This is a genomic window from Ferruginibacter sp., assembly GCF_031391665.1.
In the GTDB taxonomy this organism is placed as follows: Bacteria; Bacteroidota; Bacteroidia; order Chitinophagales; family Chitinophagaceae; genus Ferruginibacter.
Genome location: NZ_JANMUN010000214.1, coordinates 1 through 57,005, shown reverse-complemented (window position 1 = coordinate 57,005; position 57,005 = coordinate 1). Strand labels below are relative to the sequence as shown.

Sequence of the window (57,005 nt, the reverse complement as noted above, 5' to 3'; positions counted from 1 at the left end):
CAAAATGTTCAACGATCCCTTCACCATTCACCACTCACCTTCCGCTTCAAAAACCTTTTCAAAATTATTTTTAATTTTCTTCTTCACTTCTTCATAATCTACTTTTTTGCCCAATTCTTTTTCAATAGAAGTAACCTGTTTATTTTGTATGCCGCAGGGAATAATATTGTTGAAATAACTTAAGTCGGTATTTACATTTAATGCAAAGCCATGCATTGTTATCCAGCGGCTGCAGCGTACACCAATAGCGCAAATTTTTCTTTCTTTACCCAATACTCCCGGTTCAATCCACACGCCGGTTTCGCCGCTGCTTCTTTCGCCTTTAATACCATATTCGGCAATGGTTAAGATAATTACTTCCTCCAAATTCCGCAGGTATTTACCAATGTCGGTATAAAAATTTTCTAAATCTAAAATGGGGTAACCCACAATTTGCTGCAGGCCATGAAAAGTAATATCTCCTCCCCTGTTGGTATTAAAAAATTGAATATCGTTTGCCGCAAGTTCTTGTTCGCTCATTAATACGTTACCGATATTGCCGCTTTTGCCTAACGTGTAAACAGCGGGGTGTTCGCAGAAAAGAAAATAGTTGGTGGTTTTTTCGTGAGTCGTGGGTGGTGAGTCGTGAGTGGTAGCAGTATACGCCTCCTGCAATTTTCTGTTGGCCGATTTAATGGCCACATTCTGCTGCAGCAGTTCTTCCTGGTAATCCCAGGCCTTTTTATAATCAATAATTCCCAGATCTTTAAATATCACTTTACGGTTATCCACTGCAATGTTTTAATTTGCAAAGATAAAGCAAGAGGAAATGAATAATGAATAATGAATAATGAATAATGAATAATGAATAATGAATAATGGATACAGGTTCAGACTTAACACTAAACCCCTAAACCTCTAAACCCTAAACATCTAAACAAAAAAAATGCAGGAAATACAAAATACAGAAGAAGACATACAGGAAATTGATGAGCTGTACGAAAAACTCGTTATCACCATTGATAAAGGACAGGAACCCTTACGCATTGATAAATTTTTAATGAGCCGCATTGAAGGCGCCACCCGAAATAAAATTCAGCAGGGCATTGATGATGAAATGGTTTTGGTAAACGATAAGCCCGTAAAAAATAATTACAAAGTAAAAGCCTTTGATAAAATTGTGGTGTACGATGATCGTTCCCCCGAATCATCCGAAATTGTTCCCGAATATATTCCGCTGAATATTCAATACGAAGATGATGATTTAATGATCATCAATAAACCTGCAGGCATGGTGGTACACCCCGGCAGCGGCAACCCCAATGGTACGTTGGTAAATGGTGTAGCGTATTATTTACTGCAGCAAAATCCCAAGCTGGATGAAACAGAACTTAACCGTTTTGGATTGGTACACCGCATTGATAAAAACACCACCGGTTTATTAGTAATGGCAAAAAATAAAAACGCCATGACGCTTTTAGCCAAACAATTTTTTAACCATACCGTACACCGCCGTTACATTGCATTGGTGTGGGGCGATTTTGAAGAAGACGAAGGCACCATTACTGCACACGTGGGCCGCCACCTGCGTTTTAGAAAATTATTTACTGCCTACCCCGATGGCGACCATGGCAAAGATGCCATTACACACTACAAAGTTTTAGAACGTTTTAATTATGTAACGCTGGTAGAATGCCGTTTAGAAACCGGCCGCACCCATCAAATTCGTGTACACATGCAGTTGATAGGCCACCCATTATTTAACGATGATTTTTATGGCGGCGACAGAATTGTAAGGGGGACAGTGTTTACCAAATACAAACAGTTTGTTGATAATTGTTTTGCCTTGTGCAGGCGCCAGGCATTGCATGCAAAAGAGCTCGGCTTCATTCATCCGGTTACTAAAAAAGAAATGTTTTTTGAAAGTGATATACCAGAAGATATGAACGCAGTGATTGAAAAATGGAGAAAATATATTGGGCATAAGGAAATGTGATTTTTTTGCTTGCCCCTATTATTTCGGGGGGACAAGCTGGATTTCTTTGGGGAACATCGTTGTGTCACTCACTTGTACTGAATACCATTGGGGAACTTTTATTGAAGCGTAAATAGCCCGGAAATCTTAATGTATTTGCGCTACTTTTATCAGTAGCGTATTTTAGCGTATAGGATTATTTTACATGCTACATGCAAAAATTGTTTTATGCAAAAAGAGGTGCATTTTAGTGTAAATAGATATGTTGTACGTAATTTTCAAACCAAATGATACGACTTCTTTTAACAATTTTGACTTTTGCGGTTTTCAACTGCACCATTGGACAAACGAACACTAATATTATTCTTCCAGCAAAGTATTCTTCAGGAGAAATTTTAAATATTGAAAAGAGTTGTGGATACAATAACGACTTGAACAATAAAAAACTCATTATTTCTTTACCCCAAGAAAGAGAAGTTGACATCATTAAAAAAGTACTTTCCTACACAGGGCTACCTTTAAACTTCCAAATTTTTAGTGCTAATATTGGTAATGCAGCCGCCCTAATTATTGGAGAAGATAGAATAATCTTATACGACCCAGAACTATTAAAGGCAGTTGATTATACTTCACAAACATATTGGACAAGCATTTCAATTTTGGCACACGAAATTGGACATCATTTATCGGGTCACACTCTTTCAGCAAACAATAATTATTATCAAAAGGAACTTGAGGCTGATAAGTTTTCAGGATTTACTCTTTATAAAATGGGTGCAACCCTTGACCAATCTGTTGCAGCAATAATTTTGTATGGAGACAATTTAGACACACGAACTCATCCAAATAAACAAAAACGTATTGAAGCTATAAAAAATGGATGGAATGAAGCAGCAGGTTATAGATATAATGGTGCAGTACCACCACCACCTACAGATAGCATATTTGAAGTGTACAGCCCAGAGATGTTCATTGAAAGGGGGTACGAAAAGACCGCTGAATATAAAGAGGATAAAGAATACATATTTAATCCAGAAATTTATTCAGGTGTCATCTTAGAAGTTAATAATAAATATGATGGGCATCCTTCTGGAGAAACAACAACCGCAATATTTGTGCTTGTTGAAAAGAAAGAAAAAGATTTGAAAAATTTCAACTATAACTATTTTACACCTAACGAAAAAGTTTGGATAATCTATAATTTTCCCGTAATTGGAAGATGTTCTATGGCTGAGTACAGAAACTTTGAGAGCTTTCTTAAACCAGGAAGGAAAATTACATTTTCGGCTTTATGGGAAGGTGGAAATAGCGTTGGCTCATTCCATCTAAACCATATTGCAAGTTTGCCGCTCAAAAATTAAAATCTAATGATAGACGCACAATTTCAGACAATCCGAAAGTTCATTGAACAAAAGTCCTTGTCTTTGATGAACAAGGAAAAAAGACCATTTGCAAACGCAGGATTCGATATTAGTAAATATCATGAAATAAAAGTGGAAGATAGAAACTTTGTAATTATTGCTACTAATGTCTTCTATCACATATTACACAGTGTTCTTGCAGAAGCATCTGAAAAGTATCCGGAACTTTTTGGGAATAACGATGTAAATGGTGTTTTAGAAGCGATTTACAATATTGAGAATGTTGGTGAGTTTGAACAATTCGCTGACTTTTTAAAGACAGAACAATTTGCTTGGATTGTAGAGTTAATTAATGAACAAATCAATCCTAATGTTTTGCGTGTAGAAATATTTAGACAAATAGATACGATTGGAACTAACGCCACTAAAACAGAATTTACTGGCGGTCTATTGCATACTTTCAGACACTTTAATTATAAAGGAGTGCCACTTTCAACTAAGAAGGAGAAAAACGACATAGAACATCCAAAGACAATAATAGACTTCTTAATTAGAGGTTTCTTTTTTACAGATATAAACTTTACCAACAAAACTAAATGCAACTCTAATATCATACTTAACAATAAATACAAATTGCGGTTTGATTATTACTTTGAACCCGAGACAAAAATTTATTTTGTGAATAGCATCCGAAAGGAAAAATAAAACTACATATAACATTGTTATTGCTACAAGTTCAATATCTAACCATTGTGCGTAATTTTATTCAACACACTCTTGCAATTTAAGCACGTGATATTACTATAACCAACCAGATAATAAAATTAAAAATGTATAAAAATCTATTAGTGCTATTTTTTCTATTATCATACCTCCAAGTGTTTGGGCAAGTTAAAATTAAGCTGAATAAAAAAAATAGTGTGTACACAATACTATGTAAGGTAAACGGTAAGGCACTTGACTTTTACTTTGACACAGGCGCCAGTGACGTTTCATTATCCTTAGATGAAGCTCGTGATTTATTTAGCAAAGGCCTTTTATTACCGTCAGACATTATTGGGGAAAATCATTATCAAACCGCCAGTGGTCAAATTCAAGTTGGTGTTACAGTCTTAATCACGTTAATTGAAATTGGAGACATCAAGTTATTGAATGTTCCTGCTTTAGTAACTTTAACTCCGAACGCACCATTGTTATTAGGTCAGTCTGCCCTTAATAAACTAGGAAAGTTTGAATTTGACTATAGCAATCTCACTTTGACAATTACAGGACCGAAAAAGTTTGATTTCTTGAAGTTTAATAAACTAAATCAGAACGTTCAAAAAAATTATTACAACTATAAAAACAGCACTCTCTTTTCTGAAGATATCCCTAAAGATGAAAAAATAACTAAATGGATTTCCAAATTAGAAACTCCTATTTACAAGGAACCATATTCAAATACTAAAGTTTACACCATTAAAAGTAATGAACCCTTTACAGCAATAAATAGTGAAGTACATATTTACAAAATGCCAATTGCTCGAATAACAAAAATAGTAGCAGATGATTTTCCAGAATGCAATTCAGATAAATTCCGTGTAGGAGATTTAGTATATTTCTTATTACCAGATTGGGAAGGAAGGTTCAATGTGATATACCAAAATAAAGAGACCTATATAAATTGTTCATTTGACGAAGAAAAAATGGAACTTAGCGAAAGAGCATATGAAGGATGTAACAATGTCGAAGGCAAAATACTCAGCAATAAGAGCGAATTTATCTTATGGGTTAAAGTAAAAACAAAAAATGGCATTATAGGGTGGTTACGAAACCCTTTTGCATCGGACTTAGCAGGTTATACAGCTGAATATTTTGAACCTGCAATTAAAAATTAAATTATTATGAAAGATAATGACAGCTTTGAAATTGAAAATTTTAATGGGGACTTTGTAATGGTAACTAAATCTACTTCCATTTTAAACGGCGAAGATGTAATTTCTTACAAAGGTGTTTTATCTGCAGGCTTTGGCTTACAAGAAGATTGTGTGGTCTTTAGAAACAAAGATGGTAGTTGGTATAAAGGAATGATACCCTTGCCCTCAAAAAATTGCTTGGAAGAAAAACAAGAGCTATTAAGAAAAGCAATTGATGAATACGAATTAAATAACAATCCTCAGAGCAATAGCTAAAACACGAACACACAATATGCCGCAAGGCTGGCAGCAGGAATAACTATCTCCGCCGTCGTCTGGCCTTCGACCAACGACGATATTCATTCTAATCTCCACAATCATTTTATTTCAGATACAGCGGGCCCGCCGAAACGCAAAGCCTCTAACATTATTGAAAGCGTAATGAGACACTATAAAACTTTGAGCAGATCTTGAAAAATATTATATTTGAACTATGAAAACATTGACACTTAATATACCAGACTCTTTAGACGTAGATAACAGAGACCTTGCAATGCTTGTTTCAACACGACTTTATGAACAAGGTAAACTTTCTCTCGGACAAGCTGCTGAAGTTGCAGGGTTGACAAAACGGACTTTTGCTGAATTGTTAGGTAGCTACGGTGTTTCTATATTCAATTTTCCTGCAACAGACTTATCGAGAGATGTAGCCAATGCATAAGACAATAATTTCCGATACCAGTTGTTTTATAATTTTGACAAACATCGGCGAACTTGAACTTTTGCACAAAGTATATGGGCAAATTGTAACAACACTTGACATTGCAACTGAGTATGGTGAAATGCTTCCCGAATGGGTTGAAATAGCAACTGTAAAAGATAAGTACAGACAACAACTTTTGGAAATGCAAATTGACAGAGGTGAATCAAGTGCAATTGCATTGGCTCTTGAAACACCAGATAGCACAATTATTTTAGACGACTACAAAGCCAGAAAAATTGCTGAGCAACTTGGTATAATTTTTACAGGCACAATCGGTGTAATTATCAAAGCTAAACTCAATGGAATAATTCCATCTATCAAGCCTCTTCTTGAAAAGATAAAACAAACAGACTTCCGTTTGTCCGCTGACATTGAATTACAGGCATTAAAGGAAGCTAACGAATAAATATCCCGAAAACGTCTTCTCACAATTGGGTCTTTGCTCTGCCATCGATTTCTATGACATAAAAAAAAATCCTCTTAAGCCAACTGCAACAACTTGTAATCTACCAATACGCCGCCGTCTGGTCTTCGGTGGTTCTCGTTGGTCGAAGACCAGACAAGGGCATTCAAAATTGTGAAGCGTTTTTAAATTTGAAAGTTGAATACTTGCCTCCAAAAATGCATAAATTTACTATACAAATAAATCATTCAATTTTATCAAACATTCATCGCTCATGAAAAATGCTGCAAAATCAATAAGGGCTTTTATTGGCGCAATAAATTTTGATGAATCCCGGCATTTTTACCAGGCATTGGGATTTGAAGATTCAAGGATATTTGATAACATGTCCTACTTCAGTATTTCGCCGGCGCTGGGATTTTATTTGCAAAACGCCTACGTAAAAGATTGGGTAGATAATACCATGATCTTTGTTGAAGTAGATAATGTGGAGGAATATTATAAAGAACTGCAAGCTCTTGGGCTGCCTGAAAAATATAAAAATGTAAGGTTGACACCCATCAAAATAAATGATTGGGGCAAAGAATGTTTTTTGCATGACCCCTCAGGAGTATTATGGCATTTTGGTGAGTTTAATTAATTGCATTATCCTTAAATAATTTGGTTGAGAAATCCAAAAACAAAATAACATTAAAACAATGAACACCCGGCAAGCTTACAATATCTGGTCGCAGCAATACGATTTTAACGAAAACAAAACCCGTGACCTTGAAGCGCAGGCATTACAAGAAACTTTACACGATATTAATTTAAAAAGCTGTTTAGAGATTGGCTGCGGCACAGGAAAAAACACTGCCTGGTTAATTTCAAAAGCAAAACAGGTTACTGCAGTTGACTTGTCGGAAGAAATGCTGGCTAAAGCAAAAGAAAAAATTAACAATGATAATGTAGAATTTATAGAGGCCGATATTACCGCCAACTGGACATTTGCCAAAGAAAAATATGACTTTATAACTTTTAGTTTAGTGCTGGAGCATATCCAAAACCTCGATCATATTTTTAATGAAGTGGATAAATGTTTAGTGCAGGGCGGGCATATTTATATTGGTGAATTACATCCGTTTAAACAATATGCCGGCAGTAAAGCAAGATTTGAAACTGCTGATGGAACACAGGTGGTGGAATGTTTTACGCATCATCTTTCGGAATTTATACAAACTGCAAAAAAGTATAACCTTACTGTTACAGCTGTAAATGAATATTTTGACGATGGCGATACTGCAACCATACCCAGAATATTGGTATTGGTTTTTACAAAAGTGTAATACTGTTTATTTTCTTTGCAAATAACACAAGTTCGATTCTATTAAAGTGTCAGCCTGAGCTTGTCGAAGGCGGGTTGATGACCCGTCCTGAAAAAAGTTGATTGTGTTAGCAACGCTTTCTACAAGCTCATGCTGACAGTATTCCAGGTTAATCTTAAATTTTAAACTCCAATAAAAATCCCCGGCTTTATTTAAACCGGGGATAAATATTTTATTAAATAAAAAAATCTAATTCAATTTATTAGAAATAAATTCTACTAAATTTTCATCACTCATTTTGTTAGAGGTTGATTCTTCAGTTTTTGTATTTTTAAACTGCGGCGTTTCTGCCAGGTAGTGAATAAACTGCTCCTGCGCCTGACCTGTACCGGTTACATGCAGGTGAGTAGCATTTTGCATGGTGGCAGTTATTTCTTTAAAAAATTTTGCCTGCAGCGATTGCTTGTGATTGTGTTCGTTTTTTTCGTTGGAGTTTTGTGCTGCTTGTTCCCCTTTAATGTGCGCCAGCACTACAAGATTTTCGGTCTCAGCGTTATCACTTCCAATTACTGTGGCGTTATGGCCATCCATCCAAATGCCAAACTGTTTTCTGTTAACCATATTTTATTTTTTAAGTGCGTAATGTAAATAATTATCTATACCGTAAAATTTTAAAATGATGTTATTCTTAAAATGGATTGAATTGTTAAAGCAATTTTATGCAAAACTTCTTTCTTTCTCCATATCAAAATGATAATACTCGTTACTGCCATAAAATAATGAAGTAAGCGTTTGCCTGCATTTTTGATAAATATTTTTTTCGGTGTTACGCTGGTTTTCGAAATAATTGGCTTCCGTGATACGTACACAAATCAATAATTTTTGTGCATCGTACACCTGTTTTAAATTCTCTGGTAACAGGTTTAATTCTTCGGGGTCGGTAACTACTCTTGCAATACCCGATGTATTAAGATAGAAGGGAGAATTTTTTTTATAGTAATTAAGTACTACATTAAAACTCCTGTCGAATTCGTGTATGTACTGTGTGGGTTTACCTACCGAAAGCCAAACACAACCTACATCGTCGGTATATAATGTTTGCACTACAGATGTGGGTAGTTTTAAAACACTGTTGGTGTGGCAATGTAAAATGGCTGTTTGTAAAAACTGGATCTTCTTAAGTATAAATCCAATTTGATTGTTTGCATTCATATAAGTTAGTTTATTGTGATACTATACTACTTGAAATTTGCGTACCAATTTTTTTCTATATGCCAACAGTAAACGGTTGTAGAATTAATTACTCAGATATTAAAAAAAATTAACTGCAATTCCCCAGTTTAACTGAAATTTTAAAAAAATCTATCCCCTGCTGTTAACCTCAGCTTTTAAAGCCGCCTCATTATTGGGTTGAAAAATGCGTATTAACCTTTAGTAAAGCTCTTTGCCGTACATTTGTTTATCATCATACATACAAATGAATTCCACCACAGCAGCTTTAAACGCATTATTTAACCGCATACCCCGCCGGCATACGGCAGATAATGTAAAAGACATCAACAGCATTGTAACCGAATTTGAAGATCTATTAATTTCCATTGAAGCAGAAAATTCTTTTTACGAAAAAAACATCCCCATTTTTTTTGATGCACTTGAAGCGATTAAAGCCACCATAAAAAAATCGAACGAGAATAAAAATTCTAAAAAAAGCAAAGACAGTTTTTTTGATGATGCCTCCGGTGCTTTAAAAGATAATATGCAGGATCTTATAACCCTTTATGATGATGGCAAGCGAACTGAATAAAAAATTAATATCCTCTTTGGGTATTTTTCATCAACTCCCGCAATAAAAATCATTTAAATTTTAACATTCTCTTTAAAACATTTTTATAGTTTTAAATTACTGAGGCTGAGTTTTCTTTCACTCAATTTTCACATTTCATACTGCAATAACAGTATAGTATTTGCGTATATAAATTGAATAACGAGGGAATCATTAGTAACAATTTAAAACAAATAATTATGACAATTAAATCATTCAGCATGGTGGCCACCATTGCTTTGGCAGCAGCTATTTTTACAGGCTGTGCCAGCAGTGCCCACATAGAAAAAGATAACACTGCCGATTTTAGTAAGTATCAAACTTATGCCTGGGTAGAAAAAGAAAAAACAGAAGAAAAAAATGCTAAACAAAACCGCAAAAACGAACTAACAGAAACAAACATTCGCAATGCAGTAAATGGGCAGTTGCAAAAAAATGGCTGGAAGGAAGTAAATACTAATCCGGATGTGATGTTAAACTATGAGTTGCTGGTAGAAAAAAACACCAGGAATCAACAGGATCCTGTGTACTCTCAACCATTTACAAGAAGTTATTATAACCGCTACACCGGAAGATTAAATACTTTTTATTACCCATCAAGGTTTGTAGGTTACGACAGCTATACAACTACTGTTAAGGAAGGTACAGTTACCATGATTGATAATAAAACTGATAAAACCGTTTGGCAAGGCTGGACCACCAGCGAACTGAACAGTAATAAAATTACAGGCAAAGAAATAGATCAGAATGTTAAAACTATTTTTAAAAAGTTTGATACCGGAAAATAAAACAGTTGTAAACAAATTACAGGGCTGCTGCAAGGGCGGCCCTTTTTTTTATAAACAGTCAGATGCCGAAAATTTTTAAATAATTCTGTCCACTTAATTCTACAATTGGGGCAGCATTTCCCCTGCATTTTACTATTTTGAGCTAAAAAAAATAAATTTTACATTATTAACTAACAGTTTAATAACTGGCATAATTATAATAGTAAGTTGTTAAACAAAAAAAATAATTATGAAAGTACACATTATTACAGCCTCTGTTGCTGTTATGGCTTTAATGACTGCCTGCAATAATACTGACAGCAGTAAAACAAGTGAAAATAAAGACACCGCTGTTGTAGTAACTTCAGACAGGATGGACAAAACAGTTACTGTAAAAACAGTAGAAGTAACCCCGGTTATTAAAACTAAGTTTGAAACAAAATATCCAAAGGCTACAGAAGTGCAATGGACAAAATACGAATCCGTTCCAATGGATTTAGATTGGGAACTAACGGGATGGCCAGCTTTAGATACAATGGATTATGCGGCAAAATATACCATTGACAATACAGATTACTGGACATGGTACACACCTGAAGGAGAATGGATTGCTACAGTATCAACTATTAATGTTGCAGGTGTACCCGATGCCGTTAACAAAACTTTACAAAGCCAGTTTGAAGGTTACACTGTTACCTCTGTAAATAAAGAGAATGATAAAAACAGAACGGCTTACGAAGTTAAGATGGAAAAAGGCGAAGATAAAATGAAAGCATTAATTGATGAGAAAGGAAATATTATGAAAAAGAAAGGTAAAGAAAATGGTGTAAAAGTAAAAGAGAAAAATATTTAAGCGTTATCAAAAACGCTTTATAAAATCAATACGTCATTCACCAATTTTAAACCAGTTATTATGCAAACATTTTATAGTTTTAAAAATAAATTAATGCTGCTGCTGTTAACATCGTTTACTGCAGTTACAAGCTTTGCACAGGATAAAAAACTTGACATAGACATTAATGTTAATAAAGATAAAGAACAATGGTATGCACAACCATGGGTTTGGGTTGTTGGCGGTGCAGTATTTATTTTACTGTTGGTGGCACTTTTAAGAAGTGGAAAAAAAGCATAAACTTAAAATAAATACATTTCAAAAAAATGCAGCTTCAAATGAAGCTGCATTTTTTATTTACATACATCGTTTTTAAAACCATCTTCTCCTTAAAAATAAAATTATCTTTGCGGTCTATCAGCCGGGTTATCGTCTCGCTTAAGGCGGGAAGGAAAGTCCGGACAGCAAAGGGCAACACACCGGTTAATAGCCGGTCTTGTTAGGCTTGTGGAGACACAAACCATAGCGGGAAGAAAGTGCCACAGAAAATTACCACCGTTTTCTTGTCATGCTTATCATTTGAAGGCAAGACAAGAAAACGGTCAGGGTGAAAACGTGAGGTAAGAGCTCACGGGTTTTTGCAGTAATGCATTAATTGGGTAAACCTTGTGTGCTGTAATGCCACGTATATCAGCGGTTGAGGGCGGCTCGTCCAATATTTGCGCAAGCAGGTAACGCTGAAGGGTAGGCAGCAAGATTGTAACAGTAATGTTGCAGCCAGATAAATGATAACCGCTGTATTTGTTGTTTCGACTTGCTCAACATGGCAAATACAGTACAGAATCCGGCTTACAGGCTGATAGATTTTTTAAATTATTAAAGCTCCGTTTTTTGCGGAGCTTTTCTTTTGGCTTAGTTACAACTTTCCTGCATCAACATCTTTTATAAATTGTATTAATCCCGGAAAATAATTTTTTTGATCATCGTACATACTCATGTGGCTGCCATTGGGACAAAGTAAAAATCTGCCGTGCGGCAATTGTGTACTCATCCATTTCATGTGTTCGGGATCCATAGTATCGTAAGTGCCACCAATGGTAAGTGTGGGAGTTTTTATTTGTGGCAATTGCTTGCTAACATCCCAGTTGGTTAAATTACCGCCAATGCCAAATTCACTTGGCCCCTGCATGGTAACATACAAAGATTGATTTGATTTACTGAAAGAACGGGTCATTGGTTCGGGCCACTGCTCTAACGGAATGCGGCAAATATGTTTAGCATAAAAATGTGGCATTAATAATTGCATATATTTTGGGTTAGCAAAATCGCCTTTCTTTTCTATTTGCCTTATTGTATCTAAAACTTTTTGATTGAACTGCGGCGCTAAAACTTCCTGTGCATATTTACCATATGCCGGGCAACTGCTCATCATGTTGCTAATGATTAATCCTTTTAAATTATCCTGGTATTTTAATGCGTACTGCATAGCTAATATTCCGCCCCAGCTATGGCCCAGTAAATAAAAATTATCTTTTGTAAGATTAAGCGCTTTACGTACCTGCTCTACTTCTTCTACAAACCTTGCTAAATCCCACATGCTGGTATCTTTTGGATTATCCGAAAGGCCGCAACCCAGTTGATCGTAATAAATAAATTCAATATCGTGTTGTGGTAAAAAATTTTCGAAGCATTCAAAATATTCATGAGTGGAACCTGGCCCACCGTTTAATAAAAGCACTTTTATTTTGGGGTTATTGCCCATGCTTTTTGTCCAGATATTAAATTTTCCTTTGGGGGTTTCTACAGGAAAAACTTTTACGCCACCAACCTGCACTTCGCTGTATAGCAAACTATCGGTTAATGAAGTTGATACAGTTGTTGTTGGTTCTTTGTTTTGATTATTGCAGGAAAAAATTATCAGGCAGGCAAAAAGGTAAAGTACATTTTTCATAAATTAGTTTTGAGTAAACAATGTAGAATTTTTTATTTACAAAACAAACTCTTAAAAAATTGTTTGTTTTATAACCGGCCATTCTTCTTTTATAAAACTAAAAAAATGGCTGTGCCTTATACTCCCATCATCGTTAACAATATGGTTGCGAAAAACACCTTCCCTAATTGCACCAATTTTCAGCATGGCTTTTTGCGATTTTAAATTAAGGTGACTGGTTTTTAATTCAACCCGGTTAAGCAATAATTGTTCAAACGCATAAGAGAGCAGTAAAAATTTACAATGTTTATTAAAACCCGTTCCATGCATGGAAGGGTGCAGCCAGGTTGAGCCAATTTCTAAACGAAGGTTGCCAAAATCGATATTAAGATAGCGGGTGCTGCCTACATACAGTTGTGTTTGCTTATTAAAATACGCAAACGGAAATGATTTTTGCTGCTCCTTTTCTTTTAATGCTGTGTCGAAATATTTTTTAAAATCTTCCGGGGAATTTATTTGCTGTATGGTGTACAACCATAATTCTTTTTGCATTGCAACAGGCAACAGCAATTCAAAATGTTTTTCTTCCAGCGGTTCAATACGCACAAGATCGTCTTCTAAAACTATGGTGTTGCTGAAAAAATTTGTATAATCCACTTAATATTTCTCTTTAAGTAAAGATGCAATTATTTTATCGATAGGTAAAGTTACCGATGCTGCAGAAAAATTTTGCCAGTCAACAAAACGGAAAGTTTCTGTTTCCCCGGTATCGGCATACATTTTTAATTCCCTTTCGTCAAAATCAAATTCCTTTTCTCTAAGCGGCGCTTTAATTTCTTCCAATGCTTTTACAAAATAATAAATGGATATTATCTGTTGATCTTTATTAAAAGCACTCATCTGAAAAAAATCGGTGGTGTAAATATGCTCACCCACTTCTATGTTCAAATTCATCTCTTCTAAAAATTCTCTTTTAAGGCAATCTCTTGTGCCTTCGCCAAGCTCCAACCCTCCACCCGGAAATTTAGTAATGTACATGCCACGTATATATTCATCACTAACCAAAACCTGTTTTTGTTTATTTATTAAAATGCCGTACACCCTTATATTGAACATGATTATTTTTTTCTTTTCAGATAGTTCCAAACAACAAACCCCAAAATGATAAATGAAATTAATACCGGCAGCCAAAAAGCCAGATGCGACTGACTATAAGGTATGGGCACATTCATACCATAAATGCTGGCAATTAAAACCGGCACACTTAAAGATATAGTTAGGGTGGTAAGCCGTTTCAGTACCTCGTTCTGGTTATTACTTATGATGCTTGCAAATGCATCAAGCGAAGAGCTTAAGATTGTTGTATAAGTATTTGCAGTTTCCAATGCCTGCGATGTTTCTACCACCAGGTCATCTAAAAAATCTTTTTCATCATCAGTTAACTGTAAAATATTGGTACGTGCCAGTTTCATCATCAGCAGTTCGTTACTGCGTAATGCAGTAATAAAATACACCAAACTTTTTTGAATACGCATTAACTGCAGCAATTCCTGGTTACGGTTGGCATCGTATAATTTTTGTTCCAGCACATTGCGGCGCTGGTTAATTTCTTTAAGATATTCCTGGAAGTTGGCGGTAATTTTTTCAAATATTTTCAGCACCATCATATTTTTTTTATCGGGATGGCGGTTTTGAAAACTGTTCAGGAATTTTTTTATGGCTTCGTTCTCAAAAGAATTAACGGTTACAATTTGGTTGTGCGTTAAAATAATACAAATAGGAATGGTGATATAAAATGCATCACTGTCGTTAAATGAATTATTTTCGGTAGGCGTTTTTATTACCACCAGTTTTACATTATCATCAATTTCGTAACGGCTGCGTTCATCAATATCTAAGGAATCTTTTAAAAAGTCAATCGGTATGTCAAGGCTTTCGCTTAATTCAGTAAATTCTTCCTGCTTTAATGGTGGCAGCACATTTACCCAACTCCCAATTTCGGGTTTGTCTATGGCAATTGTTTGGTGTTCTATAATTTTAAAATACTGAATCATAAATTATTTTGCGTTCTTGCTTTAATCTTCCTTAACAGCATTTTTAGGAAAAGGGGAAATGGCAGAAATGATGTTTAAATGATGTTCGGTATGGTAAATAGTAAAGTAACAAAGTTCACGTAAAGTAATTCTTCCCAGCAGCGGATGTTTCACTAAATAATTATCTAATTCATCTTCTGTCTTAGTTTTTTTTATAGCCGCAATATGATTAAGGGCTGCACTGGTCCAACGCATCATAAGTTTTTGTTTACCAAAACTTAATTTAATGCGTTTAGGTATAAACCTGCCACTTGCTGCACCTCCTTCTGCTAATTTATTTTTGTATTTGGCTACCAGCTCTTCGTAAGTTCTTGATTTTCGGTTGGGTGTACCACCAGCCCAGCGCACCAAAAATTTCGGTAAAGAAAATGCCAATGTGGAAGTATTGGTAGCAACAATAAGGTGCTGCATATTTTCTGCCACCGACCATTTTGCGGAAGGCTTATCAAAAAAAATATTTTCATTTACACCATTGCAATAATGTGTGAATGCTGAAAACGCTTTTTCCGCAGCCTTTATTATTTCTTCTTTTTTCATATTTCCATTTCGCCTTTATATACAAATTCTGCCGGGCCGCAGAGCCATATATTTTGAAAATGCTCATCAGCAGTTTTTTCAAACTCCACACTTAAATGGCCTCCGGGTGTTTGCACTTCTACCCGGTTAAATCCATTTTCGTTATGGGCACTCATTAATGCCGATGCTGTAACCCCCGTACCGCAACTCATTGTTTCATCTTCTACCCCACGTTCGTAAGTGCGTACAAAAATGCTATCCTCATCAACCGACTCTACAAAATTTACATTAATGCCTTCCTTTTCAAATGCAGCACTATAACGAATTTCACGACCTGTTTCCACTACATCAATTTCTTTTACATTAGTGGCAAATTTTACAAAGTGCGGCGATCCGGTATTTAAAATGGCATACGATGAATGCTCTTCCACCTTTGCAACATCTTTCATTTTCAATCGTATAATTTTGTCAATACCAATATCGGCAAAGTGTTCGCCATCGGTTGCTAAAAAATGATAGGTGTTTTTATGTATGCCCATGTGATAAGCAAATTTTACAAGGCATCTTCCACCATTGCCACACATGCTGCTTTCGTTACCATCAGCATTAAAATAAATCATTTCAAAATCGTAGCCGTCTTTTTTTGCAAGCAGCATTAAACCATCGCCGCCAATGCCAAAACGGCGGTCGCAGATATGTTTTATTTGTTTTACAGAAAGATCAGCATACTTATTATCCCTGTTATCTAAAATAACAAAATCATTTCCTGTTCCCTGGTATTTATAAAATTCTATTTTCATGTGCTATGTTTATTGTTTTTGGCCACATGGAATTCGCCTGTAACCTTTTTCCCTGATTCCAGCTTTTCTTATGGCTCATTTCATTTTAAATTGTACTTGAAATTATTTCAAGTGATTTTTTAATTAAATTCTCTACTGTAGCATTACCATCTTTACTAAACTCTTTTGAAATGCGGTTGGCAACAATAGCACTTATAGAAAGGCAGTGATGCCCTAAAATATTCCCCAGTCCGTAAATGCCTGCGGTTTCCATTTCAAAATTGGTAATGCGGTGCTGCCCAAAAGTAAATGAAGTTAAGTTATCTATCAAAGCAGGATTGGCCAATCCTAAACGCAGCACCCGGCCCTGTGGCCCATAAAAGCCCGGGCAGGTAACCGTAATGCCATGATGAAAACCATCCACAAAATTTTTTAATAATGCGCCGCTTGCACTGCTGATATAAGGTTGTGCAAAATTGTTATTCAGTTGCGTTTGTGTTACAAAAGATTGTACCAATTGTTTTTCTTCTTCATTATTATTAAGGCGGTAAAAATTTAACAGGTTATCAATACCAAGGCCATGTGTGCTTACCACAAAACTATCTACGGGAATATCCATTTGTAAAGAACCTGATGTGCCAATTCTTATAATATTTAATTGCGTTAAATTTTCTTTTATCGTTCTTGTTTCAAAATCAATATTTACCAATGCATCCAATTCGTTTAAAACAATATCAATATTATCGGTACCAATGCCTGTGCTTACTACTGTTATTCTTTTTTTATTAAGAAAACCGGTATGCGTTACAAACTCTCTGTGGTTATTTTTTATTTCAACCGAATCAAAATGTTTACTTACTTCTCCTACCCTGTCGGGGTCGCCAACAGTTATAATGGTTGCAGCAATTTCTTCGGGGCGGCAATCTAAATGATAAATAGCGCCACGGTTGTTTATAATAAGTTCGGATGCAGCAATACTGTTCATACTATTTTTTTGATAATCAATTTAGTCAGGCGAATAATTTTGCCTAAAAATACCCTATTTTTGCAACACTAAAAAAGGTCCTTTGGCCGAGTGGCTAGGCAAAGCTCTGCAAAAGCTTCTACAGCGGTTCGAATCCGCTAGGGACCTCAAAAAAAATCGCCCCGATATAAATCCCGGGGCTTTTTTAATAAATTTTATGAGTTCAAAAATATTATCCTGGCTGGGCATTGCGGCCTGCATTACATTAATTATTTCGTGTTTTTTGCCCTGGGCATATTATGCCGACAGTAATATTGCCACTGAAGCAGAAAGGACGTTTACCGGGTTTTATTCTTACAAACAACAATATGGCAAACCCGGATTGTTTTTAGTTTTTTTTGGCATTGTTATTTTAATATTGATGATTTTGCCCAAAGTGTGGGCTAAAAGAACCAACCTCTTTATAAGTGCGTTTACACTGGCGTACGCCTTTAAGTGTTATATCCTTTATACATCCTGCTACAATGCTTATTGCCCCGAGAAAAGGGTGGGCATTTTTATTGTGTTGTTTTCTACAGTGACAATGCTGGTTGCCTGCGTATTTCCCAATATGAAAATTGAGGGAAATGTTGCCGGGAAAAATAAAATGTAAAAACTACTTTAAGTTTTTAACAGACTGTATAACTACCATGCAATTTTACACATAGGCAGACAGGATACATAGATAAATATTAATTTTTCTTCACTTCTTTACCCCATGCATCTTTTAAAGTAACGGTGCGGTTAAATACTAATTTTTCTTTGGTGGAATCTTTATCCAGGCAAAAATAGCCTTTGCGTAAAAACTGGTAACGCCCCTGTAAAGTTGCAGCAGCCAGAGAAGGTTCTATAAATGCGTTTTTAATAATTTGTAAAGAATCGGGGTTGATATTTTCTTTAAAATCGCCTTCTTCTGCTGCAGGATTTTCTGCTTTAAACAAACGGTCGTATAATCTTACTTCGGCATTTACTGCATGTGCAGCACTTACCCAATGTATAGTTCCTTTAACTGAAATGCCACTGTTATCACTGCCGCTTTTTGTTTCGGGCAGGTAAGTGCAATGTATGGCGGTAATATTTCCGCTCTCATCTTTTGTGACGCTTTCGCATTTTACAATGTAAGCACTTTTTAAACGCACCATAGCACCCGGCGCTAAACGAAACCATTTTTTAGCCGCCACTTCCATAAAATCTTCCCGCTCTATCCACAGCTCTTTACTAAATGGAATCGTTCTGCTCCCCATAGCTTCATCAGGGCCATTTTCGCTAATCAATTCTTCAGTTTTACCCTCTTCATAATTAGTAATAATTAATTTTACTGGATCTAAAACCGCCATCATCCGTAAAGCAGTTTTATTTAATTCTTCCCGTAAACAAAATTCCAGTAAACTTATGTCGATTAAATTTTCTCTTTTGGCTACGCCAATTTTATCGCAGAACAAACGTATGCTTTCAGGTGTATATCCTTTTCTTCTAAAGCCGCTGAGTGTGGGCATTCTTGGGTCATCCCAGCCCGTTACGTAACCTTCATTAACCAACTCCAGTAATTTTCTTTTACTCATTACGGTGTAAGTCATATTCAACCTGGCAAACTCGTATTGATGCGATGGAAAAATGTTTAATTTTTCAATACACCAATCGTACAACTCACGGTGCGGTATAAATTCTAATGTACAAATGCTGTGGGTAATATTTTCTATGCTGTCGCTTTGTCCATGGGCAAAATCGTACATCGGGTAAATACACCAGGTATCGCCGGTGCGGTGATGGTGGGCATGTTTAATGCGGTAAATGATAGGATCCCTCATCAGCATATTTACATGCGCCATATCAATTTTTGCCCGTAAAACTTTTTCTCCATCTTTATATTTATCCTCCTTCATTGCAGTAAATAAAGAAAGATTTTCTTCAATGGTCCGGTTGCGGTAAGGGCTGTCTTTACCGGCTTCTGTTGGCGTTCCTTTTAATGCAGCAATTTCTTCTGCAGATAAATCATCAACATAAGCCAATCCTTTTTTTATTAAGTCGATGGCAAATGCATACAGCTGATCAAAATAATCTGATGCATAAAATTCGTTGGCCCAGTTAAAGCCCAGCCATTGTATATCTTCTTTAATACTGTCAACATATTCTGTTTCTTCTGTTACAGGATTAGTATCGTCAAAACGCAGGTTTGTTTTGCCGCCATACTTTAATCCCAAACCAAAATTTAAGCAAATAGCTTTTGCATGACCAATATGCAGGTAGCCATTAGGCTCCGGCGGAAAACGGGTAAGAATGGATTGGTGTTTTCCGTTTTTAAGATCGTCTTCAATAATTTCTTCTATAAAATTTAAACTCTTTTCTTCACTCATCTTTTTTGGTTAAGGCACAAATTTACGGAAACGGGATTTATAAACGGCCTTTTAGCAAAGGGTTGCCAACCTTATATAAATGCTTTAAAGTTTTGTATTTTTAAGAAGGGTGAAAATACCTCACCCCTGTTTACTTTTCATTTCCTGCAGCAGTAAAATAATTTTATCTAATTTTTCTGATTCTATTTTACTGAGGTGCATTTGCAATGCTTCTATCTCTTTTTTTGCATCAATATTGGTTTGATAATCTTCTTCTGCCTGAATGCGGTCCCTGCCTGCCTGCCGGTTTTGCGCCATCATAATTATTGGTGCGGCATAAGCAGCCTGGGTAGAAAATATGAGGTTTAATAAAATAAAAGGATACACATCCCAATGACGTACAAAACCAATTACGTTTAACAGCATCCAGATTACTACAAAAATACTTTGCCAAATAATAAATTTCCAGGAGCCCATTCCGCTTGCAACAGCATCAGCAATTTTATCGCCAAAGGTGTACGTTTCTTTGTGTTTGGTGTGCCAGGTCTTTTTTGCCATTGTACTAATTTTATTCAATTTAAAATATTGCTTTATAAAAAAAGCCTTTTTATTATTCAATATGAGATAATAAAAAGGCCCGCTAAAATAAATTTAAAATTTAAACCCTTCCCATTCTTTTTAAGTGCATGGTATGCGAAACCAATGCATGCCGCATTCTTCTGAACTCAATATATTTTACACCATACTCCTGGCAGGTCTGTTTAATTATTTTACTTATTTCAGGGTAGTGTACATGAGAAATTTTTGGAAAAAGGTGATGCTCAATCTGAAAATTTAATCCACCTACCAACCAGGAAATTAACCTGTTCTTTGTTGCAAAGTTTGCCGTGGTTTCTATTTGATGAATAGCCCATTCGTTTTCTATTTTATTTATATCTGCATCCGGTACAGGAAAAGCTGTTTCTTCTACTGTATGTGCCAGTTGAAAAACCACACTTAATATTAAACCTGCAAGCATTGCTATTATTAAAAACCCCACCATCCATTGTACAAAACCTAAAAGCATAATAGGCAATACAATCATCATAAAATAATAACCGGCTTTGGCTGTCCAAAATGCAAAATGTTCGAACCTGCTCATTTTTTTAATGGGCACGCTGCCTACTTTCTTTTTAAAATATTTAGTATAATCTGTAGCAAAAACCCAGATGATTAACAGTAGCGTGTACAAAAACCAAACATAAATATGCTGGTAGCGGTGAATTTTATATTTTTTTTGTGTGGCACACATCCTTAGCATGGGCTTAATTTCAATATCATCATCCACACCATCAATATTGGTATAAGTGTGGTGAATAATATTGTGTTTGTTATTCCACATAATGGCACTTGCCCCCAATGCATTTACAGAGAACGCAGCAATTTTATTCCAGAATTTACTGTTGCTGAAACTGCCGTGGCCACCATCGTGCATTACATTAAAACCAATGGCCGCAGTTAAGCCACCCATTAAAACACATTCTAAAATGGCAATCCATGTTGGAGGAGTAAAAAAAACTACATGCACATACAGCAATACATAAGATGCCCAAAAAAGTACCGCTTTAAAATATAATCCAAAATTACCGGTAGCAGGTTTTTGCGATTTTGTAAAATAGTCGTTCACCCTTCTTTTTAATTCCTGGTGAAAGGTAGAACCGGCTACATTTAAGAATTTTGGGGTTGCCATAATGATATTGTTTGTTGTATTAAGTATTATTTTTTATGATGGCATCAAAATTATTTAAGCCAATCATTTTTTGTGTTATAAAACCTTCCGCATATTTTACACCTATCATTTTTCCAAACCACTTATGCCTGTACACCACACTATCTAAAAAATCAGGAGTAGAAATATAAGTTTGCGGCTCTTTACTGTCTGTGTTATCCGCAGGATGCTGTGCATAAAACTGTGAACCGTATGCTTTTATTGCTTCAATCTTTTGTTCAAAAACATTTGTAATGTCAATTACAAAATCAGGCTCTAAAAATTTATCCTGAATGTAATTGAAAACATATTTTGGACGCCATGCTTCCTGCTGCACTCCATTATCCGTTGTTTCAATCTTTTTTAGCCCCGAAAGAAATGCCGCATCTGCCACCAATTTTGCCGAACGTCCATGATCGGGATGCCGGTCGGTTGGGGCATTGCATAAAATAATTTCGGGCTGGTACTTTCTTAGTGCTGTAATTACTTTGCGCTGGTGTGCTTCATCATTGGCAAAAAAACCATCGGCCATTTTTAAATTCTCTCTTGCAGTAATTCCTAAAATTTTTGAAGCAGCCGCAGCTTCCTGCATTCTAATTTCAGCTGTTCCCCTGCTACCCAATTCGCCTTGCGTAAGATCGATAATGCCTGCTTTTTTTCCATTCAATTGTTCAACCAGTAAAACCCCGGCACAACTTAATTCCACATCATCCGGATGAACACCAAAGGCTAATAAATCTAACTTCATTCTGTAGTCTAAAATTTCTGGGTGCAAGCTACACATTTTTTGGCAGGTTTCAAGTAGTAAACTGTTGCAGTAAAGCCAAATTAAGGAAGGGTGAATGGTGAATGGGCAATAGGGTAATGTGTAAAGACTATTGTTTTAGCGGGTACTTATTTACTTAACTGCCATAACCATACATACGCCGCACTTCAATAACAATTTTTTCAATAGCCGCATCATCGCCTGCGGCATTGTAAGATTGTTTTAAATTACTGTCGAAGAAAAACGCAACTGTTTGATAGAGCCTGGCTGTTACTCCGCCTTTGTATTCTTTAATTATTTCATAGCAGTTATTGCCGGTTTCCCGGTTGATGAGTTTCATTAATACTTTGCCCTGGTAAACGGATAAATTAGTGAGCGGATCGGTAAACTCTTTTTTTAATTCTTTTTCTCTTGATTTGATGTAATCTTTACGGAGTTTTTTATCAGTTACATTGGTTAATTTCAGGTTGATATCGTTTAAAACTGCCCCGGCACGTTTGGCATACGGATAAGTTACATAAACCGCATTTCTCAGTCTTGTCCATTTAGCATTGGCTTCTACCTGTTTTTTAGTAAGATATGCAGCTACAGAAACGTCAACCAGTGTTTTAGCCTCCATCGTATCGCCATTGTAAACCACCATTGCAACCAAAATGGTATCGTTAACACCTGTTTGTGCAACCGTAATATTATTTTTTGTTGAAATAAATAATACAAAAAGCAGTACAAAAATTTTGAATGATATGGAACTGTTGCGGATTGGCATTGGGCATAAAATTACTAAAGCATTTTTGTATTAATACGGCAAGATGCTTAAAGTAACCATAAAATTTTATTATAAGACACGGTTTTTTACCGAAATGTTGCATCATTCGGGGTGACTCACTCGGAATGATGGTTTTTCAGCAGTTCCCCAATCTTTTTCACTTCTTCCCCATCCACTATTACTTTTTGTAAATTTTCCTCCATGGCATCAACAACAAAATCCATTTGTGTATCCACAAAAATCCTGGCAGAAGTGTGAAATTCTGTTGCTCCGGTAATTTTTGCCACTTCAATTACATTGGTTGATCTTAAACCACTGCCGGGCATTATAATAATTCTTTCATCGGCCTGCTTTATTAATTGTGCAATTAAAGGGGCTCCGTCAAGGCAATTGGGTACAAGGCCGCTGGTTAAAATTCTTTCGCATCCAATTGCAATAATATCTTCCAAAGCTTTAAAAGGATCATTCACCCTGTCGAATGCTCTTTGAAAAGTTACTCCCATGGGATAAGCCAGTTGCACCAATTGTTTACTACGATCAGTATCTACACTGCCATCTTTGTTTAACATGCCAATTACCACACCATCGCACCCGAGTTGTTTGTGCATCAGCACATCGGTTTTCATAATTTCAAACTCGTCATCGCTGTAAAAAAAATCACCGCCACGTGGCCTTATCATGGCATACAATTCAATCTGCAATTTTTCTCTTGCTGCTTTTACAAAACCGTAAGAAGGTGTGGTGCCGCCGTCGCCAGGGTTATCGCAGAGTTCAATTCTTGTTGCGCCGGAAGCCTGTGCTATTTGGCAACTTTCGGTGTTGAAGGCGATAATTTCTAAACCCCAAACCCCTGAAGGGGCTTTTGCACTTTTAAATTCAGAGTGGATTTGTTTCATGATAAACTTTAATGCTTGAGGTATAAAGTCCCTTTAGGGATTTAGGGTATAAGAAATTTCGATTCGTGAATTTTATTTTCCAATCCACTCTTTACACTAAACACAAAACCTTTTTGAATGGCGTACGCTCCGTATTGCCCTTTTTTATTGAGTGCTAAAAAACCTACCTGCAATTCTTTTGCTTTTTTTCTGTCTCTTTTTACAATTCTTTCTACAGCTTTTTTGCAGGCCATTTCGGGGCTTAATCCCTGCCGCATAAATTCTACCACCAAATGTGTTCCGCAAATGCGAATCACTTCTTCGCCGGTACCGCTGCTGGTGGCAGCGCCAATTTCATTATCAACAAATAACCCTGCACCAATAATGGGTGAATCTCCCACACGGCCATGCAATTTAAAAGCCATTCCACTGGTGGTTACTGCGCCGCTTAAATTATTCATTGCGTCCATTGCTAATAATCCCATCGTATCATGATTGGCAGTGCCATCATCAAAAAAGTTTGGCGCAAACGGACCGTTAGCTTTTTTGTTTTCAATATTAATAACCGGTTTATATTCACTTTTTTTCAACCAATCGGCATAAGCTTTTTTTGCATCAGCAGATAGTTCGGTACTTTCCAAAACAAAGCCATTCTCTACTGCAAATTGCTGTGCGCCTGCACCCACTAAAATTACATGCGGTGTATTTTCCATCACTTTCCTGGCTACTGAAACAGGATGTTTTATTCTTTCCAAACCAGCTACTGCACCACAGTTGGCATATTCGTCCATAATGCAACTGTCTAATGTTACAATACCATCTCTGTCGGGGTAGCCCCCCAAGCCAACGCAGCAATTAATTTCATTTTCTATGTGCATAGCTCCGGCTTCCACCGCATCTAATGCCCGGCCTTTTTTAGATAATATTTTCCAGGCTTCGGCATTTACTGCCATGCCGCTATCCCAGGTAGAAATTACAATTGGTTTTGTCGTACCCTCCAGGCCGTTAGCAATTGATTTTTTTGCTGCAACGAGTGGTGCAATTAAGGCGGAGAGGTGGAGGAATTTTCGTCTGTTAAGCATTTAGTTTATTTTTTATAACGGGCATTTGTTATGCTGTGAGATTTCTATCGGTTCTTCAACTGAATTTCTAAAGCACTAAATTTTTCTTCATATACACTGCACTGCGTTTTACGCAATCAAAGGCATCGGGCAAATAATTGTTTCCTTGCTCAACCATAATGTGTTTTACTCCGGCAAGTTTATAATCCGCAACATAGGGCTTAAAATTTATACTTCCTTCACCTAAAACAGTATGCAGTTCTCTGTCTGTTTTATCCATGTCTTTAAAATGCAGCAATGGAAACCTGCCGGGATATTTTTCAAAATAATAATGTGCCGGTAATTTTGAAGAATGTGAAAACCAATAAATATCCATTTCTATTTTCACCAAACCGCTGTCGGTTTCATTTAAAATAATATCAAAGCCCTTTTTACCATCTTGCTCATCAAATTCAAAACCGTGATTATGGTATGCCAACTGCAAATTGGCTTTTTTAATTTGCTCCCCAATCGTGTTCAATTTTTCTGCAAGTATCTTAAACTTTTCAATAGTTCTCGACTCAGGGTTAAGCCAGGGCCACACAATGTATTCTTGTTTCAATGTTAACGCACCATTAATACTCTCATCTACATAACGCTTTAAGTCATCATCAGTTTTGCCGGGCAGCATAAAATTATTTAAGGCATAATGTCCGCTAATGCTGTGCAGTCCATTTTCATCCAAAATTTGTTTTAAAGTTTTTGGTTCAAGATTCCAATAATTTTTAGTGGCACCAAAATTAAATCCAAAAGTTTCCACTTCTTTATAGCCGAAGGCAGCTACTTTTTTAAGAGCACCTGCCAAATCGGTATTCATTTCTTTATTTAGTGTATAAAGTTGTAACCCCAGTTTATACTTATTTTTTTTAAAAAAGTCAGGATTTATAAAGCCACCCATTCCTATCAGCGTACTTTGTTTAATGAATTTTCGTCTTGTTGTCATTTTGTATAGTTAAAAAATATTTGGCCTTGTTTCTGCTCTTTACTAAGCATCCGCTAAAAAATATGTTCACTGCTCCCATGTTCTCCATTTCTCTTTCCTTGGGGAAGGATAGGATGGGCTGCTAATACTCATCATTCAATGCAAAAATCTGCTTCTTCGTTTTCCATTTGCCTCTTGTAAAATCAGGAATATTTTGCACTTGGCCGCCTTCCATAATACTTTTTTCACTGAGAGGTGTTATAGCATACCAGCTTGCATAATCATATACATCCATAGGGAATTCGGCACCACGTTTTATGCATTCAATAAAGGCATGGTCAACAAAAAAATCCATACCGCCATGGCCGGCACTTTCTGCACTGGCACCATATTTTTTCCATAGCGGATGATCATAATCGGTCAGCCATTTTTCGGTGTTATCCCATTTATGATTGTGATTCATTTCTTTTTGAAAATAAATAAAACCCTGTTTATTGCCGCCGCTGCCAAAGTCCTGCCACAAACCCTCCGTGCCTTGCACCCGAAAACCTAAATTATAAGGCCGTGGAGAAGATACATCATGAGTTAATAAAATAGTTTCGCCATTGGCACATTGTATTTGAGTGTTTACAATATCGCCGCATTTAAAATTTAATTTTGCATTGGGGTGACTGGCGCCGCCTTTAGGATGCTCCACAATATATTTATGCAAGCCTCTTGCCTTTGAGGCGATGGAAGATAATTTTGTCATGCGGTTGCCCTTGTTAATATCCATCATTACCGCAACCGGGCCAAGGCCGTGTGTGGGATACAGCTCGCCGTTACGTTTTAAATTATGTTCGGTACGCCACTGTGCTTCACTGTAAGCATTTTTACCAAACTCTACGCCACTGTTGTATGCCGTTACATCATCATTAAAAAGTACACCACGTAAATCATGTTCGTAGCCGCCCTGGCCGTGCAGTAATTCTCCAAACATGCCTTTGCGTACCATATTTAATACCGCCATTACATCACGGCGGTAACAAACATTTTCCATCATCATCACCGGGATTTTGGTTTTTTCTGATGCATTAACTACATCCCAGCACTCCTGCAATTTTACGGCACCACAAACTTCGGCACCAACAATTTTTCCGGCATTCATGGCATCAATGGCCTGTATGCTGTGCCATTCCCACGGGCTGCAAATCATTACAGCATCCACATCGTCTCTTTGCAATAATTTTTTATAATCGTAATTACCATTTTTATAAATAGCAGGTTCAGGACGATTGTATTCTTTGAAAACTTTTAAAGCTTCGTCAATACTTCTTTGCTGCGGATCGGCAATGGCGGTTATTTCTACATCTTCTCTTTGTAAAAAATTACCCATGTGCTCATGCGAACGCAAACCAACACCTATTATACCAATGCGTACTTTTTCTTTTTTTACGGATGAAAATGCCTTGATGGAATTGTTTAGTGAAAGTGCTGCACCAGTTAGTGCAGTTGATTTAATAAAATTTCTCCGGTTAAAGGCCAAGGGCATATGCAATCAGTTTTATGTTTTGGGAATGTTTTGCATGGGGTCAGACGGTTTTAAACCGTCATGACCCATACATAAAAATTATTTGTGCATGGAAAGTTTTTTCAACATATCTGTAGAAACAGTTTCAGCATACATGCCATAAGCACTGCTCATAGTGCCTTTTACTTTTCCATCTTTGGATACTATCGCATACACCACATCTTCGTCGCTGGGGTTAGTGTCGCCTTCAAAACGATGCACTTCTACTATTTCAAACTCATGTGGGTTGAGGCAAATTTTATTATCAGAACAAATTATTTTATCAAAAGCAATATTAAAATCAACAGTGTAGCCAGTGGCTTTTAAATCTTTTAATGCTTCTGTTACGGTATCGTACGATTTCATTTTTTTTCTTTTACTAAAGTTAGGGAAACTTTTTTAAGGGTCTGACGGTTTTAAACCGTGTTGACCCTTATATGCAGCCAAATAAATTATCACTATTAATGTAACTGCTGCTGTAATTAAAAAAGTGGCCACGGCACCAAAACTATACCAGAGCAATCCACAAATGGTGCTGGCAAATAATGCAGCAATACTTTGAAAACCGGCAAATGTGCCAATGGCAGTAGCAGTTTCATTTTTATCCACCATATTACTTATCCAAGCTTTTGAAATACCCTCGGTTGCGGCGGCATACAAACCATATAAAGCAAACAGCACCAAAAAAACAACCAGGTTATTATTAAAAGCAAAACCAGTATAGACCAACACAAAAATAAATAGACCCAATAAAAATATTTTTTTCAACCCTAACTTATCAGCCAAAATACCCACAGGATAAGCCAGTAAGGCATAAATTAAATTGTAAAAAATATACACGCCGATTACTTCAGTATCCGTTAATCCGCTTTCTTTCATTTTTAATAATAAAAAAACATCGCTGCTGTTGAATAATGCAAAAAGCAATAACCCAATAACCAATTTTTTGTACGCAGCCGGGCTGGTTTTCCAGTAAGTGATAAAGGCAAATAGGTTGGTAGGTTTAGGGTTTAGAGGTTTAGGATTTAGGGGTTTAGGGTTTTCTTTAATGAGCAAGGTGCAAATAATTGCCAGCAAACCAGGGCCGAATGCAATTAAAAAAAGTGTTTTATAATTATCAGGATTAAAATATAAATATACCAATGCAATGGCAGGGCCGAATACCGCACCCAAAGTATCCATGCTGCGATGAAAACCAAAAACAGTTGCCTTAGTTTCTTTAGTTGCTTCGTCGCTTAATAATGCATCTCTTGCGCCGGTGCGTATGCCCTTGCCCAAACGGTCAATAGTTCTTGCAAAAAAAATCCAGAGCGGATAAATAAAAAAGGCCATCATGGGTTTACTGATAGCACTTAGCCCATAACCCAATTGCACAAACGGTAAACGTTTGCCTGTACTGTCGCTTAATTTACCAAAATAGGGTTTGCTTAAACCAGCCACTGCTTCGGCAATGCCTTCTAAAACCCCAATAGCAATTACCGAAAAACCAATATGCTTTAAAAAAATGGGCATGATGGGATAGAGCATTTCGCTGGCCATATCTGTAAATAAACTTACCAGCGAAAGTATCCAGATGGTTTTAGTAATTATACGTTGTGGAGAATTTGTGAGTGGCTGCACAATTGATGGTTTATTCGAATGTAGGAATTTGTTGGTACATTGCACTCAAATATTTTGCCGCATCAGCTAATAAAGACAGGAATAATTTTGGTCTGTTTACGCTTAGATAAAAGTTCCCCAATGGTATGCCGTTGAAAGGATTGCGACGCAACGATCCCGTACGTACGGGATGAAAATATGATGCTGGTATTCAAAAGAAAAAAATTATGAGTAAAAAAATAAAGGAGTCGAAAAGTTCTTCTCAAAGTAAAACGGTAAAAGGAAAATTAGATATTTCACGAAGCGGTATTGGTTTTGTATTGGTAGAAGGAATGGATAAAGACATTTTGGTAAGGCCCAACGATTTTAACAGGGCTTTTCATGGCGACATGGTAAAAGTGCAAATTAAAAGCGATGGCGGCAATGGTAAACGTATTGAAGGAAAAATTACAGACGTTAGCGAAAGAAAACAAATTGAATTTATTGGCAACCTGCAGGTAAGTAAAGCATTTGCTTTTTTTACTGCCGATACCGAAAAGCCCATGCCGGATTTTTTTGTACCTATCGAAAAATTAAATGGCGCAAAAGATAAAGACCGTGTGGTGGTGCGTTTAACAAAATGGAATAAGGATGATAAAAAACCTGAAGGCGAAGTAGTGAGTGTGATTAAAGCAGAAGACATGAATGACTTTGCCATGAAAGAACTTTTAATTGACTGCGGCTTTCCGTTAACGTTTGATGATGTGGTGATGAAGGAAGCCCACAGCCTTTCGGAAAATATTACCCGGCAGGAATTAATTAAGCGTAAAGACTGCAGGGACATTTTAACTTTTACGATTGACCCTAATGATGCAAAAGATTTTGATGATGCTATTTCTGTAAGAAATTTAGATAATGGCAATTACGAAATTGGGGTGCACATTGCCGATGTGAGCCATTTTGTAAAACCGGGATCGCTATTGGATAAAGTGGCATACGAAAGAGCCACAAGTGTTTACTTGCCAGACAGGGTAAACCCGATGTTGCCTGAAAAAATTTCGAACGAATTATGTTCTTTACGTCCGCATGAAGACAAATATACCTTCTCTGCAATTTTTCAGATTAACAACCGTGCCGAAATAAAACACAGCTGGCTGGGCCGTACCGTTATACACAGCAATCACCGTTTTACGTACGATGAAGTGCAGGAAATTATTGAAAAGAAAGATGGCCTGCATTACAAACCCATTGCGTTGCTTAATGATTTGGCACAAAAATTCCGCAGGGAAAGATTTAGAAAAGGTGCTATTAATTTTTCATCGCAGGAAGTGCGTTTTCAATTAGATGAAAAAGGAAAACCTATTGGCATTGTAATTAAGGAAAGTAAAGATGCACATAAATTAATTGAGGAGTTTATGCTGCTGGCCAACAGAACGGTAGCTGAATATGTTTCTAAAATAAAAATAAATAAACTACCGGTGCCTTTTCCATACCGCATACATGATACGCCTGATGATGAAAAACTAAAACCATTTGTTGCCTTTGCAAAAAAGTTTGGGTATGTTTTTGATATGCATGATGAAGCGGCCGTAGCTGCATCTTTTAATAAAATGCTTAAAGAAGTGCAGGGCAAACCGGAACAACATGTGCTGGAGCAATTGGGCATACGCACTATGGCAAAAGCTGTTTACACTTCTTCCAACATCGGTCATTATGGTTTGGGTTTTGAGCATTACTGTCATTTTACGTCTCCCATACGCCGTTACCCCGATGTGATGGTACACCGCATTTTACAGGAATGCTTAGAGAAAAATTTGAAGATCGATAAGAAGATGGATGAAAAATGCAAGCACTGCAGCGACAGGGAACGTAAAGCAATGGAAGCAGAACGTGCCGGAAATAAATACAAGCAGGTAGAATTTATGCAGCAATATTTGGGTGAAGAGTTTGATGGTATTATCAGTGGTGTGGCATCATTCGGTTTTTTTGTAGAAACAGTATTGCATAAATGCGAAGGCATGGTTACGGTAAGAGATTTAAGTGAGCATGATGATTTTAGATTAGATGAAACAGATTATGCACTGGTTGGCTTACGCACCAAAAGAAAATTCAGGATGGGTGATAAAGTGCGGATAAAAGTGGTGGCTGCAAATTTAGGCAAGCGGCAGTTAGATTATGAGTGGGTGCCTGGTGCAAATGTAAAAGCAAAAGTTACTAATACGGCTTTAATTAAACAAGCAGCAAAACCAAAAGTGGGGTTGAAAAAGAAAAAATAAAAATAATTTATTTGCATTCATTAATTTAAAAAAATAAGTCAGAATTTTTCAGAAGGAGATACTATTTTTAAATTATACAGGCTTCAACAATCCCGATTGCAATCGGGACTGACACTTTTAATTCAAATATATTACTCCATTAAATTATTAAACCATTCTGTATAAATGCATTCTTTTTCAGCACTCTCCCAATTATTTGAAGAAAAATTTAATGTTCGTCACTTTCCTACCCATACAGAAAGTTTGTACGATCCTGCACAATACATTTTAGGAATTGGAGGAAAAAGAATTCGCCCAGTTTGTGTATTGCTGGCTAATGAATTATTTGATGAAATTAATCCGGATGCCTATCATGCAGCTGCAGCAATAGAACTGTTTCATAATTTTAGTTTGATACACGATGACATTATGGATAAAGCGCCGGTACGCCGTGGCATGCAAACAGTGCATGTAAAATATGGTGAATCAACCGCTTTGCTTGCAGGTGATGTAATGTTTGTAAAGGCCTACGAAAATTTAAATAAAATTCAGCCGGCCAATTTGCAAAAAGTATTGCAGTTGTTTAATGTTACTGCCAGCCAGGTTTGCGAAGGACAGCAGTTAGATATGGATTTTGAAAAAAGAGATACCGTAAGTTTTGAAGATTATGAAAAAATGATCACTTTAAAAACTTCTGTATTGGTTGCGGCAAGTTTACAACTGGGTGCCATACTCGGTGGCGCTGGCGGGGGTAATCAAAATCATTTGTATAAGTTTGGAAAAAACCTCGGCATTGCCTTCCAGGTGCAGGATGATTATTTAGATGCTTTTGGTAACCCCGATAAATTTGGCAAACAGGTTGGAGGGGATATCCTTGCCAATAAAAAAACTTTTTTGCTGATACATGCACTGGAAGCTGCATCTGCAACTGCAAAAAAAGAATTGCTGCAATTAATGATTGATAACCCTGCTGATAAAGTAGAAAAAGTTTTAGGCATTTTTAAAGAGTGCAAAGCGGATGCCTGGGCCAAAGAGTTACAGCAAAATTATTTTACTACTGCTTTGAAACATTTGGAAGATGTTGCGGTTTTATCTGTGAGAAAAAAACCGTTGATGGAGTTGGCGGAGTATTTAATGGTGAGGGAGAGTTGATTTTGTTTATTGGTTAGCCACTTTTATTTCTTTGTTGTTTTTATTATATTTACTCATCACTAAAATGAGCAATAATTTAAAAATACGATTATTATTTTTTTCAGGATGCTTATTTTTTATATGCTCCTGCACTAAAGAATATTCTTGCGAAAAATGCCTGCAAATATCAACACAGGTTGATACAACGCTTACAGATACCACTTTTTTTACCGATTGTATTATTGACGGAGTACGGTATTTTAATATTAGCGGCAGGGAAGGTTGTGCGGCAACTTATGAATCTGCAGGAAATGCGACTACAAAATTTTATCTATCGGGAGTTGGAGGTAAGAATATTGCCGGAACCGGCACTGACAGAAACTCATTATATTTTTATAAAGGAGTACAGGCAATTGACAGCAATCTGCCCTTGAAGCAACAGATTATAGCTTATTTTGTACCAGGCCAATATCCTTACACAAAGATCTATAGTTTAACTGAGGGCATAGTATTAATCTGGACAGACAGCAATGGGAAAAAATGGCAAACGGATCTCGGAACTGGTAATCAATCCGGCAGTTCATTTATAATAACAAAAGAAGACTTTTCTTTTTTAAATGGAATTGTAAATGGCATATACGTAAAAGCAACTTTTACCTGCATATTATATGATGGATTGGGGAATTCAAAAACGTTAACCAATGGAAGATTTTGTTTGCCTGTTTGGGCTTAACAACTTTATCCCATTAATTTTCTTTTTTCGTCTCTTTCTTCCCTAAGCATAGCACCAAAATCCATTTTACGCACCATGGTTTTTATTACCAATGCAATACGTTTGGCTTTGGTAATATCAGTTTTTGCACTGTCAATCCATTTGGTAAAGTAATTGCGGTGGCCTTGTGGTAAACTATTGTAATGTGCTACTGCTTCAGGTTCATCTGCCATACATTCTATTAATTCTGCCGGAGGCAATATGGGTGCAGCATCAGCAACTAACTGCACTTTAAGTGTTGCACCTTTTCTTTTACCAATGCCTTTACGCATCGCAGCATTAATGGCCATAATAAAATCGCCTTCTCCCATGGGTATTAACGCTACTTTGCTTATTTCAAAATCATCCAGCATACCTTTTACCCGAAACGATTTTTTATTTTTTGGCTTTAATTGCTGTGCAATTTTTGCAGGAATTACAATATAAGTCCAGCCGGTTTTTTCGCCCTGCTTATCAAATTTTAATATGGTGGTGAAAAATTTTATCATTCTAAATTAAGGGAAGTATTTTTTTATACTGTCGTTTAGAGATGCTGAAAATTTGGCTGCTCCAATATTATTTAAATGGCCGATATCTTTCCAATTTTGTGCATCTTGTATTTCAGGTAGATTTGTAACGTTGCCCATATCAATAATAACTACTTTACCGGATATGTTTTTTATGTATTTTTTTAAAAAAATTATTTCATCTTCCCTGTAATTTACATTTTTATAATAAGGCGGAAAAATTATTACCAGTTGAATATTATTTTGTTTACAGCTTGTAATAATATTATTCAATATCTGCAATTTTTTTGCAGAGAAAGTAAATTTTGCGAAAGATAAATTTTGCTGGTTTATGGTATCCATTGTTTGATATAAAGGATCGAATCCATCATTCTTTGCGACTGAATTTTGCTTAAAATAATTTAAAAAAATATTAGTTATTTTTCCATTGAATTTATAGGTGTCGAAATTCAATTTTAACCGCTCTTCTAATGCCAATTCTTTTAATGAGTTTTGGAGCAGAGGGCTTTTTTTGAAAAAGGGGTAAAGAGAACTTAATCCATATAAATAATTTTCCAAATTTTCAGTGGCAAAGTTTACTGCATCAACTTGCAGCAGGATAATTTTTGGTTTAAAATTTTCATGCAGCATTATATCCAGCACAATATTACTGTGCAATATTGTGCCTACACCATTAATACCGGCATTATAACCAATACCATTAATAGCAGTAAGTTTTTCGGGATCAACCTGGTGTTTTGCCCTGGAGCTGCCCAAAATAATATAATCAGCATTTTTTTTCTTCTCTAATAAATAATTAAGACTTCCCCCGCTCTCTCCGCTAATCGTTTTTTCAAAAATATATTTAGTAAAAACAAAACTGAACAGCCTGTCGAAAATAAGTACGATCAAAAATATTACAGCAATATTTATAAGTATTTTTTTCATCGCTAAAATTGAAAATAAATAAATTGGTTACCATTGGAATTTCCAAACAAAATTATGTAACAGATAAAAAATACAATAAGTAGCGAAAGATAAAAATTGCCCCGTTTAAAATAAAAAATATCTTCAAAACTGTATTTTCTAAAAATAAAATATTCAAAAAGCAGCAGTACAATAATTGAAAAAATGGCGGCAATAAAAATACCCGTATCTAAAATTTGAAAACTCACCGGATCAAATTCAGTAAAGATGGAATTAATAATACCAACAGCCTGATGAAAAGTAGCAGCCCTGAAAAAAATCCACGTAAAGCTTATGGCAATAAATACATACAATGCCCCCAATAATTTTAAAAAGAAATTTTTAGGTTTGAATGCAGAAAAATTAAATGCTTTTTCTACCATTAAATAAAATCCATTTAAACCTCCCCAGATTACAAAGTTCCAGGAGGCGCCATGCCACAACCCGCCAATAAGCATAGTAAGCATCAGGTTGATATAAGTTTTAATATTACCTTTTCTATTTCCACCTAAAGGGATATAAATATAATCTCTTAACCAGCTTGATAAAGAGATATGCCATCTCCGCCAAAACCCTGTAACAGTTTTAGAAAAGTAAGGCAGTGTAAAATTTTCTTTGAACTTAAATCCCAGCATTCTTGCTGTACCAATGGCCATATCAGAGTAACCGGAAAAATCGCAATAAATTTGTATAGAAAATAAAAAAGTTGCTGCAAGAAGTGTGCTGCCCGAATGATGGGTATAGTTTTGGTACACCACGCCTGAATACACACTTGCAGTATCTGCAATCACCACTTTTTTAAATAAGCCCCAAAAAAATCTTGATAACCCAATTGAAAAATCGGCATAGGTAATTTTATGATTGCATTCTTTTAACTGCGGTAAAAGATTTGTTGCTCTTTCAATTGGGCCTGCTACCAATTGCGGAAACATCATTACAAAATTGGAATACACTAAAAGATTTTTTTCGGCTTTCATATTTCCCCTGTACACTTCTATAATATAACTCAAACTTTGAAATACATGAAAGGAAAGGCCGATAGGTAAAATAATTTCCCAATTTTTTATGGGTGTAAAACCCAGCAGGTTAAAATTATCAATAAAAAAATTGCAGTACTTAAAAACAAAAAGTATAATACAGGTATTGCAGATGCCCAATAATAAAATCTGCTTCTTTCTTTTTTTATCAGTACTTTTTTCTATTTGAATGGCAGCAATAAAATCGACCAGTATAGTAAAATATAAAATAAAAATATACGCAGGTATAAACCACATGTAAAAAACAGAGCTGGCTATAAAAAGCAATATTTTTCTTGCCGTACCATTTAAGTAGTAAAACAAAAAAAATACAATAGCAAAAAAAAATAGAAAGTTTATGGAGTTAAAGAGCATGCGCTGTATTCTTAAATGCAATTTATGATAAACGCATGTATTACCAATGTAAGTTTTACACCATGCAGAACAAAATAGTTTTTTGTGAATATTTACAGTAAATTTTCAGTAACTCTTTTTAATACCGTTTTGTATCTTCATTAAAAGTTCGCCAGCTATGCCAAAACTCCTGGTAGGCAGGCAATGGCTTTAAGGAAAAAGTAGTATCAATACCTTTGCCGTTTATTTTATAATGATGGTTGTTCATCAGTAACGTATCATTATGTAAAGCGAAGATTGCGTTTTCTGCAGGCCTTTCAAAAGCAAAAAAACTTTTATCATCTTTTGCTAAAACAAGTACTATGAAACTGCTGCCTAATTTATCATTAATGATTCTTTTATCTTTTAATGTATTCCAGTCATACACTTTTTTTTCTTTACCAGCTTTTACACCAATCACCCACGATTTATCTTTCCATGAAAGGCTGTCCGTACCTGTTAGTTTACTTTTACTTTTGCCATTTTCGTATTTTAATGTGGTATCGTATTTATTATCAAATGCAGGATCGGGTTGCATAATGAGTGAGTTGGGATTCAACTGCAGCCACTCTGCCAAAGAAGTTTGTGTGCTGAATACTTCCGGCAATTTTTGCCCTTTTAATTTTCCTGTTATTGCTTCGCCTGTAGCCTGGCGCCACCAGCTTTTTGTAGCAGCATCTTCCAGCATAGCATTAAAGTGATCCATTCCTACTAACCTAAAAGTTTCTTTTTTACCATTCACTACCGGTTCAAATATTCTTCCGGTTCTGCATACGGTACAATAAGTTACCATTATAGATTTGTCTCCCAGAGTATCCTGTACATGATGATGATATCCTAAAAAACGAATAGGGTATGCTTTAGACACACCATTAACAGTAACACCAATTACCAGCCGGTTAGTATCTACTTTATTTTTATCAGCTACAGCAAACAATAATTGTTTGGGTTGTTGAAACATAGCATCGGCAGCCATAACAAAATTGGCCATATATATTACAACACTTAATAACAAAAAAGGAATAAAAGGAATCCACTTTTTTTTCCAATTTGATTTTAAAAACCCAATTAATATCATCATGGAAAAAAAACAACGAAATATCCAGCGCCATTTGTAAAAAAAATAAGCAGTATCAATACTATTTATTTGTTGGCTGCCGGGCATGGGCATAATAAAATATACATTAGCCACTTCAAAAAGCAGCAAGCCTGTTAAACCAAGGTAAAATGTTTTTTTCATGATAATTGTTAACCCGTAAAACCTGCTTTGGTTAGAAAAGCAGCGCTTTCACTTTTTACGATTTTTGTACCAAACGATTATAACAAATATTTTAAAGCCGTACCGCCAATGTAATACTTGCATTGCGTCCGTCGGATGACCACACACCCGGCCCGGGATAAAACAACGGACGTTTTGTAAAGTATTGCCTGTTGATACAATTATTAAGCGACATTTTCAATTCTAAATTTTTGGATAATTTAAAAACTGCGTTTGCATCCAGTATGCCATAAGAAGGTACAAGGCCAACAGCTCCGTTATTTTTTGGTGGTTGCACTGTATTTAATGCGTCAGCAAAAGTTTCGGCAGTATAACTGTACAGTACCGAAAAACTTATTTTATAAAATTTGATAGTAGCACCGTTACGGGAGATCAGATCGGGAGCACTTTCCACTTTATTGCCTTCGATATTAATATTTGCATTGCCCGATTTTACAATTGCTTTTGTATACCTGGCATGTACAAATGCTGTTGATGTAAAAACAGAAAGACTAACAGCCTTTGCCAATATCCAGTCTGCCTGCACAAAAGCCTCCAGGCCTTTTGTAAATGAATTGCCCACATTGGTGCGGTAAGTATAAAAGTTACCGCCGTTATCCGTTTGTGCTAATGTGCCAAAGCGATTATTGTATTGCAATAAAAATCCGTTGATATCCCATCTTAAAAATTTATAGCTTCCTCTAAAACCTAATTCAGCATTATATCCTTTAGAGTCTTTTATGTTGGGATCAATTTTTTCAAATAAAGAAGCAGGTATCAGATCTTTAAAAAGCATAGGCCGGTAACTCTGCGACCAGCCTCCATATAACTCTGTACTTTTTCCGGGTTTGTAAGAAAGGTTTATACCCAGCAAAGGAAACTGGTGTTTAATACTAACAGGAATTTGATTATCGGGGTAATACACAATCTTACCGCTCATATCCGTTTTACCCATTTCCACTCTTGCACCAACATTTATAGAGAGGTTGTTTTTTATTTGAAATTTATTTTCGGCAAACAAAGCAAGGTTGGTTGTTTTAAAATGCATATCTCTTCCCCATGCCGGTTCAACCAATGTCAGATCATAGTCGCTACCTGTGGTGCCTTTACCTAATTGTGTACGATGCAGATCATTGTTCATGTATTGTACACCTGCTGCAAGCGAACTGGCATGTTTTGCTAAACGATAAAGCTGCAACAACCGCAATTCAGCAGTATAACTATTAAACCTGTCAATATCTATTTGGCGGTTATTATATTGTTGTGTAGTTGTTACGACAGTATCCCTGATATTTGTTGGCTTATCAAACAGCACACTATTTCTTCTGCCTAATACTGCAGATGTAGTTAATTGTAATTTTGTTTTACAGGCCACTTGCCAGTTTACTATTACAGAGGGTACATGAATGTCGGGACTGAAATAATTGCGGCTACGTGTGGCCTGTTTTGGATCGGCAGTAAACATACTGTCTGTTAATGCACCTGGAATCCGGTATAAATATTTAGAACGTGACCATTCTAAGCGGATAGAAAAATTTTTATCAGGCTCGTAAGTAAGCACAACAGATTCGGCTTCTGAATCGGTATGTTCATTTTTACGATAACCGTCTTTTGATTTTTTATACAGGTATGCATAATATTTTAATTTACCTGCTTTACCACTAATAGCATTATAGCTGCTTAATAAATTAAAAGAGCCAATAGTGTTTATACTTTCAAAACCAACCGGCCTGCTGGTATCACCCTGTTTGCTTACATAATTTAACATGCCGCCAAACTGTGCGCCATATTGTAAAGAACCTGTGCCTCTTACCAATTCAATACGCTCAATACTTTCGAGCGGCATACTATAATGGCTTGCAGGGTAACCATACATATCGGAGTTGGTTAAAACGCCGTCTTTTCGAATATTAAATTCCCAACCACGATGAGGATCTAATCCTCTTGCTGCAATATTTATCTGGTTACCTGAGCCATCCATATCATATACAAACACACCGGGAATTTTTGCAAATACCAGCCTGCCGGTTTTGTTAGTAATATCTGCAGCGGAATTATTGAGGCTGATAATTTCCGTTTTCTTTCCGGAAAAAATATAAGTACCCTGCTCTTCCGGAAGATGTTTAACAATATTCTGATACAGATAGGTATAGAATATAAGGCTGTCTAAAGATTTTATTTTAATTACAGTATCCGTGCCAGATACAGGTTGCTGTGCAACACAACAAACAGTAGAAAATATAAATAAAAAAGAAAGTATACTTTTTTTCATAACTCAGTAATTGATTTTTTAAAAGGTGTTGTAAAAAATTACAACACCTTTTAATCATCATTCAAAATTATTCTGCCCCATCAGTATGCCCTCTTGTTATTGCATAACTGCCCACTTTATTCCCTGTAGTAATTCCAACTTCGCAATCGCTGCGGAAGTGGATAGCACCATACATACGTGATATAGAAGCTTCTTTGGCCATATCATTAAATTGTTGTGCTTTACCGGGAACTATATAACTTAATACTGTTGCCGCTGCGCCACTGAATGTGCTGTGTCCGCTAATGTATGCAGGAAAATTCGGTAACCCTATATCAGTTTTAATACGGGTATCTATCTGCATTGGCCGTGGGTTATAATAAAAATATTTAGCATCCCAGCAAACAACACCAGCATCCATAATACTCATATTCAGCAGCGCCATGTTACGTGCCCACCTTGCTTCGCTAAAATTTAATTGAGCAAATTCTGTAGCGGCAATATAATTCCAATGCCCCGGAGGTGTGTAAGTACCTACCCCATCCGACCAGAATGTGGCAATACTTTTTTGTTCTCTTGTAAGATTTTTCTGTATCTGATATACCTCTTCCGTTTCTGCTTTAAACTGTGCAGAGCCGGTTAATGGCGGGGCTGGAGGACGAATGGTGGTTACCATTGTAAGCGAATCAAATAACCAGGTACGTACTTTTCCAAATAACACAAGCATGCCGGGGCGTTTTGGCGTTTCCTGGCTGAACCAGGGCACTTCACCTTTTGCCACACAATCAGCTTCTATTTGAGCCCAAATTGTGGCATTGCCTCCGGCTGTACCTGCTCTGTCGTTTCTTGCACGGCCTATAAATTTAGCAGCAACCAGTTTACCCAATGCCTCTCCTGCATCTAAATCGCTACGCACATTTGCACCAGCAATTAATCTTGCCCTTTTATGTTCTTCCGCTTTTTGATTTATAAAATCCTGATCGCCGGGAAATAATAATTTTAATAACTCTACTGATGCTCCCATCACTACGGCATCTTCGCTTGGATACGAAGGTAAAGTTGATTTTGGTAATAATGTTTTAATGTTTGCATCTACATTAAATGGTGCTGTACGGGCATACAAAGATTTGTAAAAATAACCAGCCACGCAGGCATCATATTGTGCCGCACTTAAATAAGCATAAGCCCTTGCAGCATAAGGTGGATTTGAAAATGGAAAAGTGGGATATGCTAATGGGTTAGCTGCATTAGGTGCAGGATAAGTACCATCTGCATTTTGGTATGGAGGAAGATTGTGTTTTGCAACCAACTCTCTCATAATTTCGTTCCAGCGTAATACAGCACCGGCACCCCAATAGTTTACCATATCTTTTTCTTGGGTGGTAATATTATTCTGAAAGCTTTTAATTTCATTCAGCTGCAGAATATAATCCGGCGATGTAGTTGCAATAGGTGCAGCACAGGCAAATTCGCTGGCTGCAGTTAATAAAATAGGTTTCCATGTTCCTGCATTGGCGTCAGTCTTTGTTGGGTTGATGAGCGGATACGAGAGGTTTGCTTCATCTATTTTTTTTGAACAGGAATTAAAAACTGCAATTGTTGCAATAGTTACTAAACTGATGAATAAAAATATCTTTTTCATTGTTGTAATTTTAAACTGCCACCATCAATGGCTAAACAGCATGAATGTTATTTTTTAGTTTCTTCTTTTTTCTTTTTACTAAAATCGAGTATGTAAAAAACCCCTCCGCCAAAACTTGTGCTTTGCCCTACATTTCTTCCTGCAACAGTTGTATTGGCATCGGCAACAAATGAAAGCCCGTTTACAAAATCGGTATCGTATTTTACATGAAGTCCAAGTTTTGTAGCATCCATTTTATTACTTACAAAAGGCATGTTGTTTTTGGTGATATCAAAGCCCCCCAATGTGGTAAATTTATCTGCGATAGCTTCTATGATCCACGTACTGCTGCGATAACCAATTCTGAAATTAAAATCGTTGGCATCAGGCATTTTCACTTCGTTGGTATAATGCATTTCGGTGGTGTAGTAAGTATTCCTGTCCAGGGTTACATTGCTTCGGAGCATATAGGTACCTGATATAGTTGCAAACCAATCGCCCATTTCGTAATCGGCCATTACTCTTAAATGACCGGTTTTGCTATGCATGCCGATGGCCAATGGCATAAGGTCAATATAATATTTACTTACCGGAGCTGAATAGCCACCTATCAATATTGCTTTCAGGTTTCCTTTACCGATCTTTTTTTCTTTTGCCACCCATTTTACAAATAAGGATAAATCCTGCAATCCCTTTTGCCCTTTTAAATTACCGGCACTTGCTTTTGTTTTAATATACGGTAAGCCAAAAAGCAGGTTAAGTTTATCGGTTACACCATAGTTGCCCATTATCATTGCAGCAGTGGTGCTTACTGTTCCTAAGTTAGCGTTATCTCTTTTAAAAGTTCCTTCCCAATAATTTTTCCAGCTGCTTTTACTAATGGTTGGGCCAACACAGAAAAAGTTTTTCTGCATCATCAGCCCATCAATATCTGTTTGGGCGTGTGCCGGTCCGCTTACTGCAAAAAAAATCAGTAGTATTTTAATTGGATTTTTCAATACACTCAAAATCATAATAGATGGTTTAAAAATTTAAATGAATTATGTTTTAATTAAAGTTTAAACGAAACGCCAATATTTATTGAATAGTCGGCAAATGCGGCATCACCCTGTACTTTAACTTCTGGTGTAGAGCGCAATTTATCAGAATAACTTTGTGTTCTGTTACGTTCCAAAACAACAGGAACAGAAATATAGAGGGTTGTTTTTTTACCCATATGGCTTATTACAGGTTCGGCAGCAATTACATATCCGGGCCTGCGAAAACCCTTATCGCCTCCAAATAAATCACTGCTGGGCAGGCCTTCTATACGTACTCCGCCTGAGACTGTAAAACTCTTTACCGAATAATTTACGCCACCCCTTGCCATAAACTGGTCGGGTACACTCATAGTATTGGTAAAATATTTTACGTTAGTTGCGCTAACGGCTCCGCCCCTGGCAGTGGATACTCCATTTTGTTCTACAGGGTTAATAAGATAATAGGTATTACCATAGAAGCCTAATTTGTGATTCATTTTGTAATAGCCATTCAATTCAAAACTAATACCTGTACCACCATCACCCAATTGAATTGACTGATCTACCGGGCCTAAAACAAAAGTGGAATCATTTTTTCTAAAATAATCTTCTACCCTGTAATTGCCGGTTGGCAGTTTAATACCTAAACCCGCCTGTATATTTCCTTTAACTGATTTAGCAGGGTTCAGCAACCAGTAATACCCTGTAATACGCATATCGCCAAGGCCAAAAGATTTGGTGGTGTTACGGGCATTGGGGCTGGTACTGCCGTTGCCATAATGCTCATATTTAGATGAACGTAAATTAGACTGCAGCGGCAAAGCAACCGCCATTGAAAAGCGGTTATTAAAATTTCTAACTATTGAAATATCGAGATTATGCTGCCAGTTACGTACATCAGACTGTTCGTCCACACGATGCTTTTGTTCTTCTTTACCCACAAAATGTTTGTACGATTTAAAGTACCGGTGGTTAAGATTTAACTGCCATCCTTTGGCATTAGCACCGCTATGGTTTAAAGTGCAACTGCTTCCATTATTACGGATGGCTACACAACCCTGTGCATTCAAATTGTATTGTGCAATAAAAAATATTGCTGCCAGTATAAATATTTTTTTCATTTTTTTAAATTTTTTATTTTCTAATAATTTTTATTTTTCTAATTTCAGTTTGCCTACAATAAAACTGCCCACTCTTTTTCCATACTCTGTACTTACCAAACAGCTGGGATGAAAATGAATACCACCATAAAATCTTGCCATATTATTTTCATCAGAAGCCTGTTTAAAAGAGGTGAAAGAGCGGTTGGCAATACCAAACTCCAGTTCGCTGGTATCGGTGTAATTAAAATTTTCGCCGTACATTTTTGTTAATGCTTCTGCAGCTGCAGATGATACAGTGCTGTGGCCGCAGGTATATTCAGGAAATGGTGGTGTTTGTAAATAAGGTCTCCAGTCCTGGTCAATATATTTATTAATTACCGTTTCTGGCCTAACCATATTGCTCCTGAATTTTTCATCCCAGCATTGTATAAATCCATCAAACATACAAATAGAAGTGAGTGTGTATGCCGCTACTGTTTTTCTAAAACTGGCTTTTGCTTTTTGCGATGCAATGCCCACAATATTCATCCAGTGGCCGGGGGGAGAAAATTTTTTGGTAACAAATTGTATATGCCCAACCACATTTAATTTCCCTCCCAGATCATCCCAAAATTCAGCGATATGTTTTTGTTCATCCGTTAAACTGTCCACTGCATTTTTTACTGCCATTACCTGTTTGTAATAAGCGCCATTTTTATCGGTAACATTAAATGGTATTGGGCGTGGCGGCATAAATTGATTTGCACTGTCCATAACAATGGTTCTAATTTCTGTCCAATGTGGCTCTAGCGCACTGGCATAAGCTGGTGGTGTGGGCACCCATCTTCCCGGAGAATCTAAAACCGTATAACGTGATGCACTACGTGTTTGTGCATAGTTATCTTTTTTGCTCCATGCTAAAACTGTTTTTGAAACTGAATCAGCAAAGGCAACAGAATTATCAAACATTTTAGATGGCATGCCACTTTCGTCAGCAAATCTTTTTAAACTGTCCACATATTCTTTCATACTGCCTTCGGGAAAAGTAACCGCTTCACCTACTTTACAAAATGCCAGCAGCGATGCAAATTCATAATCAATCTGATCATTTTTAAAACTGCTCACATCTATTTTAAATCCGTTTATCTGTCCGCTTAAAGAATTATATTCTTTTGGATAACCGGCTGCAATACATTCGTACGCTGCAATATTTGCGTAAGCATAATTACGTGATGCTACAATGGGTGCAAACCCTACAAACTTAACCACTTCGTTCAATTCTTTTACAGTTTTGCTGTAAGAAAATGCATCAGTGAAATAAGTTTTTTCTGCCGGTTTATTATTGCAGGAATATAAACTTAGCAATACAGCAAATGCCGTAATTAATTTTTTCATTTAAAGAAATCTATTAGTAAAGAGAAGCAGCAATTATTATAATAAAATATTGCTTTTGTAAATTAACAGGTAACAGCAGTGTTGCAAAAATCCGGAGGCCGCTCAATGGTAGCTTTGTGTTTTGCTCCAGTATTAGCAATGTAATGTGTATTATTTTTTAACACAATTGCTGTAGAAGAAATATCAAAATTAAAATCTGCGTTATTCTCAAACTCACCCAGCATTTTTAAAAAAGAAAATGATTTATTTGAATCACCAGATTTTTTATTAGTATCTTTTTGCAGATCAAAAACAACATTTGTAAAATTATCTTTTGAATTGAGCAATTGCTGTTTAGAAGTATTGGGGATGCAAAGCATTTCAAGCGAATCGTTATAAATGCGGCTCTTTACATAGGTATATAACACGCCGTTCATTTCCACTTCGCCGTAAGCCCTTGTAAAATCTTTGGTGTTATTGTAGTATGGGAGATTGGTGGGTTTTTTTATAGAGATAAGATCTTCTTCGTTGTAATTATTTTTATCTAAAGCAGTTTCTAATGATTGATCGGCATTGTTTACCATGAAGGATACAAATAATTTGTAGCCAAATAAATTGAATACAAATATCCCTAAAAGCAATATGGCAGCTAATTTCCTCATTTTGGTCTGTGCAAAATAAGAATATTTATTGAGTTTTCAGCATAATTTCCTTTGCATATCAGTTGCAAACGTTTGTGTCGTATTGATTTTCAACTATTTTACCGTAAAAGTCTTTTTAAGCGGCCCAACCCCTGTAATAGTAATACTCTTCCACTGCTTTGGTAGTGTTGATTTTATTTGAATAATTCCAGCAGGTGTGATTTCTAACCCGCCAAACCCATTTAATAAACTTTGTAAAATGCCCCCTGCGCCAGTTGCAAAATAGGGATTGGTACCGCCTTTAGTTTCGGCAATTACATTAAATGGCGGATTTAAATTGGGCACATAAGCATCTTTAAAAAAATGAAAGGCTTTTTCTGCATCACCTATCCGGCTGTATAATAATGCAAAGATGGCCTGCGTCATTGCAGGCGTGCCTTCGTTGGGTACACGAACGGAATAATAATCCAGGTCTTTTTTAATTTGCCTGGCATCTGTAATTTCTTTTAAAGGATAAGCCAATAAATTTACATCGGCCTGTTTAATCCCTTCGCCATTATAAGTGGCATGTTCGCTGGTAGTGCCATCAGGCATTTTTAAAATAGGAATATTGTTGGCAACATTCATCCAGTCTGCATCACCAGTAATGCCTAAAATTTTTGCAGCTTCGGTTGCATATTTTAAGTTAGCCTTAGCGGCAGCGTTAGTAAAGGCATTATTGTCAACATTCTCGGCCCACTCATCTGCAGCCACCACATTTTTAATATCATATTTTCCGGGGCCATTTCTTTCTACACGGCTTGCCCAAAAATCGGCAGTGCTTTGTAAGATGGGCCAACCTTTTTCTCTTAACCAATTTTTATCCTGTGTTACACAATAATAATTCCATGCAGCAATACCCACGCATGCAGTAATATGATGTTCGAACGGGCCACTCAATGCCCACACCGGTGTTTCTTCCACGCCAGTTTCTGCACTCTCCCATGGAAACATGGCACCTTTATACCCTTTACCAAATGCATTTCTTTTTGCAGCTTCCAATCTTTGATAACGGTATTCCATCATACTCTTTGCCAGCTCGGGGTGCAATTGTAAAATACTGGGAAACATCCATAACTCGGTATCCCAAAACACATGGCCGTTATAACCCAATCCGCTTAATCCCATCGGGCTTGGACTGTTGGACGTTCCTTCCCTTACAAAAGAATATAAATGATACAACATGCTGTGTACATCCTGCTGACTTTGTGCATCGCCTTCAATAACAATATCACTCTTCCATAATTCCTTCCATGCATTGTTATGCATTTCAATCAATCGGTCTCTGCCCTGTAATTTTGCAAAAATAGTTAAGCGTTCCGCTTCGTTTAAAGGATCATCATGATGTGCAGATGTTATTGAAGAACCAACAATAGAATAACGATAGGTTTCTCCCGCTTTTAATTTTTTTGTAAACTTCATAAGGTGCATATTGTTATCCCACATTTCGTGTATTACTCTGGGTTCGCTGCCATGTGCTTCGCTAAAAATAAATGCATTGCTGGCACACATCAGTAATTTTCCGGTAGGGCTTTTTGCTGTAGAAGTTAATAAACTAATTGTTGTATGCGGCCTGTCAATTTCATTGTAATAATTTTGCACCTCTTTTAAAGCATCAGGCGCTTCCATTTGCGAAGCACTGCCGAGATTAAAATCTTTTTTTGCGGTTACTGTTATGTCCATCAAAACAGAATAAGGCAACTGCCGCAATGCATAATAAGTGTAGCTGATTGTTGCCACATCTTTGTAATTAAACGAAGTAGTAAAATTGGCAGTTTGCATATTTAAACCCTGCTGCATATTGCTTACATCCGCATTACTCAACCTTCTGCCATCAACCTCCATATACATATTTAAAAGATTGAAACTTTTTAAAAAATTACTCACCCTTCCTCTTCCGTACAAATCATACGCACCGGCAAGCACCACATCTTTTACTTTAAAAGCCTCGGGACTGCTTACAATACCAATCATACCATTGGCAACAGTTACACCATAATAATTTTTGGAATCAATATTGGAGGTTGTTATTTTCCAGGCATCCTGTGCAAAAGAAACCGCATAAAAAATAACAAGGCAAATACAAACAAGCAATCGTTTCATAAATCTATTTTTGTATAGTGAAATTACAGAAAACAAGTTAAACATCTTTTGCTGCCCTGCTTCAGTTGTAAAAAATTTAGGGGCATTCTTTTTAAACAACAATCGTTTGCATTTATGTCAAAATAAATTAACTGCCCAAGTCGCTGTTGGTTTTCTTATCTTAACAGCTACAAAAACTTGCTTATGAACCAGAACAAACTTTTTCGTTATTCTATTGTGGCCGCATTGGCCGGTTTTATTTTTGGGTTTGATACCGTAGTTATTTCCGGTGCTAATAAACCCATTCAGGATTTATGGCATACTACTCCTTTTTTTCATGGCTTTTTTATAATGTCGATGGCATTATGGGGAACAGTTTTAGGATCAATCTTTGGCGGCATACCTACTGAAAAGTATGGCAGAAAAAAAGTATTGTTCTGGATAGGAATTTTATTTGCTGTTTCTGCATTTGGTTCTGCTTTTGCGCCAGACCCGTACAGCTTTTCTTTTTTTAGATTTATGGGTGGCGTTGGTATTGGTGTTTCATCAGTGGTGGCACCCGCTTATATTTCAGAAATTTCAACCGCTGCAACAAGAGGAAGATTAACAGCGATGTATCAATTCAATATTGTTTTTGGAATTTTAATTGCTTATCTATCCAACTATTTTTTAGAAGGTGTTGGTGGCGATAATGACTGGCGCTGGATGCTGGGTGTATTGGCAATACCTGCATTAATTTATACCGTAATGGTAATGGCAGTGCCCGAAAGCCCACGCTGGTTAATCAGCAAAAAAAATGATTTAGCTGCTGCAAAAAAAATAATGAACGACATTGGTGTAGAAAATGCTGATGCAGAAATTGCAGCTATTATTGAAAGCAACAAACATGAAGCTGCTAAAGGAAATACATCTCAATTTTTTAGTGCGAAGCATAATAAAATAATCTGGCTGGCATTTGCAATTGCATTTTTTAACCAGTTATCCGGCATCAATTTTATTTTATATTATGCGCCGGAAATTTTAACCAAGATTGGATTGGGTGAAAAAGAATCTTTATTAAATTCCATTGCAATTGGTGGTACCAATTTAATTTTTACGTTTGTCGGTTTATATTTAATTGACAGGCTTGGGAGAAAAACTTTAATGATTATTGGATCGATTGGATATATCATTAGTTTATCCATGGTGGCTTATGCTTTTAAAACAGGAGCCAGCCCCACATTTTTAATGACGTTTTTATTATTCTTTATTGCATCACACGCCATTGGGCAGGGCGCAGTAATCTGGGTTTTTCTTTCAGAGATTTTTCCCAATAAGATACGGGCATTGGGCCAATCTTTTGGTGCCAGTGTGCATTGGGTATTTGCTGCAATAATCACTTTAGTAACACCTGTTTTTTTAAATGAAAAAGATGGTATGCTTAAAGATGCCCCGTGGATAATATTTGCTTTTTTAGCTGGCATGATGGTGCTGCAATTAATTTGGGTATTAACTAAAATGCCGGAAACAAAAGGTGTTTCTCTTGAGGCATTGGAAAAGAAATTGAGTACATAGGAATTGCACTATGAGGTGCAGAGAGCACAGAGTTGGTTTATTTTTTCTTTATCAAATAATTTAATTTTTATGCAACAGAAAAAATATTTTCTTTTTATCAGTTTATTTTTTTCATTGATGGCAAACGCACAAACAAAATTGTACACTGAAAAATATCGTCCGCAATTTCATTTTTCGCCGGCAAGCAACTGGTGCAACGACCCCAATGGATTAGTGTATAATAAGGGTGTGTATCATTTATTTTATCAGCATAATCCGTTTGCAAATATTTGGGGCCATATGACATGGGCCCATGCAACTACAAAAGATTTAATTCACTGGAAACATTTACCCATTGCCATACCGGAGGAAAATGGCGTAATGATTTTTTCCGGCACCTGTGTGGTTGATAAAAATAATACCAGCGGTTTTGGTAAGAATGGCAAAGTGCCCATGGTGGCAGTGTACACCGGGCATATTGAAAATATAAATCAAAGCCAGCACATTGCATACAGTTTAGATGATGGCATTACCTGGACAAAATATGCCAACAACCCTGTGCTTGATCTGCACAAAAAAGATTTTAGAGACCCGAAAATATTTTGGCACGAACAAAAAAAATATTGGGTACTGGCCTTAATGTTTCCGGTGGAGCATATCATGCAACTCTACTCTTCTAAAAATTTAAAAGAATGGAATCACTTGAGTGATTTTGGCCCGGCGGGTGATACCAGCGGCGTATGGGAATGCCCTGATCTTACACAAGTACCCGTTGAAGGAATGCCCGGTAAAAAGAAATGGTTATTGCAAACTTCGCAAAATGCTACCATGCAATATTTTGTTGGCGAATTTGATGGCGTAAAATTTACCAACGAAAATCCTGCTGATAAAATTTACCGCCCCGATTACGGCCCCGATTATTATGCGGCCATTGCTTACAACCAACTGCCTGCAACAGTTTTACCAACAAGTATTGGTTGGGTAAATAACTGGAATTATGCCAACGATATTCCCACCACACCTTGGAAAAGCGCAATGGCTTTACCCAGAACATTAAGTGTAAAAAAAGAAAATGGTGAATGGATTTTAATTCAAAAGCCAATTGCACCTGTAACATCATTGAGAAAAAAAATATTCCAAACTCAAAGTGAATCAGTAGAAAATAAAAAAGTTTTGGCAGTTAAGAGTAAACAATTTGAAATGGAAGTAACGCTGGAGCCTTCCGCATCCTCTGTAAGCGGTGTAAAAATTGCCGTTGGAGAAAACAATTATTTTGAAATAGGTTATAATACTGCTCAACAATTATTTTACATCGACAGGAGTAAAAGCGGCAACACTTCTTTTAACGAAAATTTTAAAAAGATGCACCGCTTTGAAAAAACGATTGCCTTAAAAAATAAAAAACTGCAATTGCATATTTATTTTGATAACAGCATTGCAGAGGTTTTTGTGAATGGTGGTGAAGCGGCTTTTACTGCACAAATTTTTCCGGATGAAAAAGATAACGGCATTGAATTATTTAGTGAAGGAGGAAAAAGTACCTTCAGTAATTTGAGTTTGTGGCAAATGAAACCGGTTTGGTAAGCTGGTATTTTTTATCTTGTGTAATTAAAAAATAAATTTAAAAACTGGTTATTTAGAGTATGAAAAAAATAATTATTGGTTTAGTAGTTTTTGCGTTATTAGTTTTAGGTGCTGCTTACCTGTTTATTCCAAATATTATTAAACTTAAAAGCAGCATTGGTATTAATGCAACCAGAAACGGTTTAAACAGAATGCTGTTAGACAAAGCCAATGTGGCAAAATGGTGGCCGGGCAAAGTAAGTAATGATAGTTTTTACCTTAACGATTTTGTTTACACTATCCACAACAGTAATATTTCTGTTATGCCCGTATTTATTGCTGACAAGAATGTTAGCATTTCAACTTCTCTTTTTTTTATTGAAATTAGAACAGACTTTACTAATTTGGAATGGGTTGGCGTAATGGCTTCATCTTATAACCCCATAAAAAGGATAGCGGCATATTTTAAAGCTAATAAAATTGAAACTGATATGCAGGCCGTTTTAAATGGAATGGAAGCCTTTTATAGGGTGCCCGAAAATATTTACGGATTTGAAATAAAAAAAGAATTAGTAACTGACAGTATTTTAATTCAAACTACTGCCACAAGTAAAGGTTATCCAACCAACGAGTTAATTTACAATCTTGTTGATAAGCTGAGTATATACGCAGTAAATAATAATGCAAAAAAAACTGGTTACCCCATGCTAAATATTAATGAAACGGACAGTTTAAATTTTACAGTTAAAGTTGCAATACCTGTGGATAAGCCATTGCCTAACTCAGCGGATATTTTACAAAAAAGGATGCTGGGCAGAGGGAACATTTTAGTAACAGAAGTAAAAGGTGGTAACGAAATGGCAGAAAAAGCTATTATCGCAATGAAAAAATATGCTGATGATTATAAAAGAACGGCTCCCGCAATTCCTTTTTATTCTTTAATAACAGATCGCTTAAATGAAACTGACAGCAGTAAATGGGTTACAAAAATATATTACCCGGTAATGTAGGAGTTATTTTTTTGTGGAGGCAAATTTTAATACCAAAATACTGTCGTTATTTTTTGCCATGATATAGGCTGGTTGATTTAATATATTAATTGGCTGTATATGCCTTACTTCTCCTTTAATGCTAAGGCCATTTAAATTTTCGCATACAAAATTTCCTTTGCCCTTGTTAATTAATACTGTACCAAAATCGGCATCGTAGCGGCCGGTGTGAATAGTGTTGCTGTAATAATTACCTGCTAAAATTATATCTGGCAAATTATCATTGTTAACATCAGCAATAGCTGCATCACGGTAGGGAGACAATTGTGCCTGCCATGGCAACTCCTGTGTTGTAAAGTTTAAATTGCCATTGTTTATCAATACAGCATTAGCAAAATAATTGGCAAAAGAAATTGTTGCATGCTCTGTTTTCTCTAATGGAAATATATCTTTAAACTCCGCTTTAGCAAAATCTGCTGCATAAATAAATTTCTTTTTCAGCATGGGTATTTGCCTTTGTAATTCGTCTTTGCTGGATAAAGTAACTTCCTTATTTTTTACAAAATAAGTTAGTACCTGTTCTTTTTTTCCGTTATCATCAAAATCGTTAAAGTATAGTTGAACAGGCTGGGTTGCTGTTGCCTGCAACCTGCTGTTAAGACCGAGGTTACCGGCAATTAAATCAATGTCACCATCATTATCTACATCAACAGGCAAAACAAAATTCCACCAACCTTTTTTATCGGTTAATTCTTTTTTTACAAATTGCCCGTTTGAACTTATAAATGCAGTAACTCCTCCCCATTCGCATGTTACCAATAAATCTTTGTCTTTGTCTTTATCTATGTCAAACCAAACAGCATTGGTAACCATGCCAATATTTGCTAAATCTTTAGCATGCTTGACTGTTACGTCAGTGAATTTTCCTGTTCCATCGTTTTGCAACAAATAAGAACGTGGGATTTCTCCATAATTCCATGGCACCGTTTTTCCACCTAAAAATAAATCAATAAAGCCATCGCCGTTAAAATCATTAGCAACAACACACGATGGGGTTACAGCAATATTGGTAAATGCGTTTGGCAATTTTATAAAAGTAGTTTTTCCATCATTCAAAAATATCCTGGGCAATAAATGTTCATCGCCACCATAATATTCATTTCCGCCTGTTGCAATAATTAAATCAATATTACCATCATTATTAACATCTGCCCATGTTGCACTTACATCTTCATACATACTATCCAAAGCCATTTCCGGTTGAAGGGTTTTTATAAATTTACCATTTGCCTGCTGTAAAAAAATAGCATTGTGAAAAGTTTTAGAAGCGCCAATAAAAACATCTTCCAATCCATCTTTATTTATATCCGCCACAGCTAGTGCCGGCCCTTCGGTAGAGATCATGTGAGGTATTAAAGGCTCTCTGTCAAATTCATTAAAAACATTTTCTGTGTGTTTATAATTTAAATCAGTTGACGCAGTAATATCTGTTGCTGTATTTGAAATATTTTTATAAAAATTAGTTATACTACTGTAATTAAATTTGGGCAATTCTTTTTTATAAGTAAAAGAAAGTTGCTGTAACAAGCTGTCAATTGTAATTTTTTGAAATGAATTATCGGGCCAAATTAAAAATGCTGAATCAACTTTTGCCTTACCCATGCCAATGTGCATAGGTATTTCCATGCTGGACATAAAACCCCTTGCTGGATTTTTTTCGTAGGTTTCAATTTTATCGCCAGCAAACAAAACAATTTTTGCGCCAACAGCATTGCGGTTTTTTTCTGAGCCAGTTAATTTTATTGCTGCAAAATTTTTATTCTCATTTTGTGCTGTTTTATTTTCATACAACAAAGCCGGATTATTAATATTATTTACCACCACATCTAAATCACCATCATTATCAAAATCGGCATATACAGCACCATTAGAGTAAGTGGGTAAATCATTACCTATTACAGTTTCCATATCTTCAAACTGCAAATTATTTTTATTTTTATAAAATTTATTAGGGATTTTTATTTCCGGAAATTTTTTCATCAGCGCCATATCCTTATCCTTCATATCACTGTTCTTTATTTTTTCCTGTATTTCGGCATTGTAAATAAAATTTACATAATCCATATCGTTAAGCCTTTTAGGAATACCATTTGCAATAAACAGATCTTTCAACCCATCATTATCAAAGTCCATAAATAAAGGTGCCCAACTCCAGTCTGTTGCCGAAATACCAGAGTAAACGCCTGTTTCGCTAAACATTCCATTACGCCTGTTATATTGCAAAGTATTTCTGGAATACTGGTAATTATAACCTGATGCAATTTTGCTAAAAAATACGTCGTAATCATCATCCCCTAATGAGCGTTTTAAAATATATGGATCTGCTGCAAGCATATCCATCGAAATAATTTCCGGATAGCCATCATTATTCACATCTGCAACATCCACACCCATAGAAAATTTGCTGCTGTGCATCAGCCGTTGATTATTTTCTTCAGTAAAAGTTCCATTTTTTTGGTTGATGTACAGGTAATCATTTTCATGAAAATCATTACCGATATACAGATCAGGCCAGCCATCTAAATTAATATCGCTAACGGCTATGCCCAGCCCATAACCAATTTCGGAACTGTTAATTTTACTTTGTTTTGTTACATCAGTAAAATGGTTACCGTCGTTACGATATAATTTATCGCCTGATAAAGTGCTGTATGTATTTGCAAAATTATTTCGTGGTGCAAACGAACTGCTTTGATGAATGGAATGATTGAGCAAGTACATATCAAGGTCGCCATCCAAATCATAATCAAAAAAGGCGGCTTGTGTACTAAATCCTGAAAAATCAAGGCCATACGCTGTTGCTTCATCTGCATAAACGGGAATACCATTTTTTATTCCTTTGCAAACCAGTAGTTGATTTTTGCTGTTTAATACTTCATAATTCCCCACTCTGCAAACATAAATATCCAGCAGGCCATCGTTATTAATATCTACAACAGATACTCCTGTTGACCAGCCTTTATCCTGCGGCACTGTTGCTGCTGCCGTTGCATCTTTAAAATGCAACTTCCCTTCGTTTATGTAAAGTTTATTATCGCCCTGGTTAGATGCAAAGAACAAATCTGTTAATCCATCATTATTAAAATCGCCTGCGCCAACACCGGCTCCATTATAAAAATACATGTACTTAAACATGTTAAAGCTCTCAGTTGGTACTACTTCATTATTGAAATGCAAACCGGTTTTATCATCTTTAAGTACTTCAAATAAAACTGGAACAGTAACTTTTGTTTCATTTTTACAAGAGCTGATACAAATGTAAAAACTCATAAGGAGTAAGTAAAAAATATTTCGGGCATTTTTATTCATGCAGATCACTTCAATTATTTTTTAGCTATAGGAGTTTTCTTTTTCAATTCATACAAAACAGGAAATTCGTTATTCTGCAGGAAGAGTATGCTTGTTGTATTATTTCTCTTTACTAAACTTATATCCCTTACCTGCCCTTGTAATTGTAAGCCGGATTGTATTTGATTAAGAACAGTAAAATTATTGTTACCGGTATTTATCAATACATCTCCTGTACTTGCATCCAGGCGGCCCAGCTGGGGTTGAAAACCAAATTCGTTACCGCCAATTATTAAATCTATTTTTCCATCTTCATTAATATCAACAGGCAAAACATTTTTTACTGATGAAAGCTGAATACCAGCCGGCAGGTTTTTTAAACTAAAATTTCCATTGCCCGTATTAAAAGCTACAACAGAAGATGAGTAATTAATTTTTTTAACCACTGCTTTTTCTATTTGTTCTTTACTAAATAATTCCTGCACCGATTTTTTTGCATAATCATTATTACGCAGATTTTGTTTTTTCAGCATCGGCATCTGGCTTTCCAACTCTCCTTTCATAAATACCGGTTTGTCTTTGCCGTCAATTGTTCTTGTTATAATTTTATCTGTTTGTCCGTTGTTGTCAAAATCGCTCAAAAATAATTTTACCCGATTTTTATCATCCGGGTGCAAATAAAAATTTTCTCCAAGGTTTCCTAAAATCAAATCCTGTTTGCCATCATTATTTAAATCGGCAACAGCAACGGTTTGCCACCAGCCCATTTTATCATCAAGATTTGTTTTTAGCAGTATAAAATTATTGTTACTGTATTTAAAAATTAAAGGCGCCATCCATTCGCCTGTTATTATTAATTCTTTAGCAGCATCTTCGTCAAAATTTGCCCACACTGCACCGGTTACCATTCCTGCATAAGCTATTCCTTTACATTTATCCGCAGGCATATCTGTAAAAATACCCTTGCCGTCATTTAAATAAATATGGCTTTGAGGTGTAAGGCCATACTCCCCACTTACACATCTTGCGCCAACAAACAAATCTAAATCACCATCGTTATCAAAATCATTTGCAACAGCTACACTTATATTATCTTTATTTACAGGAAAAGCATCCGTAGCAATTTTAAAATTACTCTTGCCATCATTGAAATATAAGCGGTGCTGCATTTCTCTGCTGGATGGCATTGCTGCATTACCACCGGAACACAACAACAAGTCATTATCACCATCTTTATCACAATCAAAAAATAATACAGCCCCATCTACAAAACCAGTAAATTGTTTAAATATCAATTCATCTTTTTTGATAAACTTCCCCAAAGTATTTTGTAAATACAATTGACCCTGTTTTGCAACAGTTCCTCCAATGTAAATATCATCTAACCCATCGCCATTAATATCAGCAACAGCAGCTTTTGGCCCATCATGCGAAAGCATTTGCGGTATGGCTTTCTCCCTGTAAAAATCTGTAAAATCATCATCCATGTTTTTTTCAAAATCAGTTGGCACTGCTTCAAATAATGGTGATGGAAATGTTTTAATTGCAGTACTTAATTTTTGGCCGTCAACAGGTTGTGTGTAACTATGGTATTTATTTAATTCAGGGGTAATAATTTTTGTATAAGTAAGATTTGGCCACACAATAATTACTGAATCAATTTTTACTCCATTCCCAATTCCAATGCATTGTTTATAATCTACCGACGATTGAAAACCACGGCTGGGCATTATTTCTTTAGTAAGAATTTGATCCTTATTATACACTATTATTTTACTGCCCACAGCAAATGTATTTTTATCATTGCTTTTTAAAGAAATACCAATGAAATTGTTTTTATTTTGTTCCCTGCTGTTATTTTTAAAAACAAACGCTGGTTCATTAACATTATTTACAACTACATCAAGATCGCCATCATTATCTAAATCGGCATAAGCAGCCCCATTACTAAAAGAGTTTTTATCAAAGCCCCATTCTACTCCTTTATCTTCAAACTTAAGATTGCCCAGGTTGCGGTACATTTTATTTGGTACTGCAATAGAAGGAATCTTACTCACCAGTTCAGAAAGATTTTTTTGCCCGGTGGCCAGCATCTTTTCTTTTATTTCATTGGCATCAAAACCTAAAAA

The 57,005-nt window shown here is 36.2% G+C and carries 54 protein-coding genes, 1 tRNA gene and 1 other RNA gene; 22 read left to right on the top strand and 34 right to left on the bottom strand.

The window, feature by feature from the left end:
• Positions 1 to 27 precede the first annotated feature (27 nt).
• A complete protein-coding gene (gene lipB / locus ACY651_RS16160) occupies positions 28 to 771 on the bottom strand; it encodes a lipoyl(octanoyl) transferase LipB (protein ID WP_462254531.1) in 744 nt (247 codons plus the stop codon).
• Between the two features lie 154 nt (positions 772 to 925).
• Between lipB and ACY651_RS16155 the strand changes: the two genes are divergently transcribed.
• The 9 genes from ACY651_RS16155 to ACY651_RS16115 all read left to right on the top strand — a co-directional run bounded on the left by ACY651_RS16155 (position 926) and on the right by ACY651_RS16115 (position 7,701).
• Positions 926 to 1,975 carry an RluA family pseudouridine synthase gene (locus ACY651_RS16155; protein WP_462254530.1) on the top strand — a complete coding sequence of 350 codons (1,050 nt, stop codon included), beginning with the start codon at positions 926 to 928 and terminating at the stop codon, positions 1,973 to 1,975.
• 266 nt (positions 1,976 to 2,241) lie between these two features.
• The gene (locus tag ACY651_RS16150; RefSeq protein ID WP_462254529.1) at positions 2,242 to 3,315 is read left to right on the top strand and encodes a M48 family metalloprotease; all 1,074 of its coding nucleotides are present in this window, start codon (positions 2,242 to 2,244) and stop codon (positions 3,313 to 3,315) included.
• 6 nt (positions 3,316 to 3,321) lie between these two features.
• Entirely contained in the window at positions 3,322 to 4,020 is a 699-nt protein-coding gene (locus ACY651_RS16145) for a hypothetical protein (RefSeq protein WP_462254528.1), read from the top strand.
• Between the two features lie 215 nt (positions 4,021 to 4,235).
• Positions 4,236 to 5,192, top strand: coding sequence for a retropepsin-like aspartic protease family protein (locus tag ACY651_RS16140; protein WP_462254527.1), 957 nt, complete (start codon positions 4,236 to 4,238; stop codon positions 5,190 to 5,192).
• Between the two features lie 6 nt (positions 5,193 to 5,198).
• Positions 5,199 to 5,486, top strand: coding sequence for a hypothetical protein (locus tag ACY651_RS16135; RefSeq protein WP_462254526.1), 288 nt, complete (start codon positions 5,199 to 5,201; stop codon positions 5,484 to 5,486).
• A gap of 217 nt (positions 5,487 to 5,703) precedes the next feature.
• Positions 5,704 to 5,931 carry a UPF0175 family protein gene (locus ACY651_RS16130; RefSeq protein WP_462254525.1) on the top strand — a complete coding sequence of 76 codons (228 nt, stop codon included), beginning with the start codon at positions 5,704 to 5,706 and terminating at the stop codon, positions 5,929 to 5,931.
• Between the two features lie 34 nt (positions 5,932 to 5,965).
• The gene (locus ACY651_RS16125) at positions 5,966 to 6,379 is read left to right on the top strand and encodes a DUF3368 domain-containing protein (RefSeq protein WP_462254524.1); all 414 of its coding nucleotides are present in this window, start codon (positions 5,966 to 5,968) and stop codon (positions 6,377 to 6,379) included.
• A gap of 271 nt (positions 6,380 to 6,650) precedes the next feature.
• On the top strand, positions 6,651 to 7,016 hold the full coding sequence (locus ACY651_RS16120) for a VOC family protein (RefSeq protein WP_462254523.1): 366 nt from the start codon (positions 6,651 to 6,653) through the stop codon (positions 7,014 to 7,016).
• 58 nt (positions 7,017 to 7,074) lie between these two features.
• The gene (locus ACY651_RS16115; protein WP_462254522.1) at positions 7,075 to 7,701 is read left to right on the top strand and encodes a class I SAM-dependent methyltransferase; all 627 of its coding nucleotides are present in this window, start codon (positions 7,075 to 7,077) and stop codon (positions 7,699 to 7,701) included.
• A gap of 228 nt (positions 7,702 to 7,929) precedes the next feature.
• On the opposite strand, the gene ACY651_RS16110 is transcribed toward ACY651_RS16115, so the two are convergent.
• Together ACY651_RS16110 and ACY651_RS16105 are read right to left on the bottom strand one after the other, a co-directional pair.
• A complete protein-coding gene (locus ACY651_RS16110; protein WP_462221832.1) occupies positions 7,930 to 8,301 on the bottom strand; it encodes a hypothetical protein in 372 nt (123 codons plus the stop codon).
• A 96-nt stretch (positions 8,302 to 8,397) separates the two neighbouring features.
• Positions 8,398 to 8,892: a hypothetical protein gene (locus tag ACY651_RS16105; protein WP_462254521.1), complete on the bottom strand. Its 495-nt coding sequence runs from the start codon at positions 8,890 to 8,892 to the stop codon at positions 8,398 to 8,400.
• Positions 8,893 to 9,157: 265 nt separating this feature from the next.
• On the opposite strand from ACY651_RS16105, the gene ACY651_RS16100 reads away from it, so the two are divergent.
• The 5 genes from ACY651_RS16100 to rnpB all read left to right on the top strand — a co-directional run bounded on the left by ACY651_RS16100 (position 9,158) and on the right by rnpB (position 11,969).
• Positions 9,158 to 9,484, top strand: a complete 327-nt coding sequence (locus ACY651_RS16100; RefSeq protein ID WP_462254520.1) for a hypothetical protein — start codon at positions 9,158 to 9,160, stop codon at positions 9,482 to 9,484.
• A 218-nt stretch (positions 9,485 to 9,702) separates the two neighbouring features.
• Positions 9,703 to 10,290, top strand: a complete 588-nt coding sequence (locus ACY651_RS16095) for a DUF4136 domain-containing protein (RefSeq protein WP_462254519.1) — start codon at positions 9,703 to 9,705, stop codon at positions 10,288 to 10,290.
• Positions 10,291 to 10,519: 229 nt separating this feature from the next.
• Positions 10,520 to 11,122, top strand: coding sequence for a PepSY-like domain-containing protein (locus ACY651_RS16090; protein WP_462254518.1), 603 nt, complete (start codon positions 10,520 to 10,522; stop codon positions 11,120 to 11,122).
• A gap of 60 nt (positions 11,123 to 11,182) precedes the next feature.
• On the top strand, positions 11,183 to 11,401 hold the full coding sequence (locus ACY651_RS16085) for a hypothetical protein (RefSeq protein ID WP_462254517.1): 219 nt from the start codon (positions 11,183 to 11,185) through the stop codon (positions 11,399 to 11,401).
• A 113-nt stretch (positions 11,402 to 11,514) separates the two neighbouring features.
• Positions 11,515 to 11,969: RNase P RNA component class A (gene rnpB, locus ACY651_RS16080), an RNA gene on the top strand.
• 48 nt (positions 11,970 to 12,017) lie between these two features.
• On the opposite strand, the gene ACY651_RS16075 is transcribed toward rnpB, so the two are convergent.
• The 7 genes from ACY651_RS16075 to ACY651_RS16045 form a co-directional block, all read right to left on the bottom strand.
• Positions 12,018 to 13,052, bottom strand: a complete 1,035-nt coding sequence (locus ACY651_RS16075; protein ID WP_462254516.1) for a proline iminopeptidase-family hydrolase — start codon at positions 13,050 to 13,052, stop codon at positions 12,018 to 12,020.
• 51 nt (positions 13,053 to 13,103) lie between these two features.
• Entirely contained in the window at positions 13,104 to 13,688 is a 585-nt protein-coding gene (locus ACY651_RS16070) for a GNAT family N-acetyltransferase (RefSeq protein WP_462254515.1), read from the bottom strand.
• Positions 13,689 to 14,147, bottom strand: a complete 459-nt coding sequence (locus tag ACY651_RS16065) for an NUDIX domain-containing protein (protein ID WP_462254514.1) — start codon at positions 14,145 to 14,147, stop codon at positions 13,689 to 13,691.
• Positions 14,148 to 14,149: 2 nt separating this feature from the next.
• On the bottom strand, positions 14,150 to 15,085 hold the full coding sequence (locus tag ACY651_RS16060) for a magnesium transporter CorA family protein (RefSeq protein ID WP_462254513.1): 936 nt from the start codon (positions 15,083 to 15,085) through the stop codon (positions 14,150 to 14,152).
• A gap of 21 nt (positions 15,086 to 15,106) precedes the next feature.
• Entirely contained in the window at positions 15,107 to 15,661 is a 555-nt protein-coding gene (locus ACY651_RS16055) for a DinB family protein (RefSeq protein ID WP_462254512.1), read from the bottom strand.
• On the bottom strand, positions 15,658 to 16,440 hold the full coding sequence (dapF, locus tag ACY651_RS16050; RefSeq protein ID WP_462254511.1) for a diaminopimelate epimerase: 783 nt from the start codon (positions 16,438 to 16,440) through the stop codon (positions 15,658 to 15,660). The genes ACY651_RS16055 and dapF overlap by 4 nt, the downstream gene beginning before the upstream one ends.
• Before the next feature lie 85 nt (positions 16,441 to 16,525).
• On the bottom strand, positions 16,526 to 17,404 hold the full coding sequence (locus ACY651_RS16045; protein WP_462254510.1) for a nucleoside phosphorylase: 879 nt from the start codon (positions 17,402 to 17,404) through the stop codon (positions 16,526 to 16,528).
• A 76-nt stretch (positions 17,405 to 17,480) separates the two neighbouring features.
• Here ACY651_RS16045 and ACY651_RS16040 point away from each other — a divergent pair.
• Together ACY651_RS16040 and ACY651_RS16035 are read left to right on the top strand one after the other, a co-directional pair.
• Positions 17,481 to 17,551, top strand: a tRNA-Cys gene (locus ACY651_RS16040).
• A gap of 49 nt (positions 17,552 to 17,600) precedes the next feature.
• Positions 17,601 to 18,035 (top strand): hypothetical protein, encoded by a 435-nt coding sequence (locus ACY651_RS16035; RefSeq protein WP_462254509.1) that lies wholly within the window; start codon positions 17,601 to 17,603, stop codon positions 18,033 to 18,035.
• A gap of 79 nt (positions 18,036 to 18,114) precedes the next feature.
• Here the strand turns inward: ACY651_RS16035 and ACY651_RS16030 are convergent, their stop codons facing one another.
• The 11 genes from ACY651_RS16030 to ACY651_RS15980 all read right to left on the bottom strand — a co-directional run bounded on the left by ACY651_RS16030 (position 18,115) and on the right by ACY651_RS15980 (position 29,100).
• Complete coding sequence (locus tag ACY651_RS16030; RefSeq protein WP_462254508.1) at positions 18,115 to 19,776, bottom strand: glutamine--tRNA ligase/YqeY domain fusion protein; 1,662 nt, start codon at positions 19,774 to 19,776, stop codon at positions 18,115 to 18,117.
• A gap of 120 nt (positions 19,777 to 19,896) precedes the next feature.
• Entirely contained in the window at positions 19,897 to 20,313 is a 417-nt protein-coding gene (locus ACY651_RS16025) for a DUF1003 domain-containing protein (protein ID WP_462254507.1), read from the bottom strand.
• Positions 20,314 to 20,413: 100 nt separating this feature from the next.
• A complete protein-coding gene (locus ACY651_RS16020) occupies positions 20,414 to 21,484 on the bottom strand; it encodes a fatty acid desaturase family protein (RefSeq protein ID WP_462254506.1) in 1,071 nt (356 codons plus the stop codon).
• 19 nt (positions 21,485 to 21,503) lie between these two features.
• On the bottom strand, positions 21,504 to 22,277 hold the full coding sequence (bshB1, locus tag ACY651_RS16015) for a bacillithiol biosynthesis deacetylase BshB1 (protein WP_462254505.1): 774 nt from the start codon (positions 22,275 to 22,277) through the stop codon (positions 21,504 to 21,506).
• Positions 22,278 to 22,404: 127 nt separating this feature from the next.
• Complete coding sequence (locus tag ACY651_RS16010) at positions 22,405 to 23,034, bottom strand: DUF4294 domain-containing protein (protein ID WP_462254504.1); 630 nt, start codon at positions 23,032 to 23,034, stop codon at positions 22,405 to 22,407.
• Between the two features lie 116 nt (positions 23,035 to 23,150).
• The gene (locus ACY651_RS16005) at positions 23,151 to 23,930 is read right to left on the bottom strand and encodes a copper homeostasis protein CutC (RefSeq protein WP_462254503.1); all 780 of its coding nucleotides are present in this window, start codon (positions 23,928 to 23,930) and stop codon (positions 23,151 to 23,153) included.
• 41 nt (positions 23,931 to 23,971) lie between these two features.
• The gene (locus ACY651_RS16000; RefSeq protein WP_462254502.1) at positions 23,972 to 24,991 is read right to left on the bottom strand and encodes a N(4)-(beta-N-acetylglucosaminyl)-L-asparaginase; all 1,020 of its coding nucleotides are present in this window, start codon (positions 24,989 to 24,991) and stop codon (positions 23,972 to 23,974) included.
• A 67-nt stretch (positions 24,992 to 25,058) separates the two neighbouring features.
• Positions 25,059 to 25,952: a sugar phosphate isomerase/epimerase family protein gene (locus tag ACY651_RS15995; RefSeq protein WP_462254501.1), complete on the bottom strand. Its 894-nt coding sequence runs from the start codon at positions 25,950 to 25,952 to the stop codon at positions 25,059 to 25,061.
• Between the two features lie 121 nt (positions 25,953 to 26,073).
• On the bottom strand, positions 26,074 to 27,462 hold the full coding sequence (locus ACY651_RS15990; RefSeq protein WP_462254500.1) for a Gfo/Idh/MocA family protein: 1,389 nt from the start codon (positions 27,460 to 27,462) through the stop codon (positions 26,074 to 26,076).
• Positions 27,463 to 27,540: 78 nt separating this feature from the next.
• Positions 27,541 to 27,846: a hypothetical protein gene (locus tag ACY651_RS15985; protein WP_462254499.1), complete on the bottom strand. Its 306-nt coding sequence runs from the start codon at positions 27,844 to 27,846 to the stop codon at positions 27,541 to 27,543.
• 33 nt (positions 27,847 to 27,879) lie between these two features.
• A complete protein-coding gene (locus ACY651_RS15980; protein WP_462254498.1) occupies positions 27,880 to 29,100 on the bottom strand; it encodes an MFS transporter in 1,221 nt (406 codons plus the stop codon).
• A gap of 206 nt (positions 29,101 to 29,306) precedes the next feature.
• Between ACY651_RS15980 and rnr the strand changes: the two genes are divergently transcribed.
• From rnr to ACY651_RS15965, 3 genes are all read left to right on the top strand, one after another.
• Positions 29,307 to 31,334 (top strand): ribonuclease R, encoded by a 2,028-nt coding sequence (gene rnr / locus ACY651_RS15975; protein WP_462254497.1) that lies wholly within the window; start codon positions 29,307 to 29,309, stop codon positions 31,332 to 31,334.
• Positions 31,335 to 31,499: 165 nt separating this feature from the next.
• Complete coding sequence (locus tag ACY651_RS15970; protein ID WP_462254496.1) at positions 31,500 to 32,465, top strand: polyprenyl synthetase family protein; 966 nt, start codon at positions 31,500 to 31,502, stop codon at positions 32,463 to 32,465.
• A 64-nt stretch (positions 32,466 to 32,529) separates the two neighbouring features.
• Complete coding sequence (locus tag ACY651_RS15965) at positions 32,530 to 33,177, top strand: hypothetical protein (protein WP_462254495.1); 648 nt, start codon at positions 32,530 to 32,532, stop codon at positions 33,175 to 33,177.
• Between the two features lie 5 nt (positions 33,178 to 33,182).
• Here the strand turns inward: ACY651_RS15965 and ACY651_RS15960 are convergent, their stop codons facing one another.
• The 11 genes from ACY651_RS15960 to ACY651_RS15910 form a co-directional block, all read right to left on the bottom strand.
• Entirely contained in the window at positions 33,183 to 33,704 is a 522-nt protein-coding gene (locus ACY651_RS15960; protein ID WP_462254494.1) for a YdeI/OmpD-associated family protein, read from the bottom strand.
• Between the two features lie 6 nt (positions 33,705 to 33,710).
• Entirely contained in the window at positions 33,711 to 34,649 is a 939-nt protein-coding gene (locus tag ACY651_RS15955) for a hypothetical protein (protein ID WP_462254493.1), read from the bottom strand.
• 2 nt (positions 34,650 to 34,651) lie between these two features.
• A complete protein-coding gene (locus ACY651_RS15950) occupies positions 34,652 to 36,058 on the bottom strand; it encodes an MBOAT family O-acyltransferase (RefSeq protein ID WP_462254492.1) in 1,407 nt (468 codons plus the stop codon).
• Between the two features lie 118 nt (positions 36,059 to 36,176).
• The gene (locus tag ACY651_RS15945; RefSeq protein ID WP_462254491.1) at positions 36,177 to 37,316 is read right to left on the bottom strand and encodes a DUF3179 domain-containing (seleno)protein; all 1,140 of its coding nucleotides are present in this window, start codon (positions 37,314 to 37,316) and stop codon (positions 36,177 to 36,179) included.
• A gap of 91 nt (positions 37,317 to 37,407) precedes the next feature.
• Positions 37,408 to 39,606: a TonB-dependent receptor family protein gene (locus ACY651_RS15940; RefSeq protein ID WP_462254490.1), complete on the bottom strand. Its 2,199-nt coding sequence runs from the start codon at positions 39,604 to 39,606 to the stop codon at positions 37,408 to 37,410.
• A 67-nt stretch (positions 39,607 to 39,673) separates the two neighbouring features.
• Entirely contained in the window at positions 39,674 to 41,227 is a 1,554-nt protein-coding gene (locus tag ACY651_RS15935) for a vanadium-dependent haloperoxidase (RefSeq protein ID WP_462254489.1), read from the bottom strand.
• Positions 41,228 to 41,274: 47 nt separating this feature from the next.
• Positions 41,275 to 42,219 carry a hypothetical protein gene (locus ACY651_RS15930; RefSeq protein WP_462254488.1) on the bottom strand — a complete coding sequence of 315 codons (945 nt, stop codon included), beginning with the start codon at positions 42,217 to 42,219 and terminating at the stop codon, positions 41,275 to 41,277.
• A gap of 38 nt (positions 42,220 to 42,257) precedes the next feature.
• Entirely contained in the window at positions 42,258 to 43,346 is a 1,089-nt protein-coding gene (locus ACY651_RS15925) for a hypothetical protein (protein WP_462254487.1), read from the bottom strand.
• 30 nt (positions 43,347 to 43,376) lie between these two features.
• The gene (locus ACY651_RS15920) at positions 43,377 to 44,702 is read right to left on the bottom strand and encodes a vanadium-dependent haloperoxidase (protein ID WP_462254486.1); all 1,326 of its coding nucleotides are present in this window, start codon (positions 44,700 to 44,702) and stop codon (positions 43,377 to 43,379) included.
• Positions 44,703 to 44,764: 62 nt separating this feature from the next.
• The gene (locus ACY651_RS15915; RefSeq protein WP_462254485.1) at positions 44,765 to 45,343 is read right to left on the bottom strand and encodes a hypothetical protein; all 579 of its coding nucleotides are present in this window, start codon (positions 45,341 to 45,343) and stop codon (positions 44,765 to 44,767) included.
• 93 nt (positions 45,344 to 45,436) lie between these two features.
• Positions 45,437 to 47,464, bottom strand: a complete 2,028-nt coding sequence (locus tag ACY651_RS15910; RefSeq protein ID WP_462254484.1) for a glycoside hydrolase family 65 protein — start codon at positions 47,462 to 47,464, stop codon at positions 45,437 to 45,439.
• Between the two features lie 183 nt (positions 47,465 to 47,647).
• Between ACY651_RS15910 and ACY651_RS15905 the strand changes: the two genes are divergently transcribed.
• From ACY651_RS15905 to ACY651_RS15895, 3 genes are all read left to right on the top strand, one after another.
• Positions 47,648 to 48,997, top strand: a complete 1,350-nt coding sequence (locus ACY651_RS15905) for a sugar porter family MFS transporter (RefSeq protein ID WP_462254483.1) — start codon at positions 47,648 to 47,650, stop codon at positions 48,995 to 48,997.
• 69 nt (positions 48,998 to 49,066) lie between these two features.
• Positions 49,067 to 50,560: a glycoside hydrolase family 32 protein gene (locus tag ACY651_RS15900; RefSeq protein WP_462254482.1), complete on the top strand. Its 1,494-nt coding sequence runs from the start codon at positions 49,067 to 49,069 to the stop codon at positions 50,558 to 50,560.
• A 59-nt stretch (positions 50,561 to 50,619) separates the two neighbouring features.
• Positions 50,620 to 51,549 (top strand): hypothetical protein, encoded by a 930-nt coding sequence (locus tag ACY651_RS15895; RefSeq protein ID WP_462254481.1) that lies wholly within the window; start codon positions 50,620 to 50,622, stop codon positions 51,547 to 51,549.
• Between the two features lie 3 nt (positions 51,550 to 51,552).
• Here the strand turns inward: ACY651_RS15895 and ACY651_RS15890 are convergent, their stop codons facing one another.
• Together ACY651_RS15890 and ACY651_RS15885 are read right to left on the bottom strand one after the other, a co-directional pair.
• On the bottom strand, positions 51,553 to 54,858 hold the full coding sequence (locus tag ACY651_RS15890; protein ID WP_462254480.1) for a VCBS repeat-containing protein: 3,306 nt from the start codon (positions 54,856 to 54,858) through the stop codon (positions 51,553 to 51,555).
• Between the two features lie 53 nt (positions 54,859 to 54,911).
• Positions 54,912 to 57,005: FG-GAP-like repeat-containing protein (locus ACY651_RS15885; RefSeq protein WP_462254479.1), on the bottom strand; the 2,094-nt coding region annotated here is incomplete at its 5' end.

Bases quoted from the DNA above. Each gene is read 5' to 3' on its own strand.
- ACY651_RS16155 (WP_462254530.1), top strand. From the start codon at position 926: ATGCAGGAAATACAAAATACAGAAGAAGACATACAGGAAATTGATGAG.
- ACY651_RS16150 (WP_462254529.1), top strand. From the start codon at position 2,242: ATGATACGACTTCTTTTAACAATTTTGACTTTTGCGGTTTTCAACTGC.
- ACY651_RS16145 (WP_462254528.1), top strand. From the start codon at position 3,322: ATGATAGACGCACAATTTCAGACAATCCGAAAGTTCATTGAACAAAAG.
- ACY651_RS16135 (WP_462254526.1), top strand. From the start codon at position 5,199: ATGAAAGATAATGACAGCTTTGAAATTGAAAATTTTAATGGGGACTTT.
- ACY651_RS16130 (WP_462254525.1), top strand. From the start codon at position 5,704: ATGAAAACATTGACACTTAATATACCAGACTCTTTAGACGTAGATAAC.
- ACY651_RS16120 (WP_462254523.1), top strand. From the start codon at position 6,651: ATGAAAAATGCTGCAAAATCAATAAGGGCTTTTATTGGCGCAATAAAT.
- ACY651_RS16115 (WP_462254522.1), top strand. From the start codon at position 7,075: ATGAACACCCGGCAAGCTTACAATATCTGGTCGCAGCAATACGATTTT.
- ACY651_RS16110 (WP_462221832.1), bottom strand. From the start codon at position 8,301: ATGGTTAACAGAAAACAGTTTGGCATTTGGATGGATGGCCATAACGCC.
- ACY651_RS16105 (WP_462254521.1), bottom strand. From the start codon at position 8,892: ATGAATGCAAACAATCAAATTGGATTTATACTTAAGAAGATCCAGTTT.
- ACY651_RS16100 (WP_462254520.1), top strand. From the start codon at position 9,158: ATGAATTCCACCACAGCAGCTTTAAACGCATTATTTAACCGCATACCC.
- ACY651_RS16095 (WP_462254519.1), top strand. From the start codon at position 9,703: ATGACAATTAAATCATTCAGCATGGTGGCCACCATTGCTTTGGCAGCA.
- ACY651_RS16090 (WP_462254518.1), top strand. From the start codon at position 10,520: ATGAAAGTACACATTATTACAGCCTCTGTTGCTGTTATGGCTTTAATG.
- ACY651_RS16085 (WP_462254517.1), top strand. From the start codon at position 11,183: ATGCAAACATTTTATAGTTTTAAAAATAAATTAATGCTGCTGCTGTTA.
- ACY651_RS16075 (WP_462254516.1), bottom strand. From the start codon at position 13,052: ATGAAAAATGTACTTTACCTTTTTGCCTGCCTGATAATTTTTTCCTGC.
- ACY651_RS16065 (WP_462254514.1), bottom strand. From the start codon at position 14,147: ATGTTCAATATAAGGGTGTACGGCATTTTAATAAATAAACAAAAACAG.
- ACY651_RS16060 (WP_462254513.1), bottom strand. From the start codon at position 15,085: ATGATTCAGTATTTTAAAATTATAGAACACCAAACAATTGCCATAGAC.
- ACY651_RS16055 (WP_462254512.1), bottom strand. From the start codon at position 15,661: ATGAAAAAAGAAGAAATAATAAAGGCTGCGGAAAAAGCGTTTTCAGCA.
- dapF (WP_462254511.1), bottom strand. From the start codon at position 16,440: ATGAAAATAGAATTTTATAAATACCAGGGAACAGGAAATGATTTTGTT.
- ACY651_RS16045 (WP_462254510.1), bottom strand. From the start codon at position 17,404: ATGAACAGTATTGCTGCATCCGAACTTATTATAAACAACCGTGGCGCT.
- ACY651_RS16035 (WP_462254509.1), top strand. From the start codon at position 17,601: ATGAGTTCAAAAATATTATCCTGGCTGGGCATTGCGGCCTGCATTACA.
- ACY651_RS16030 (WP_462254508.1), bottom strand. From the start codon at position 19,776: ATGAGTGAAGAAAAGAGTTTAAATTTTATAGAAGAAATTATTGAAGAC.
- ACY651_RS16025 (WP_462254507.1), bottom strand. From the start codon at position 20,313: ATGGCAAAAAAGACCTGGCACACCAAACACAAAGAAACGTACACCTTT.
- ACY651_RS16020 (WP_462254506.1), bottom strand. From the start codon at position 21,484: ATGGCAACCCCAAAATTCTTAAATGTAGCCGGTTCTACCTTTCACCAG.
- ACY651_RS16010 (WP_462254504.1), bottom strand. From the start codon at position 23,034: ATGCCAATCCGCAACAGTTCCATATCATTCAAAATTTTTGTACTGCTT.
- ACY651_RS16005 (WP_462254503.1), bottom strand. From the start codon at position 23,930: ATGAAACAAATCCACTCTGAATTTAAAAGTGCAAAAGCCCCTTCAGGG.
- ACY651_RS16000 (WP_462254502.1), bottom strand. From the start codon at position 24,991: ATGCTTAACAGACGAAAATTCCTCCACCTCTCCGCCTTAATTGCACCA.
- ACY651_RS15995 (WP_462254501.1), bottom strand. From the start codon at position 25,952: ATGACAACAAGACGAAAATTCATTAAACAAAGTACGCTGATAGGAATG.
- ACY651_RS15990 (WP_462254500.1), bottom strand. From the start codon at position 27,462: ATGCCCTTGGCCTTTAACCGGAGAAATTTTATTAAATCAACTGCACTA.
- ACY651_RS15985 (WP_462254499.1), bottom strand. From the start codon at position 27,846: ATGAAATCGTACGATACCGTAACAGAAGCATTAAAAGATTTAAAAGCC.
- rnr (WP_462254497.1), top strand. From the start codon at position 29,307: ATGAGTAAAAAAATAAAGGAGTCGAAAAGTTCTTCTCAAAGTAAAACG.
- ACY651_RS15970 (WP_462254496.1), top strand. From the start codon at position 31,500: ATGCATTCTTTTTCAGCACTCTCCCAATTATTTGAAGAAAAATTTAAT.
- ACY651_RS15965 (WP_462254495.1), top strand. From the start codon at position 32,530: ATGAGCAATAATTTAAAAATACGATTATTATTTTTTTCAGGATGCTTA.
- ACY651_RS15960 (WP_462254494.1), bottom strand. From the start codon at position 33,704: ATGATAAAATTTTTCACCACCATATTAAAATTTGATAAGCAGGGCGAA.
- ACY651_RS15955 (WP_462254493.1), bottom strand. From the start codon at position 34,649: ATGAAAAAAATACTTATAAATATTGCTGTAATATTTTTGATCGTACTT.
- ACY651_RS15950 (WP_462254492.1), bottom strand. From the start codon at position 36,058: ATGCTCTTTAACTCCATAAACTTTCTATTTTTTTTTGCTATTGTATTT.
- ACY651_RS15945 (WP_462254491.1), bottom strand. From the start codon at position 37,316: ATGAAAAAAACATTTTACCTTGGTTTAACAGGCTTGCTGCTTTTTGAA.
- ACY651_RS15940 (WP_462254490.1), bottom strand. From the start codon at position 39,606: ATGAAAAAAAGTATACTTTCTTTTTTATTTATATTTTCTACTGTTTGT.
- ACY651_RS15935 (WP_462254489.1), bottom strand. From the start codon at position 41,227: ATGAAAAAGATATTTTTATTCATCAGTTTAGTAACTATTGCAACAATT.
- ACY651_RS15930 (WP_462254488.1), bottom strand. From the start codon at position 42,219: ATGATTTTGAGTGTATTGAAAAATCCAATTAAAATACTACTGATTTTT.
- ACY651_RS15925 (WP_462254487.1), bottom strand. From the start codon at position 43,346: ATGAAAAAAATATTTATACTGGCAGCAATATTTTTTATTGCACAATAC.
- ACY651_RS15920 (WP_462254486.1), bottom strand. From the start codon at position 44,702: ATGAAAAAATTAATTACGGCATTTGCTGTATTGCTAAGTTTATATTCC.
- ACY651_RS15915 (WP_462254485.1), bottom strand. From the start codon at position 45,343: ATGAGGAAATTAGCTGCCATATTGCTTTTAGGGATATTTGTATTCAAT.
- ACY651_RS15910 (WP_462254484.1), bottom strand. From the start codon at position 47,464: ATGAAACGATTGCTTGTTTGTATTTGCCTTGTTATTTTTTATGCGGTT.
- ACY651_RS15905 (WP_462254483.1), top strand. From the start codon at position 47,648: ATGAACCAGAACAAACTTTTTCGTTATTCTATTGTGGCCGCATTGGCC.
- ACY651_RS15900 (WP_462254482.1), top strand. From the start codon at position 49,067: ATGCAACAGAAAAAATATTTTCTTTTTATCAGTTTATTTTTTTCATTG.
- ACY651_RS15895 (WP_462254481.1), top strand. From the start codon at position 50,620: ATGAAAAAAATAATTATTGGTTTAGTAGTTTTTGCGTTATTAGTTTTA.
- ACY651_RS15890 (WP_462254480.1), bottom strand. From the start codon at position 54,858: ATGAGTTTTTACATTTGTATCAGCTCTTGTAAAAATGAAACAAAAGTT.